General features: G+C 48.6%; 45 protein-coding genes and 2 tRNA genes. 23 read left to right on the top strand and 24 right to left on the bottom strand.

Features of this window, described 5'->3' with window-relative positions; translation table 11 throughout:
* Nucleotides 1–262 precede the first annotated feature (262 nt).
* A complete protein-coding gene (locus RIF25_RS15885; protein ID WP_322879499.1) occupies nt 263–658 on the bottom strand; it encodes a hypothetical protein in 396 nt (131 codons plus the stop codon).
* 280 nt (nt 659–938) lie between these two features.
* Here RIF25_RS15885 and RIF25_RS15880 point away from each other — a divergent pair, with 280 nt between their 5' ends.
* Nucleotides 939–1196 (top strand): hypothetical protein, encoded by a 258-nt coding sequence (locus RIF25_RS15880; protein ID WP_322879498.1) that lies wholly within the window; start codon nt 939–941, stop codon nt 1194–1196.
* Entirely contained in the window at nt 1197–1535 is a 339-nt protein-coding gene (locus tag RIF25_RS15875; RefSeq protein ID WP_322879497.1) for a hypothetical protein, read from the top strand. It begins immediately after the preceding gene.
* Between the two features lie 486 nt (nt 1536–2021).
* Here the strand turns inward: RIF25_RS15875 and RIF25_RS15870 are convergent, their stop codons facing one another.
* The 3 genes from RIF25_RS15870 to RIF25_RS15860 all read right to left on the bottom strand — a co-directional run bounded on the left by RIF25_RS15870 (nt 2022) and on the right by RIF25_RS15860 (nt 5165).
* Nucleotides 2022–2435 carry a RidA family protein gene (locus RIF25_RS15870; RefSeq protein ID WP_322879496.1) on the bottom strand — a complete coding sequence of 138 codons (414 nt, stop codon included), beginning with the start codon at nt 2433–2435 and terminating at the stop codon, nt 2022–2024.
* A gap of 63 nt (nt 2436–2498) precedes the next feature.
* Complete coding sequence (locus RIF25_RS15865) at nt 2499–4154, bottom strand: iron uptake porin (RefSeq protein WP_322879495.1); 1656 nt, start codon at nt 4152–4154, stop codon at nt 2499–2501.
* A gap of 216 nt (nt 4155–4370) precedes the next feature.
* Nucleotides 4371–5165 (bottom strand): energy transducer TonB, encoded by a 795-nt coding sequence (locus tag RIF25_RS15860; RefSeq protein WP_322879494.1) that lies wholly within the window; start codon nt 5163–5165, stop codon nt 4371–4373.
* Nucleotides 5166–5422: 257 nt separating this feature from the next.
* Between RIF25_RS15860 and RIF25_RS15855 the strand changes: the two genes are divergently transcribed.
* From RIF25_RS15855 to RIF25_RS15825, 7 genes are all read left to right on the top strand, one after another.
* Nucleotides 5423–6082: a MotA/TolQ/ExbB proton channel family protein gene (locus RIF25_RS15855; protein ID WP_322879493.1), complete on the top strand. Its 660-nt coding sequence runs from the start codon at nt 5423–5425 to the stop codon at nt 6080–6082.
* The gene (locus tag RIF25_RS15850) at nt 6075–6485 is read left to right on the top strand and encodes an ExbD/TolR family protein (protein WP_322879492.1); all 411 of its coding nucleotides are present in this window, start codon (nt 6075–6077) and stop codon (nt 6483–6485) included. Before RIF25_RS15855 ends, RIF25_RS15850 begins: the two co-directional genes overlap by 8 nt.
* Before the next feature lie 84 nt (nt 6486–6569).
* Entirely contained in the window at nt 6570–6872 is a 303-nt protein-coding gene (locus RIF25_RS15845; RefSeq protein ID WP_322879491.1) for a TonB-dependent receptor plug domain-containing protein, read from the top strand.
* 58 nt (nt 6873–6930) lie between these two features.
* Nucleotides 6931–9525, top strand: a complete 2595-nt coding sequence (locus tag RIF25_RS15840; RefSeq protein ID WP_322879490.1) for a TonB-dependent siderophore receptor — start codon at nt 6931–6933, stop codon at nt 9523–9525.
* Between the two features lie 13 nt (nt 9526–9538).
* Nucleotides 9539–10657, top strand: coding sequence for a PepSY-associated TM helix domain-containing protein (locus tag RIF25_RS15835; RefSeq protein WP_322879489.1), 1119 nt, complete (start codon nt 9539–9541; stop codon nt 10655–10657).
* 83 nt (nt 10658–10740) lie between these two features.
* The gene (locus RIF25_RS15830) at nt 10741–11268 is read left to right on the top strand and encodes a TonB-dependent siderophore receptor (protein ID WP_322879488.1); all 528 of its coding nucleotides are present in this window, start codon (nt 10741–10743) and stop codon (nt 11266–11268) included.
* Nucleotides 11269–11454: 186 nt separating this feature from the next.
* Nucleotides 11455–12534, top strand: coding sequence for a TonB-dependent siderophore receptor (locus RIF25_RS15825; protein WP_322879487.1), 1080 nt, complete (start codon nt 11455–11457; stop codon nt 12532–12534).
* 62 nt (nt 12535–12596) lie between these two features.
* On the opposite strand, the gene RIF25_RS15820 is transcribed toward RIF25_RS15825, so the two are convergent.
* Both RIF25_RS15820 and RIF25_RS15815 read right to left on the bottom strand, forming a co-directional pair.
* Entirely contained in the window at nt 12597–12923 is a 327-nt protein-coding gene (locus tag RIF25_RS15820) for a hypothetical protein (RefSeq protein ID WP_322879486.1), read from the bottom strand.
* Nucleotides 12907–13191: a BrnT family toxin gene (locus RIF25_RS15815; protein WP_322879485.1), complete on the bottom strand. Its 285-nt coding sequence runs from the start codon at nt 13189–13191 to the stop codon at nt 12907–12909. Before RIF25_RS15815 ends, RIF25_RS15820 begins: the two co-directional genes overlap by 17 nt.
* Nucleotides 13192–13218: 27 nt before the next feature.
* Between RIF25_RS15815 and RIF25_RS15810 the strand changes: the two genes are divergently transcribed.
* The 5 genes from RIF25_RS15810 (at nt 13219) to RIF25_RS15790 (ending at nt 19183) form a co-directional block, all read left to right on the top strand.
* Complete coding sequence (locus tag RIF25_RS15810; protein ID WP_322879484.1) at nt 13219–14331, top strand: PepSY-associated TM helix domain-containing protein; 1113 nt, start codon at nt 13219–13221, stop codon at nt 14329–14331.
* A gap of 217 nt (nt 14332–14548) precedes the next feature.
* Nucleotides 14549–15703, top strand: a complete 1155-nt coding sequence (locus RIF25_RS15805; RefSeq protein WP_322879483.1) for a glycosyltransferase — start codon at nt 14549–14551, stop codon at nt 15701–15703.
* A gap of 188 nt (nt 15704–15891) precedes the next feature.
* The gene (locus RIF25_RS15800) at nt 15892–17658 is read left to right on the top strand and encodes a hypothetical protein (protein WP_322879482.1); all 1767 of its coding nucleotides are present in this window, start codon (nt 15892–15894) and stop codon (nt 17656–17658) included.
* 110 nt (nt 17659–17768) lie between these two features.
* Nucleotides 17769–18164 (top strand): hypothetical protein, encoded by a 396-nt coding sequence (locus RIF25_RS15795; RefSeq protein ID WP_322879481.1) that lies wholly within the window; start codon nt 17769–17771, stop codon nt 18162–18164.
* Nucleotides 18165–18205: 41 nt separating this feature from the next.
* Nucleotides 18206–19183, top strand: coding sequence for a stage II sporulation protein M (locus RIF25_RS15790; RefSeq protein ID WP_322879480.1), 978 nt, complete (start codon nt 18206–18208; stop codon nt 19181–19183).
* 29 nt (nt 19184–19212) lie between these two features.
* On the opposite strand, the gene RIF25_RS15785 is transcribed toward RIF25_RS15790, so the two are convergent.
* Nucleotides 19213–19971 carry an ABC transporter ATP-binding protein gene (locus RIF25_RS15785; protein ID WP_322879479.1) on the bottom strand — a complete coding sequence of 253 codons (759 nt, stop codon included), beginning with the start codon at nt 19969–19971 and terminating at the stop codon, nt 19213–19215.
* A gap of 13 nt (nt 19972–19984) precedes the next feature.
* Nucleotides 19985–20338, bottom strand: a complete 354-nt coding sequence (locus tag RIF25_RS15780) for a YkgJ family cysteine cluster protein (RefSeq protein WP_322879478.1) — start codon at nt 20336–20338, stop codon at nt 19985–19987.
* Nucleotides 20339–20409: 71 nt separating this feature from the next.
* Between RIF25_RS15780 and psb30 the strand changes: the two genes are divergently transcribed.
* Nucleotides 20410–20529 carry a photosystem II reaction center protein Ycf12/Psb30 gene (gene psb30, locus RIF25_RS15775; RefSeq protein WP_015123076.1) on the top strand — a complete coding sequence of 40 codons (120 nt, stop codon included), beginning with the start codon at nt 20410–20412 and terminating at the stop codon, nt 20527–20529.
* A 293-nt stretch (nt 20530–20822) separates the two neighbouring features.
* On the opposite strand, the gene pcrA is transcribed toward psb30, so the two are convergent.
* Nucleotides 20823–23177: a DNA helicase PcrA gene (gene pcrA, locus RIF25_RS15770; protein ID WP_322879477.1), complete on the bottom strand. Its 2355-nt coding sequence runs from the start codon at nt 23175–23177 to the stop codon at nt 20823–20825.
* Between the two features lie 213 nt (nt 23178–23390).
* On the opposite strand from pcrA, the gene RIF25_RS15765 reads away from it, so the two are divergent.
* Nucleotides 23391–23693: a type II toxin-antitoxin system HigB family toxin gene (locus RIF25_RS15765; RefSeq protein ID WP_322879476.1), complete on the top strand. Its 303-nt coding sequence runs from the start codon at nt 23391–23393 to the stop codon at nt 23691–23693.
* Nucleotides 23690–24898 (top strand): ImmA/IrrE family metallo-endopeptidase, encoded by a 1209-nt coding sequence (locus RIF25_RS15760; protein ID WP_322879475.1) that lies wholly within the window; start codon nt 23690–23692, stop codon nt 24896–24898. The genes RIF25_RS15765 and RIF25_RS15760 overlap by 4 nt, the downstream gene beginning before the upstream one ends.
* 73 nt (nt 24899–24971) lie before the next feature.
* On the opposite strand, the gene dnaK is transcribed toward RIF25_RS15760, so the two are convergent.
* Complete coding sequence (gene dnaK / locus RIF25_RS15755; RefSeq protein ID WP_322879474.1) at nt 24972–26894, bottom strand: molecular chaperone DnaK; 1923 nt, start codon at nt 26892–26894, stop codon at nt 24972–24974.
* A gap of 630 nt (nt 26895–27524) precedes the next feature.
* Between dnaK and RIF25_RS15750 the strand changes: the two genes are divergently transcribed.
* Entirely contained in the window at nt 27525–27896 is a 372-nt protein-coding gene (locus tag RIF25_RS15750) for a TMEM165/GDT1 family protein (protein WP_322879473.1), read from the top strand.
* Nucleotides 27897–27922: 26 nt separating this feature from the next.
* Here the strand turns inward: RIF25_RS15750 and clpS are convergent, their stop codons facing one another.
* The 7 genes from clpS to RIF25_RS15715 form a co-directional block, all read right to left on the bottom strand.
* Entirely contained in the window at nt 27923–28219 is a 297-nt protein-coding gene (clpS, locus tag RIF25_RS15745) for an ATP-dependent Clp protease adapter ClpS (RefSeq protein ID WP_322879472.1), read from the bottom strand.
* A 171-nt stretch (nt 28220–28390) separates the two neighbouring features.
* A complete protein-coding gene (gene petA, locus RIF25_RS15740) occupies nt 28391–29353 on the bottom strand; it encodes a cytochrome f (protein ID WP_322879471.1) in 963 nt (320 codons plus the stop codon).
* Nucleotides 29354–29359: 6 nt separating this feature from the next.
* Nucleotides 29360–29899: a cytochrome b6-f complex iron-sulfur subunit gene (gene petC, locus RIF25_RS15735; RefSeq protein WP_015123069.1), complete on the bottom strand. Its 540-nt coding sequence runs from the start codon at nt 29897–29899 to the stop codon at nt 29360–29362.
* Between the two features lie 195 nt (nt 29900–30094).
* A complete protein-coding gene (locus RIF25_RS15730) occupies nt 30095–31219 on the bottom strand; it encodes an aldo/keto reductase (protein WP_322879470.1) in 1125 nt (374 codons plus the stop codon).
* Between the two features lie 24 nt (nt 31220–31243).
* Nucleotides 31244–31759, bottom strand: a complete 516-nt coding sequence (locus RIF25_RS15725; RefSeq protein WP_322879469.1) for a bifunctional nuclease family protein — start codon at nt 31757–31759, stop codon at nt 31244–31246.
* Nucleotides 31760–31869: 110 nt separating this feature from the next.
* Complete coding sequence (locus RIF25_RS15720) at nt 31870–32088, bottom strand: hypothetical protein (RefSeq protein WP_322879468.1); 219 nt, start codon at nt 32086–32088, stop codon at nt 31870–31872.
* 72 nt (nt 32089–32160) lie between these two features.
* Nucleotides 32161–33825, bottom strand: a complete 1665-nt coding sequence (locus RIF25_RS15715) for an L-lactate permease (RefSeq protein ID WP_322879467.1) — start codon at nt 33823–33825, stop codon at nt 32161–32163.
* 186 nt (nt 33826–34011) lie between these two features.
* Between RIF25_RS15715 and RIF25_RS15710 the strand changes: the two genes are divergently transcribed.
* Nucleotides 34012–34158: a hypothetical protein gene (locus RIF25_RS15710; protein WP_322879466.1), complete on the top strand. Its 147-nt coding sequence runs from the start codon at nt 34012–34014 to the stop codon at nt 34156–34158.
* Between the two features lie 133 nt (nt 34159–34291).
* Here the strand turns inward: RIF25_RS15710 and purN are convergent, their stop codons facing one another.
* The 4 genes from purN to RIF25_RS15690 all read right to left on the bottom strand — a co-directional run bounded on the left by purN (nt 34292) and on the right by RIF25_RS15690 (nt 37246).
* Nucleotides 34292–34927, bottom strand: coding sequence for a phosphoribosylglycinamide formyltransferase (gene purN, locus RIF25_RS15705; RefSeq protein ID WP_322879465.1), 636 nt, complete (start codon nt 34925–34927; stop codon nt 34292–34294).
* 6 nt (nt 34928–34933) lie between these two features.
* Complete coding sequence (locus tag RIF25_RS15700) at nt 34934–36262, bottom strand: S41 family peptidase (protein ID WP_322879464.1); 1329 nt, start codon at nt 36260–36262, stop codon at nt 34934–34936.
* A gap of 68 nt (nt 36263–36330) precedes the next feature.
* Nucleotides 36331–37164, bottom strand: coding sequence for a GNAT family N-acetyltransferase (locus tag RIF25_RS15695; RefSeq protein WP_322879463.1), 834 nt, complete (start codon nt 37162–37164; stop codon nt 36331–36333).
* 10 nt (nt 37165–37174) lie between these two features.
* Nucleotides 37175–37246: transfer RNA gene (locus RIF25_RS15690), tRNA-Asn, on the bottom strand.
* 83 nt (nt 37247–37329) lie between these two features.
* On the opposite strand from RIF25_RS15690, the gene RIF25_RS15685 reads away from it, so the two are divergent.
* Nucleotides 37330–37986, top strand: a complete 657-nt coding sequence (locus RIF25_RS15685) for a cofactor assembly of complex C subunit B (protein ID WP_322879462.1) — start codon at nt 37330–37332, stop codon at nt 37984–37986.
* A 19-nt stretch (nt 37987–38005) separates the two neighbouring features.
* Here the strand turns inward: RIF25_RS15685 and kaiC are convergent, their stop codons facing one another.
* From kaiC to RIF25_RS15670, 3 genes are all read right to left on the bottom strand, one after another.
* Entirely contained in the window at nt 38006–39565 is a 1560-nt protein-coding gene (kaiC, locus tag RIF25_RS15680) for a circadian clock protein KaiC (protein WP_322879461.1), read from the bottom strand.
* An 87-nt stretch (nt 39566–39652) separates the two neighbouring features.
* Nucleotides 39653–39988, bottom strand: a complete 336-nt coding sequence (gene kaiB, locus RIF25_RS15675) for a circadian clock protein KaiB (RefSeq protein ID WP_322879460.1) — start codon at nt 39986–39988, stop codon at nt 39653–39655.
* Between the two features lie 5 nt (nt 39989–39993).
* Nucleotides 39994–40851 (bottom strand): circadian clock protein KaiA, encoded by an 858-nt coding sequence (locus RIF25_RS15670; RefSeq protein WP_322879459.1) that lies wholly within the window; start codon nt 40849–40851, stop codon nt 39994–39996.
* Between the two features lie 146 nt (nt 40852–40997).
* Here RIF25_RS15670 and RIF25_RS15665 point away from each other — a divergent pair, with 146 nt between their 5' ends.
* The 3 genes from RIF25_RS15665 (at nt 40998) to RIF25_RS15655 (ending at nt 42470) form a co-directional block, all read left to right on the top strand.
* Nucleotides 40998–41315, top strand: a complete 318-nt coding sequence (locus tag RIF25_RS15665) for a hypothetical protein (RefSeq protein ID WP_322879458.1) — start codon at nt 40998–41000, stop codon at nt 41313–41315.
* Nucleotides 41316–41427: 112 nt separating this feature from the next.
* Nucleotides 41428–41500: transfer RNA gene (locus RIF25_RS15660), tRNA-Val, on the top strand.
* A gap of 154 nt (nt 41501–41654) precedes the next feature.
* Nucleotides 41655–42470: a tyrosine-type recombinase/integrase gene (locus RIF25_RS15655; RefSeq protein ID WP_322879457.1), complete on the top strand. Its 816-nt coding sequence runs from the start codon at nt 41655–41657 to the stop codon at nt 42468–42470.
* The last annotated feature ends 43 nt before the right edge of the window (nt 42471–42513 follow it).

Below are 42513 nucleotides of genomic sequence, written 5' to 3'. Positions count from 1 at the left end.
GGACATTCAGGCATAGATTAAGGATGCAAGTGACTTCAGCTTTGATTTTTCCAAGTCTATCATTACCTTTAGGGTTCTACCCTGATTTTAACGTTTGTTCCTGTTAACTAACATAAGCTATAAAGCAATCCCTGATTGTGTTTTAGGCGTTGATATAATTGACTAAGGAGCTATAACTAAGATGGTTCAATGTGGCGTAGCAGTGCTTACAACAAGCCTTGGTCATAGCGGCAGATTGGGCTTGATACAGCACTTTCGGCATCTATTTGGTACATTCAAGCCTTGAATCTAATTCAAAACAGGGGTGTAGCACCTTAAGCTGTACCAGTCCAATATCGAATCCGCTGTAATCTTGGCAAGTACAGGTGAGTTTATCGGTTAAACACTGAATTAAGTAGGAGCCATCTTTGCTGGCAGAGCTAACCATGTACTCACCGGATTCAAAGGGGACTTTGACAACTTCCAGGCCAACAGCCCCTTCTTTGCGAAAATCAACAAATTGCTGTTTGAAGGACTTTTTAGAGGCAAAACGAGAGAATAAGCCTTGAGCATGGAGATAAACACAGTTGGCCCAGACTTCAATCACGAGACCTTTGATCTTATTGCCCATGATCCGGGCGGCGTTGTAGATGAGGTTAGAGGCAGATTTAGTGATCATAATGGGGATGCTCCTAGTGAGTGCGGGAAGGTTTGAACTTGCCGGTTGCCCTTCCCTTTACAATTTCAAATATATCAAAGTGCACTAAGAAATATAAGCATTTTTAGATAAGGCTATCTTATGGTGCACATTGAAATTAAAGGCATCTGCTTATAAGTGCACTGAGTATGCACTATGATATTTATCAATGTTTAGCGGTGCGAGTATGACCAAGGGTAGAGGTCTCAATCCCTTTAGTCAAAAGAACTTAAAGCCCAGATATTCTCCTGACTTGCCTGGTGTGACCGTGCCTATTGGAATACGGTTAACCCCGGAAGATGTGGAGTGGCTAGATACTTTTGTTGAAGGTCGCAGCTACCACGCGAGGCAAGCCATTAAGCTATATCGGCAAACCTTGGAGCAAGCCTCAGACTCTCCCCAGTCTGGCCTGGGTGTTTCCACAAAGGTGGAAAAGGGATTGAACCAAGGTTCAAATGGTGATGATGTTCCCCAAATGGTGAAACCTAAGCGGGGGCATAAACCCAAGGGAGGAAGCTAAATGAGTGAACCGATAACAGCCGGTGAAGTAGCGGCTATTTTGCGTGGTCTGGATAAGCTAACTACCACAGTGGAGTCTATGCAGTCTGACATCCAGGCCTTAACTCTGGAAGTCAGAGTTAACCAGGCTAAGAACGATGAGCAATTTAATACCGTTCGGACTGAAATCAAAGCTGTTAACGATAAGGTCGAGGCACTACGCGCTGAGCTTCGGGATGACGTTAACGAGCTTAGAACTCAACAACGCTCTACTGATGGGAGGTTATGGGCCTTCATTGTTGGCCTGGTGACGTTGGTCGGTAGCGGGGTGATTAAAGTCCTCTGGTTTGACCGTGCCTAAAAAAATACCGAGGTGAGAGCCTGGGGAAGTGCAAACAATTAAATTTCATTGGTCACCGTCCCATATCTGAGTGAGACTTCAAACTTCTATAGCGTTACTCATTTAAGGTGAGACGGGGACAAGTCAGAAAATGCTTGATGGACAGTCTTTTTGACATTTTTACTCTCTCAGAGCAGCCTGCGTAACGCTATAAAACTAAATAAAGGCTCGCACCTTACCGTCCACACCAGTTCTGGGCCTGGCAGATGAAACATCTAAGATAGGGCAATAAACCCCAGTATTACTTTAAAAAACTCTACTTCTCATTTCAAACAAGCAACAACTTTTGAGGGTAACCGATGAGGTAGTCTCAATAAGAATTTTTATATATCAATGCTTCCAGGCCTTAATCGGATGAAGTACCCCGCCACCAAATAAAATGAAGAAAGCCTTGACCCTTTGTTTGAATGACGGTTAAGACTTTTTTGTTGATCCAAGGTTATGGCCTCAGGCCTGGGGGCTAACCGCGATGCAATCAATCTCAACCCGCACATCTTTAGGCAACCGTGCCACTTCCACACAGGCCCGGGCCGGAGCATGACCTTCAGTAAAATATTGGGCATAGACATCGTTCATTGCCACAAAGTCGGCTAAGTCGGCCAGGAAAACCGTTGTTTTGACCACATTATCCCAGGCCAGGCCAGCCTCCTTAAGAATTGCTTCCAGGTTAGCCATCACCTGCTGAGTTTGGGCCCCCACGTCATCTCCGCCAACCAGGCCCCCTGTCTTGGGATCTAAGGGGATCTGCCCAGCCACAAAAAGCAATGAGCCTGTGGCCCGAATCGCTTGGTTATAGGGGCCAAGGGGGGCTGGAGCCGCATCAGTCCGAATAATTTCTTTCAAGGTGGTATGACCATTCATCGCATCTTGATTGGGAGCTTATCACGGAACTGAGGGCCAGGATCGGTGGGATATTATGGTTATCTAGAAGGAGAAGGTTGTTCGGACTAGCCCCTGGAAAATAGGCGCATTGTTGGCAATGTTGTTGGCATTGGTGACGGCCATAAACACCGGAGTTAAGCTGATATTGTCGCTAACGGGAATCCGATAGAAGAGTTCATAGTTAGTCTGGGTACTATCATTGACCCCTGGAGCACTAGGTAAATTATTAATAAACGGTTGACCAACGGCCGCTGCCAAGAGAGAGCCTTCCATCCACAAATCTCGGTAGCCCAGGCCCGCCATCCAAGTTTGGGCCGTGAAGTTTTGAGTTGTGCCAGCGGGAACAATCGAAGACAGATCAAAACCCCCTAGACCATCCACGGTACTGCCAATCCCATACAGGGTTGCGCCGGAATAGCCATATCGCCCAAAGAAGCCAAATTGTCCGAGGCTGACTTCAAAGTTCAAACCCCCAGCATTTTGGGCAATATCAATGGTGCTGGAATTGGTATATTGCAAGCGCACCGCATAACTGTTTTGCTCCTCTGCCCCAAAGGTATCGGCATATTCCAACTCCACTGAACCTTGGTAGGGATCCCCAAAGAAGCCCCCAGGAATACCCGGAAAGGGGCCATTATTTTTATTAGCATTAAAAGCACTGGCCGCAACGTACAAGCCTCGAACTGTAAAAGGCCCCTGATTCGGATTCCATTGCACTACTGCCCCAGAGCCACCTGGCCCGTCAACCGGAAACACCACTGTCAAACGGTTATTAATAAAAAAACCAGAACTGAAATCTTGGAATGAGTCGTTGGCATAGCTGTTGCCGTCAATATAGTCACTGGGGAAGAACAAGGCACCAGCGGCAATAGTCAAATCTTCCACAGGCTGAAATTCATAGACCAAGCGATAAAGATTGACCGCCGGCCCAACTCCCGCGTAATCAACCGCACCCGAGTTAATAAACCCGCCTGTGCCAATTCCCGCCGCAGAGAAACTATCCAGCCCACCGTTTCCAGTTTGCAGGGTAGTAATCAGTAAATCTTCGCCGGTAAAGCTGGTGATTAGGTTAATATCAACTCGACTAATAACGGTAGGATTATACTGACTTGCTCCAAGGGTGATCCCATCGGCTGGATTGACAATGGGGCCACTGGCTCCCCCTGCTTGAAAGGCCACCAGCGCATCAACCGTTAATTTAGTAGTAGTAGAAAATTGGGTGGCTTCGAGGGCACTGGTGCGAGCTTCGAGGTTATCAACCCGCCCGCGCAATGTGGCCAATTCCGCCGCAAATTCTTGGGCAAGACGTTGGGCGGTGGCTAAATCTTCTTTAGTGGCAAATCGATCACTCACCACATCCAAGCAGGCATTCAAGGCCGCGGCCATCTCAAACCGAGTCGCCGCCCGATTGCCCCGAAATGTCCCGTCTGGATACCCGGCAATACAGCCATATTTCTCAACCAGGGAAGCCAGGGCTTGGTAGGCCCAATCGGTAGGACGGACATCAGACAGTTGGGAAACAGAGGTCACCTGGGCCTGGGATACAGACTGAGATTGCAAAACGGACTGAGACTGATGTAGGGACAGACCAGAGGTCGCCATAGGATCAAGGGTTTCCCCAGCCCAGGCCTGGCCAGCCAATAAAAACGGAACCACCCCCAAAAGTGAACCCAGTGGTAGGGCTTGCTGCTTTGTCATTACTTTTCACTCCATGCACACTCAAGAAATTAACCAAATTTGACCAGTTTTAACTGGCATTTTATTGACGATTTTTCTAACTATAATCACAATGTAATGATAAATCAAGGCAGAAGAAGTATCTAAATCCGAGAGCAGTGATTAGCCAGGCCAGCTCAACATAATTAACATAGCGGCCATCTTCAGATGCCATCTATCCCCCCCCACTGGGTTCAATTACTGGAGTTCAAACCGCACCGATACTGGCAACCCCTGCTTACCTTGACCGCTTCTGGTGAACCCCCAACCTCGAACGGCTCTTAATGCAGCTTCGTCAAACTCAGGATAGCCACTGGACTGGATAATACTGGCACTGACCACCGTTCCCCCTGGGCTGACATCCACCACTAGACCAACCCGACCTTCAACTCCTTTTTGACGCATTGCTCCCGGATAGGCAGGCCTGGGGCAACTTTGACAAGCAACTCGGCCAGAGGGGGAGGCAACTGGTTTAGGAGCGGGTGGAGCTACAGCTTGCGGGGCCGGTGGACTGGGAGGAGCGGCCACTGGGGTAGAGACCGGCACACTGGGAGTTGCAGGGGACGCGGGGGCAGGTGCAGAGACTTCTGATGGGGTAGCTACATTTTCTACAGGGGTAGATGGAGCCGTGTGACTCGGTGGGGCTGGGGTCGCAGCGGGTTGTGGACGAGATTGTTGTTGAACAGGTGCAGGTTGAGGCTGGGGTAAAGCTGGTGTGAGACTGGGTGGCTGTGGGCGAGGCCTGGGTAGTTCAGTCCGTCGCAATTCCGGCGGGGGCTGGGTTTCTGGTATGGGTTGTGTTGGTTGGGGTATTGGTTCTGGCTCCGGCAAAATGATCACCTCGGCAATTGGGGATTCTGCTTCAGGTAAAACCCGCCACCAGGCCCCGGCATTAGCCAAAACTAGCCCATGCAAAAGGACTGATGCCGCTACACAGGCTGCCCAAAACCCTTGTCGGTGGCGACTCTCAAGCAAAAGCACGAAATCATTCATGGCGCAAAATCAATAACATTGTCATATTGAAATATGATATTAGCATACTTATTTTTGAAAATTAGTGTCAGATTTAATCCGAACAATATGATGAACTTTGAAGTATAAATCTCTACAACTGAGCTTGGGAAAGGGTTTTAAGACATAAGATAAAAAATATATATGTAAAAAATAAATAAAATCTAAAATATACTTGACATTAATTCTCACTAGCTAATAGGATTAGTTCTCAGTATTTTGCAGGAAAATCTGATTCTATGGCCACAGAACCAACTAACTTTTTTGCGGCTGGGGGAATTGTTGCCTACCCCTTACTCGTGTTTTCGATCTTGACCGTAGCTTTGTCTGTGGAGCGAATTATTTTCTGGTTCAGAGTTTATTCAATTCAGCCCAAGGTGATCCGGCGTGTCTTAATTGACTACCAAGAAAACCCAGGCCAGGTGATGAAAACCCTGACAAGCCATCGTGATTTACCCGTCTGTCGAATTTTTACTCGGGCCCTCGGCTTCAGCTATAACCATGAACACCTGAGTCCTACTCAAATGCACACGATTTTGGAGTCTGCGGCCCAGGCCGAGCTACCCATTTTGCGTCGCTTTAGCACGGTCTTTACCACTGTGATCGCGGTCTCACCGTTGTTGGGACTCCTGGGAACAGTTTTGGGACTAATGCGGGCCTTTAGCTCTTTATCTTTAGGGAATTTTGATGGGACGCAAGTAGCCGGAGTCACAGGTGGGGTGAGTGAGGCCTTGGTGTCAACCGTCATGGGCCTGGTGGTGGCTATTGTTGCCTTGCTGTTTGCTAACCTATTTCGGAGTTTCTATCGCCGCCAACTGGCCTTTATTCAAGAATCTTTGGGACAGTTGGAAGTTCTCTACAGTGAACGCCTGACTCCAGGAGAACTACACCATGTTTAGGTTGGAGGATGAGCAGGATGGGGATGAAATTAATATTGTCCCGATGATTGATGTTGTGTTTTCGGTGCTTGCTTTTTTCATTATTGCGTCCTTATTCTTAAGTCGGACTGATGGGATTGATATTAAGCTTCCCCAGGCCACTACAACCCAAACTCAGCCCAACAATCCAATTACTGTCACCATTGATCGCAATCGCAACATTTTTATAAATGGGGATGGGGTAGAAATTGCCCAAGTGCAAGCTCGGATTGTTGGCTTAAAAACGGCTACTGCTAATCAACTGGTGATTGTCCGGGCAGATACTGCGGTTGAACATGGCACCGTGATTGCAGTCATGGATGAGTTGCGGCAAATCAAAAATGTCCAGTTAGCGATTTCTACGCGCAAATCTGGCAATAACTAGCTTAATTTCTAGTTAGATTTTTATCTAATTTTCAGTATCTAGGTGTGTGAGGAGTTTTTTATGAAATTAATCGGAAGTTACCCAATGTTGATCCTCGGCGCTGTTGCCATTCCCTTTGAAGTAGCCTTGGCTGAAGTTTGCCCGGTTCTCCTTCCTTGCATGATCCAAGATGGGGCTAAAATTTCAGCAACAGAAACAGAAAAGAATATGCAAGGGTATTTTGTCCCCAACTCATCCGCTGCGACGGGAACAGAGACCCCAATTCGAGACGTGCCATTTTCAATTCAAGTTGTTCCTCAGCCAGTCATCAAGGATCGTAATGTAACCACGCTTGGAGGCGCATTACAAACGGTTCCGGGTGTCGTGCCTTTAGGGAGACAGCGATAGCTAAATTTTTCATGGTTTGTTGTGAGTCTTAATTTTTGGTGTGTCAGGAGTTTTTTTTATGAAATTAATGCAAAATTTTCCTATTTTTTTGTTGGCTTCTCTTGCAATTCCCTTGGAGTCTGCCTTAGCCAGTGAAACCAAACCCGCTCAAACAGTCCAAGAATGGCTCCAGGCCCAGGAACAGTGGCACATTAACCAAGCCCTTTCCCCGACCCCCCAACTAGCCCAGGCCACAGTCGGTCAAATTACGGGCGTTGAAGTTCAGCCGACAGAAACCGGGATTCAAATTCTCTTTAACTTGCCTGGGGGAGCCGACTTTCAAGTTACGACCGAGCAACAGGGCACAACCCTCACCGCCACGATCCAAAATGCCCAATTAAACCTGCCTAATCAAACTGAATTTCAACAAGATAATCCCACTGCTGCTATTACTTCTGTCCTAGTTAAACCGGGCCCTGATAACACAATCGAAGTCGTTGTTGTTGGGAAAGACGGCACACCCACAGTTCAGTTTCAACAGGCAGAGGGCCAACTGATCGCAGTTGTTGGGTTAACAGAAACGCCCATTTCTACCCCCCAAACCGAGCAAGTTCGCCCGACTCCTGCCCCAGATATTGCCCAAGATGGGATTGAAATTGTCGTTACAGCAGAAGGAGCTAGTGGATTCTTTGTTCCCAATGCCAGCACTGCTCTGGGAACCGATACCCCCATCATCAACACTCCCTTTTCCGTCCAAGTTGTCCCCCAAGATGTGATTCGCTCTCAACAGGCCATCACAATTCAAGAGGCTGTCATAAACGTTAGTTCAGTGATTGATGCAGGCACAAATGCGGGACGGTCAGCAACCTTTAGTATTCGTGGATTTGGAAATCAGTTTTCAGCAGGCGCGCCCGTATTACGCGATGGATTTCGGATTTATGGCGGTTTTGAACCCATTCCCGAATTAGCAAACTTAGAACGCGTTGAAGTTCTGAAAGGGCCATCCTCAATCCTGTTTGGACAAATTGAGCCAGGTGGAGTGATCAACCTCGTCTCAAAAAGGCCCACGACTGAACCATTTGCAGAATTAGAACTCCAAGCCGGAAATTTTGGCTTAGTCCGTCCCCGTTTTGACCTGTCTGGCCCTCTGACTCCCAATGGCTCTGCTTTATATCGTGTCAATGGAGTTTACCAAAATGAGTGGAGTTTTAGGAGTTTTGACAATGCCCAAGAACGATTTTCCATTGCTCCAGTCCTCGTTGGCAAAATTGATGATCGTACCGATGTTGAGTTTTCCATTGAATACATCAACAGCAATGGCCCGGCAGACTTTGGCATTACCCAATTTGGTAGTGGTGTTGCTCCAATTCCCTATACGCGGGTAATCAACGATCCTAATGACACGATTGCTACAACTTTCACCAACATGGGCTACAGCTTTGAGCATCGCTTTAACGATAACTGGAAAATTCGGAATGGGTTTCGATATCTCAGTTACAGCTATGATTACAGCGTAGTTGCCTTGCCGTTTATTGTTCTTGGGCCAGAAGTCATTCGCTTTTATGCTGATCAAGATGGGGATCAAAATTCCTATTCCCTATCCACTAGCGCAGTCGGCAAATTTGCTACGGGCTTTGTCCAACATGAATTGCTATTGGGTGTTGACTTAAATCGGGCTGAAGATCGGATTATTACCGTATTTGGTGGCCCTTCGATCTTGAATATCTTTAACCCCGATTATGATTTAGCCAACAAACCAAGTCGGTCTCAACTGCCCCTGTTTGGTAACACACTCAATAGTGCCGACCGTTTAGGTATTTATCTGCAAGATCAAGTGTCATTTTTAAAGAATTTGATTTTGGTGGCTGGCTTACGGTATGACACCGTGACTCAGAAAACAACCAATGTTCAAACCGCTTTTATTCAAGGTGGGGCATCAGAACAAACAGATGATGCTGTTACTCCTCGGTTTGGTCTTCTTTATCGCCCAATGCCTGAACTCTCTCTATTTGCTAACTACTCTCAATCATTTAGTCCCAACATTGGTGCCGTGTCGGCCAGTGGTCAACCTTTACCGCCTACACGAGGCCAGGGGTTTGAATTTGGAATTAAGACTGAACTCTTTCAGGAAAACTTATTGGCAACCCTGACCTACTACGACATCACAAAGCAAAATGTGGTAACTGCCGACCCAACCAACCTCTTGTTTTCAGCGGCTGTTGGAGAACAACAAAGCCAGGGATTTGAATTTGATGTGACTGGACAGATTTTACCTGGATTAAAAATTATAGGTTCCTATGCCTACATTAATGCCCGTGTAACGGCTGATACAGATCCATCTCTTGTGGGTAATCAGTTTTTTGGAGTTCCTTACAATTCCGCCAGTTTGTGGATGACCTATGAATTGCAATCGGGGCCGCTTCAAGGCTTGGGCTTTGGTGCTGGTTTTAATTATGTGGGCAATCGCTACGGCAATCTACAAAATAACTTTACAGTGGGTGATTACTTCATTGGCAATGCTGCAATTTTCTATCAGCGAGATCGATATCGGATTGCATTGAATTTCAAAAATCTCGGGAACGCTCAATATATTCAAGCCTTAACTGGAAATGAGGGCGGACTTGAACCAGGCCAGCCCTTTGCCATGATTGGATCTTTTTCCTATCGCTTTTAGTAGAGGAACACTAATGAATCGTAAAACTATTCGCCATTTCTTTTTCTATATCCACAGCACTCTTGGTTTAGTTGTTGGAATTTTGCTGTGTATTGCTGGTGTAACTGGAAGTATTTTAGTTTTCTGGCATGAGATTGATGTCGCAATTTTAACTCAGCACTTTGGCTCTCTGATTCCAACAAATACCCCCATCTCCCTCACCAAAATACAGCAGAACCTAGAAGCCCTAGCAACCAGCAAAAACTTTCACCTTGATGGCATTGCCCCTAGTAGTAGTCTCACCCAGTTCTACCAGGCCTGGCTTGAAGATGACATGGATCACCATTGGCAGGCCTGGATCAATCAATATACTGGGGAAATTTTAGGGATTAGGGAATGGGAAACCAGTTGGGTTGGGCGTATCTATGACCTCCACTACAAGCTATCAGCCGGGGATACTGGCACCATCATTATGGGCATTGTGGCCCTCCTAACAGTTTTTATTGCCATCACTGGGATTGTCCTCTGGCCGGGTTGGCGCAAACTCATCGCTGGGTTTCGGATTAAGTGGCAGTCCCATATTCGTCGTCGTAATTTTGATGTTCACAAGGTTGCTGGAATTGTTGCGGCTGTTTTTCTAATTATGATTGGCTTTACCGGGTTTGCCTGGAATATTCCCCAAGCCAAAGTCAATGATGCGATTCATGCTATTACCTTCAGCCCAAAATCTGAGCCGCCGGTCATCTCTCCCGTAGCCAACCAACAGCCCCTTTCTTTTGGAGTCTTAGCCCAGCAAGCCCAGTCTCAATTTCCAGAAGCCCGGATTACTTTTCTCCACTCCCCACACACCGAGACAGAGCCAGCCTCAATCTACTTTAAGCAAACTGGGGAAAATTCTCATTTTGGCAATTCATCGGTCGATCTTAACCCCTACACCGGAGAAATACTCAATATCAAAGATGGCTTAAATCCATCCACTGCCGAAGCGATTATTAATCAGTTTGGCCCCGTTCACTATGGCACGTTTGGCGGCATGACAACTCGAATTTTCTATGTATTGATTGGACTACTGCCCGTCATTCTGTTGCTAACCGGATTCATCATGTTTTGGCATCGCCGTAAAGTAAAAGTCCATCAGCCGCTGTCCACCTGACAGTCTTAATGAATTCCACAAGGCTTTGGCGACGAGTCTGTTTCAAAAGCGGATCACCCCACTTGAGTTGACGGCCCCTAACATTGGCTGCTTTTGACATTCGCAAACAGAATGTGCAAACATCAGACCCCTTTAACCCACTTCTGACTCTTCAGACTGGAGAAGTGACTAGTAATGGATTTGAGATCAATATAGGTGGGGAAGTTTTACCCGGTTGGAACTTGACGGGTGGTTATGCCTATGTGAATGCATTTGTAAGTCAGGATACGACTAGTATCGTTAATAATAAGATTCCAAATGTTCCTCCTAATCAATTTACACTCTGGTCAACCTATGAGCTTCAAGAGGGTGCAGCTAAGGGATTGGGATTTGGTTTGGGCCTATTCTACATTGACAATAGATATGGTGATCTAGACAATTCCTTCATTCTCCCAAGCTATTTTCGAACTGATGCTGCATTGTATTATCGACGTGATAACTGGCGGGTTCAGTTAAATTTTGAAAACCTTTTTGATGTTAACTACATCAAAAATGCAACTTTTGATTATCGACTTGCTCTTGATCCAGGCCGACCTTTTTCAGTCAGTGGTACATTTAGAATTGATTTTTAATGTTTCAGTTGCATTGACATTGTCACCCCAATAAACAGTAATCATTCGTGAGAGTAGTCCAGAATTATCTATCCCTGCAAAGTTTTTGTTTCATCCTAACCTCAAGGAAGGGGGATTCTTTACCAAGGCTTCTGATGATCAGTCATTCTCACAAAACAAGACGGACTGCTATATGCCATGAATGAGATGGGTCAATTTTCATATCGACTTTTGGATACTTATATTAAGCCCCAGGCCATTGGTAATTTAACTACTGGCCCGATCTCTCATCAGCTACTATTTGGACTCGATGTTTTTCGTCAAAGCTATCAATACGATCTGACTAACGTTCAGGCAACATCGATCAATCTTTTCAATCCAGTTTATAACCGAGAACGGGGAGAACTACTCTTTAAACTGAATGAGCTGTATGGCGTTAATAATATTGGTCTCTATTTTCAAGATCAGATGACTCTTTTGGATAATCTTAAGCTCCTTGTGGGGGGACGGTTTGATCTTTCTAATACATTTTACAGAGACCTGGACAATGATTTTACCTACAATGACTCAAATATTTCTGCCTTTACACCACGGCTGGGGATTGTTTATCAGCCCGTTCAACCCGTATCGTTATATTTTAGTTATTCGACATCCTACAATCCGGCAATTTTCAGTGTTAGTCAATCCGGCGAACCCTTTGATCCCGAGTATGGGCAGCAGTTTGAAGTGGGGGTTAAAGGGGAAATTATTCCAAACCAACTAGCGGCAACTTTGGCCTTTTATGACATTACTAAGCAAAATGTCTTGACTACAGATCCCAACAACCCAGACTTTAGTATTGCCACGGGTGAACAGAAGAGTCAAGGGTTTGAATTTGACATTACCGGCCGCCCCCTGCCCGGTTGGAATTTGATTCTTTCCTATGCCTACACCGATGCCTATGTCAGTCAAGATACGACGATTCCAATTGGCTCTCGTTTGGCGGGAGTGCCTTATAACCAATTTGGTTTCTTTAGTACCTACGAGATTCAAGATGGCCCAGTGAAAGGATTGGGCTTTGGTTTGGGGCTTTACTACGTGGGTGATCGGGCTAGTTGTTTTACCTGTGATATTACGTTGCCGAGTTATTTCCGAGTTGACTTATCAACATTTTATCGGCGTGATAATTGGCAACTTAGCCTCAACATTAAAAACCTGAACAATGTGGAATATTACAACACCCAAGGTTTTCTCATTTATCCGCAACCGCCCCTAACAGTTCTGGGAACTGCCACCATTCGTTTTTAATATCTTGATTTGAGGAACACCCATGAATCGTAAAACAATTCAATATCCCTCTATTGACAAAGCTAGTTTAGTTTTTCTAGCAGTGACGTTAGAGCTATTAACTCTGAATTTATCCCTGAATCTTTAGTCACCTCAACTTCGTGTTTTTGCAGTTGCTCTGGGTTTGCATTAATCCGGTACTCTAAAGCCTCAATGATTAGTTTAATTTGTTTAGGAGACAAGCTAATGCTTTTATTGTTCTGTTCTAAGTCAATCGTTTGCTCCCGTCCATCATCCAAAACCCGAATCAATAGGCCTCGAAAGCCTCGATATCGTCCAGGCCTGGCCTTACTGAAATCATATTCGTTCAACATATCATTAACTTCTTCCGGCTCAAATTTGGGATTCATAAATTTCCTGCTCCTGTTTAGTTGCCGCTCTCGAACTAATAATGCGTATTCGCCCCTCTCGTTCAATATAGATAGCAATTAGTACACGCCCATCCCTTGACATACCAATAATCTTAAACCGATCTTCTTGATCAGAGTGTGCTTCATCATAATCCTCTAAGTAATAAGGATCGCAAAAAATAGTGGCCACCTCATCAAAATCAACTCCATGCTTTTTGAGGTTTACTTTGGCTTTTGAGTCATCCCATTCAAATTGTAGTGAGTCCATAATCTAATTCTTAGTCAAGGAATAACAATGAATCGTAAAACTATCCGTCATTTCTTTTTCTATGCCCATCGCTCCTTGGGTTTAGTGGTCGGGATTTTGCTTTGTATTGCTGGAGTAACTGGAAGTATTCTTGTTTTCTGGCATGAGATAGATGCCGCAATTCTAACTCAGCGATTTGGCTCTTTGATCCCTAGGGATACCCCGATCTCCTTCACGACAATTCAGCAGTCCCTAGAAGCCTTCGCTACCAGTAAAAACTTTTATCTGGATGGCATTGTCCCTAGTGATAGCCCCACTCAACCCTATATGGCCTGGCTCGGAGATGCAAAAGAATATTACTGGCAGGCCTGGGTTAATCAATATACGGGGGAAATTTTGGGGATTAGAGAGTGGGAAACTAGTTGGGTTGGCCGCATTTATGATCTCCACTACAAGCTCTCAGCCGGAGATATTGGCACTATCATTATGGGCATTGTGGCATTACTCACCGTCTTGATTGCCATTACCGGAGTTGTCCTTTGGCCGGGCTGGCGCAAACTCATCGCTGGGTTTCGGATCAAGTGGCACTCCCATATTCGCCGCCGGAATTTTGATGTTCATAAAGTGGCTGGTATTGTTGCCGCTATTTTCCTAATTCTGATTGGCTTTACGGGGTTTGCTTGGAATATTCCCCAGGCCAAAGTCAACGATGCCATTTATGCCCTCACCTTCAGCCCAAAACCAGAGCCAGCGGCTCTTTCAACCCAACCCAATCAACAACCCTTGCCCCTTGATATTCTTGTCCAAAAAGCCAACGCTGTATTTCCAAACGCCAGAATTACATACCTAGGGCTGTATAGTGATGAACCGCTGAGAGTTGACCTTAAGCAACCAGGAGAAAGCTCTAGTAATGGTCGTTCCAGAATTCAACTTAATCAATATACTGGGGAAATTCTCAATGTCAAAAATGGCTTAAATCCATCCACTGCCGAAGCGATTATTAATCAGTTTGGCCCCGTTCACTATGGCACGTTTGGCGGCATGACAACTCGAATTTTCTATGTATTGATTGGACTACTGCCCGTCATTCTGTTGCTAACCGGATTCATCATGTTTTGGCATCGCCGTAAAGTAAAAGTCCATCGGCCGCTGTCCACCTGACAGTCTTAATGAATTCCACAAGGCTTTGGCGGCGAGTCTGTTTCAAAAGCGGATCACCCCACTCGAGTTGACGGCCCCTAACCTTGGCTGGGAGGATTGGCCTGCCCTTCCTCTACCGTAGTTAAGGCTCAAGGCTGATGCTAGGTATAGTGAATAAATACTGAGTGGTGGAGAAAATGGTGTCCATGACGGTGTTCGTTGTTGGGGTCTCTATCCCATGGTGAGCCTTGGCCTGGTGAGTTTGTCACTCTTCATTTGGCTGGTGTTACTTTTGGCTTGGGGAAACTTTTGGCGGGCAGATCAACAGCTAACCACACCCCCCTTAGTCCCCCCGGCCTGGCCAGCGATCACAGTCATTATTCCGGCCCGGAATGAAGCAGATGTGATGGCCACTTCCCTCACCTCATTGTTGAACCAAGATTATCCAGGGGAGTGGCAGATTGTCTTAGTGGATGATCAAAGCCAGGATGAAACGAGTCAGATTGCCCAGGCCACGGCCGCGACTCTAAATAAATCGGCTCAACTTAAAATTATTACGGGGACTCCCTTACCCCCAGGTTGGTCGGGAAAGCTTTGGGCTTTAGAGCAGGGAATTAAAGCGGCCCAGACCCGTCAACCCCAATACCTATTACTCACCGATGCGGATATTGCCCACAGCCCTACGAATTTACGGGAACTAGTTCAAAAAGCGACAACGGAACACCTAGCCCTTGTTTCCCTCATGGTGCAACTGCGCTGTCAAAGCTTTTGGGAGAAATTACTCATTCCCGCCTTTATCTTTTTCTTTCAGAAGCTTTATCCTTTTCCCTGGGTGAATAATCCGCAACGGAAAACGGCGGCGGCGGCTGGGGGCTGTATTTTGCTGGAGAACCAGGCTTTACAGGCAGTGGGGGGAATTGAAGTCATTCGCCAGGCCTTGATTGATGATTGCTCTTTGGCGGCGGCATTCAAAAACCAAGGCTATCGAATTTGGCTGGGCTTAAGTTCAACGACCCTTAGTTTACGCCCCTATCCAGATTTAGCTAGCATTTGGAATATGGTCGCCCGCACCGCCTATACGCAATTGAACTATTCACCGTGGCTATTGGCAGGGACATTGGTGGGAATGACCTTGGTCTATCTGATGGCACCGTTGGGGGTGATCTGGGGTCTGGTGACGGGACATTGGCTGGTGCTGCTGCTGGCTTTGTTAACTTGGGCCTTGATGGCGATTGCTTACACGCCCACAATTCGGCTCTATCACCTCGGCTGGGCCTGGAGTTTTGCTTTACCAGGAATTGCCTTTTTATATAATTTGATGACCTTTGATTCAGCCCGACGGCATTGGCTTGGACAGGGGGGGGCCTGGAAGGGGAGAACCTACGAGATGTAAAGACCCATTCCCCAATTTAGGCCAAGTTAGGTTAGGTACAGATGGAGACATGGTTGTTGGCCCAGCCATTCTGCATTGACCAGATCCCTTAGCCCTACTCTAGATCAGTACAATGGCCATGATTTCCTGACACATTTATTATCTGGTTTTAACTCTCTCTCACCTATCGCTAATCTCTTGAGTGCGGCATGGATCCACTCCGGCAAGTAAAAGATGAAGATCACCAACTAGAGGCCGAATCGGGGCGCGCTCAGTCATTGCCAAAACTGCCTTGGCGTTGGCCTTGGTATCGTTGGGGCCCTTGGGCAGTGCTGGTTGCGATAGGAATTGGCGGAATGTCTGGGGCCTGGTTATTGCGGCAACCTAATTCCCCTGGGAACTGTAGCTATGTCTTTTGGCCCTTTGCGTCCGCAGCATTTCGCCTCTATTGCGCCCAAGAAGCCGCTGACACTAAAACCCTGGAAGGGATTATCGAAGCCATTAACTTAGTAGATGTCCTCCCTGCCGATCATCCCCTGGCCCCGGAAATTAACCGCCGCCTCCAGGCCTGGTCAAGCCAAGCCCTTGATCTAGCCGAAGCCAGTTTCCAAGCCGGAGACTATGACCGAGCCGTGAAGTTTGCCCGCGAAATTTCTCCCCATGCCGCAGTCTATGCCCAAGTCCAATCACGCCTTGACCGCTGGCAAACGATTTGGGAACAGGGACAACGGATTTATAACCAGGCCGAGACTGCCCTCCGCAACTTGGACTGGCGAGAAGCCTTTTATATTTCCTTAAAGCTCATTGACGTAGATTGTCGCTATTGGTCTGATGTCCAAGCCCAAGCCTTAGGGGAGCGAATTATTCAAGTCCAACGGGAAGATCGCAAATTGGGGGAAGCGCGGCGGTTAATGGCTCGGGGTGGACGGGAAAATCTGATTGCAGCCCTAGAAATCATCGAGCAGGTCAAACCCAACGGGGATATTTACCCAGGGGCCATGAAGCTGATTACCCAGATTAGTGAGGATTTGGTCGCTCTCAGTGAAGACGCGCTCCGCCAAGGTGATTACCAAGAAGCCCAGGCCGCAGCTCAGGCCATTCCCGCCAATATCTCCACCGCTTGGGGGCAGGCCCAGGAGTTGATTCGCCTCGCAACCGCCACTGAACTCGCTCAAATGGGAATGGGGGAAAATATTCCTACGGCCATTCAACAGGCTCGGGGCCTCTCTCGCACCAGTCCTCTCCATGACCTGGCCCAAACCTTAATTGAAGAATGGCAAAATGATCTGCACGTTCTCCAAATCCTGGCCCGGGCCCAACAGGTGGCTCAATCCGGCCGTCCCCCTGACCTAATAACTGCCAGTAACCTCCTGCAAACGGCCCCCCTTGGCAGTTCATTTCGGCAATCACAGCTAGCAGCCCAACAACGAGAGTGGCGACTCGAGATTCAAACCCAAGAAGATCAACCCATCCTGGATCAGGCCGAGGCCCTAGCTCGCTTGGGAACCCCCGCCACCCTTCAACAAGCCATGATTCTCCTCCAACGGATTCGTCCCGGCCGTGCCCTCTATGCCCAAGCCCAAAACCGGCTCAAAGCCTGGCTCCCCCAACCTGCCCCAATGTCTCCGTCACCCACCCCGGAAGACCCCAGCCCGGCCTGGTTACAACAAGCCCAAGCCCAGGCCCAACTCGGAACCCCCGCGGCCTTGGCCCTGGCCATAGAAACGGTCAACCAAGTCCCTCCCCAAAGCCCCCTCCGTTCCCAGGCCGATCAACTGTTGTTCCAATGGGGGAACCAAATTCTCCAATCCGCCCAAGACCTAGCCAGCCAGGATCTGGCCCAGGCCATTGAAACGGCCCAACTAATTCCGGCCAATCACCCCCTCTATGGAGCCGCCCAACGTCAAATCGAGGCCTGGCAACGGATCCTGATTCCTCCCCCAACGGTTCCCCCACCCGCCAATGGGGCTATTTAGAGTTTTCTTTCGATTCCTAGCTAAAATAATCACAGTGATTCATTGATTTTGAGTCCCTCATCAACCCGTTGTTTTTATCCCTGTACTCAACCTGAGGAACCCAAGCACCCATGGCCGCCACTGATCTCCCTGGGGAACAAAGCCTCTACAACACCCTCTCACCAATACTGATCCAAAACCTCCAGGCCCATCAAGCCCAGTACAATCTCCCTAGCCTGGATGCCGCCGTTATCCATATTCTTGAGCAGTATTTTGATGATGTCGTTGTTTTGGAGCATATTTCTGAGCCGACTCTCCCAGAACCGATCAATGACTTAAATCAACGGATTACTTCTTTAGGGCGGGAATTAGTGAATATTCGCAACTCAGTTCCCCAAGAATATGATCGGCTCAGAGAACAGTTAGCCGCGGTGCGGTTAAGCCATTCCGGCCTCCTCCACAATCTCCGAGAGCGGATTGAGGTGATTGAGCGCACCTTGGGATTAAATGAGTCTTTGCCGGATTAGACTTGACTCGGTCAATTGCAGTTTGTATTGGAACTTTCTCTATGGATGTCCAACGTTGGCTAGTGCGGCAAGAGGTACATTGGGCAAGCCTGGAAAAACTGCTCCACCAGGCCGAGAAAAATGGGATTAAAACCCTATCTGCTCGGGATATTCGTCAACTCAGTAGTTTATACCGCCTCGCCAGTGCCGATTTAGCGCGGGCCCAAACGCGGCAATTGGGAATTGGGGTGACAGACTACCTCCAAGATTTAGTCCGGCGGGGCTATAGCCAGGTCTATCAAGGACGGCAGCGACAAGATGGGCAGGAGATTATTCGCTTTTATCAGCAGGGGTTTCCCCAGACCGTCCAGGCCAGTTGGGCCTATATTTTGGCGGCTGTTTTGATTTTTGGCCTGGGGATTTATATGGGCTGGTGCTATACCTGGCAAGATCCGGCTTTTATGCAACTGGTGATCCCAGAACACATTATTCGACTTGTACAAGAAGAGGGCAAACTCTGGATGGGGTCAATTGTCGGAGTTGAGCCATTGGCCTCGAGCCAAATTATGACCAATAACATTAGTGTTACCTTGAGTGCCTTGGCCGGGGGGATTTTCGCGGGCCTGGGAACCCTCTTCATTCTTTGGTATAACGGCCTGCATATTGGCGCAATTGCGACTCTGGTGGGCCAACATAATCTGGCTTATCCCTTTTGGGCCTTTGTTTTTCCTCATGGAGCCTTGGAGTTACCGGCCATCTTTTTATCAGGGGCGGCGGGTTTACTTTTAGGCCAGGCCTTGATTTTCCCCGGCCGTCGTTCTCGGTTATTAGCCCTTAAACAACAGGGGCAACTGGCGGCTCAATTAATGTTCGGAGTGGTGCCAATGCTTGTGATTGCTGGGTTGATTGAGGGCTTTTTCTCCCCAAATCCAGCGATACCCGATGGCCTGAAGTATCTGGTGGGAATCATTCTCTTGGTGGCATTATTGCTTTACTGCTTTTGGCCTTTGCCCCAATCTAACCCTACCCCAGGCCCCTAGCTAGTCTTCGGGATATTTAATTCAGGGATTTAATGCCAAGTCGTGTCCATGCTGTGGGGGTCGAGGTGATCATTTAAGACCAGGCCATCCCGAAACCAGACCACACGTTGGGTTGCCCGGGCCACCTCAATTTCGTGAGTCACCATGACCACCGTAATCCCCGCCGCATTGAGATCCCCAAAGATGTTGAGAATTTCCTGGGTGGTTTGACTGTCCAGTGCGCCTGTGGGTTCATCAGCCAAAATTAGCAGGGGTTCATTGACAATGGCTCGGGCAATGGCTACCCGCTGCTGTTGTCCCCCGGACAGTTGATTAGGTTTGTTTTGGAGGCGATGTCCGAGGCCAACTTTTTCCAAGGCCTTAATTGCGCGCTCCCGCCGTTCGGATGGGGGAACTTGGGCATAAATCATCGGCAAAATTACATTGTCTAAGGCACTGGCCTGGGGGAGAAGATGGAACTGCTGAAAGACAAAGCCAATTTTCCGGTTGCGGACATGGGCCAGTTCTGTATCGGACATTTGGGCCACATCTTCCCCATCTAGGTAGTAATAGCCACTACTGGGGCGATCCAAGCAACCAATAATGTTCATCATCGTGGATTTCCCCGATCCAGAGGCTCCCATGATGGCGCAATATTCTCCCGTCTTGATGGTCAGATTCACGCCATTGAGGGCCCGTACTTCTGCTTCGCCACTGCCATAGATTTTGGCAATATCTTCAAGGCGAATTAAATGTTGCTTGTCCGGTGGGCGAGGCGGGGCCGTCAGGGGGGCAGGGCTGGTTTGCATGGGAATGACTCCTCTAGGCTGTTAAGATTTCCCGTTCATATTTCAGGCTTTCGAGGCTTTGTTCCCCGTATTCATCGGCAATAAAGTCCCGGCAACAATCAATGGCAAAGTCGTTAAATTCTGCGGCTGTGACTTGGTAAAGTTCCGTAAATAGCTCTGGGGAGACGCGGCAAAAACGGGGGCGATTTTCATAGATATTACATTTACGAGTTTGGGAATCGTAGTGAATACACCAACCATTGGGACTGACCAGGCCCAGGTATTGTTGCCATTCTTCCGGGCTGAGATAGTCTTGCACATCCGCCCGCTCTTCTGGATCCAGATAACAGCAGGCCCCACAGCCTGACATACATCGCCACGTTGCCATTAATTATCTCCAGGCCACCCTTGCTTTAGAATAATGATTATTTGCACTGCCGCTGTACCTTTGGAGTATCTATGGGATTCTTAAGCAACATCAACTTTGAAGTCATCGCCCAACTCACCATGATTGGGATGATTGCCATAGCTGGGCCTGTGGTGATTTTTCTCTTGGCTGCCCGGCGTGGAAACCTGTAATACTTCTTTACATATTTTACATATTAAGCCAAAACCAGGTTCTCTCAGTCTTTGGGATTAAAAATTAAACTAGCCTGACCTCCTATTAACTCTGAGCTATCAATGCTTTTAGCATAGGAGGTATTACGGTTTTAATAATTCCTGACAAGCAGTGGCGAGGGGACAGCTGTATTAACAAGTTAATGCAGGTCTTACATAAACAAGTGCGAATCCAGGTAAAAAAACCAAAATTACAAATTATATTGTGCTGCCTAATGTCCCATTCTTTATCGAAATGAAGATAGATTGCGTTCCTAGGATTCTCTAACCTGTAATCGAGTGACTTGCGGATCAATGACCTTCTGCCCCAGACCGGGGAAGCGAATTGCTAAGGATAACTTGGGGCCAGAACCAAAAATATGGGTGACTTGTCCCTCACCAAAGGCGGGATGAATGATAGTTTGGCCCACTGTCCACTGTTGGGGAGGATTGGGGCGACTGGGAGTGGGGATCGCCCTTGGGGTGGCTTTAGAGGGGATCGATTTGGAGCTTGCGGCGGAGCGGCGGAGTTTGCGAACCGAACCCGTTAACAACTCAGCAGGTAACTCACTCAGGAATTGGGACGGAATGGTGGATTCCCGTTGGCCGTAAAGCCGCCGTTCCTGGGCCTGGCAGAGAAAAAGTTGTTCTTGGGCCCTTGTCAGTCCCACATAGCACAGCCGCCGTTCTTCTTCCAACGAGAGGGGATCGTTAATTGAGCGATGGTTGGGGAATAAACCCTGTTCTAAGCCCACTAAAAACACCACTGGAAATTCCAGGCCCTTGGAGGAATGGAGCGTCATGAGGGAAACCGCCGATTGCCCTTCTTCAAGATTATCCAGGTCTGAAGATAGAGCAGCACTGGCTAAAAACGCTTCCAGGCCGGTTTCATCTCCTTCTTCCTCAAATTGCAAGGCGGCACTGACCAGTTCTGAGATGTTTTGGAGGCGATCTAAGGCTTCATCCGTCCCTTGGTTTTCTAAATCCCGCCGATAGCCCGATTGCTCAATCACCAGTTGCACCATCTCAGATGCAGTTTTTGCGGGCAGCAGGGCCTGGAGGCTTTGAATCATGGCGACAAAATCTAAAATCGCTTTACTGGCCCGCCCAGCAAGGGTTTGCACCGAAGTTTTATCCGTCAACAACTCCCACAGCGGCATATTTAACTCCTGGGCGGCCTGGCTGAGGCGGTCTAGGGTGGTTTTGCCAATGCTCCGGCGGGGAACATTGATAATTCGCTTGAGGCCCACGGTGTCACTGGGATTCACTAACAACCGGAGATAGGCGAGAATGTCTTTAATTTCTTTGCGGTCATAAAATCGTAAGCCGCCAACAACCGTATAGGGAATCCGGGCGCGCACCAGAGCTTCTTCAATCGGGCGGGATTGGGCATTGGTGCGATATAGGATGGCGAATTGGCCCCAGTTGGGTTCTAAACTGCGACTGCCCAGTTGATAAATCTGTTGGGTGACAAATTCCGCTTCCTCAATTTCTGTCCCGGCCTGGTGGCAGTAGATCGCATCTCCTTCGGGGCGGGTAGCCTTGAGCACTTTATCAATGCGTTCCGTGTTGTTTTCAATTAGGGCATTGGCGGCAGTAATAATATTGGCAACGGAACGATAGTTTTCCTCTAATTTCACCATTGTCCGGGTGTCATCATCGGCTAAGCCATCGCCAAAGTCGGCCTGGAAGTTCATTAAAATTGTGAAGTCAGCACAACGGAAGGAATAAATGGATTGATCCACATCCCCCACGACAAATACTGAGCGATTTTGCCAATGATTAAACTGCTGCGTAGATTCCCCATTGGTGACTAGGAGCCGAATTAAATCGTACTGAGTGCGGTTCGTATCCTGATATTCATCGACTAAAATATGGCTAAATTGTTGATGCCAGTAAGCTAAAACCTGTTCATTTTGTTGCAGTAGTTGAACCAAAACCCAAATTAAATCATCAAAATCTAGGGCATTATTAGCCGCCAAATGATCCTGATAGTGGTTATAAACTTCCGCAATGACTCGCCCGTTGTAGTTGGGTTGTTGCCGTTCCAATTCTGCCGGAGTTAAGCCTTGATTTTTGGCATTACTGATTTTGTAGCGGACGGAGCGCGGGTCAAACTTCTTATCATCCAGATTGAGTTTAACCGTGACGATTTCCTTAATTAAGCTCTGAACATCGGACTCATCAAAAATCGTAAAATTCCGCTGCCATTTCCGCCCTTGACTATCCTGATATTTCTCAATCTCTAACCGTAAAATCCGCGCACATAAACTATGAAACGTCCCCACCCACAGGGGCTTAATTTGACTCCGATAAACCAGGGAGCGCACCCGTTTTTGTTCAGCCTCGCTTAAATCATCCCAGGCCCGGTTATATTTTTCTAAAGCGGCTTGTTGGGCAAAGAGTTTCTCAATCCGTTCTTTCATTTCCTTGGCCGCTTTGTTCGTAAACGTGACCGCCAAAATGTTTTCCGGGTTGATGCGATGCTCTTGGACTAAGTGGGCAATCCGAAAGGTTAAGGTGCGAGTTTTCCCAGAGCCGGCCCCCGCCACCACCAACAACGGCCCACAAAAATGCTGCACGGCCTGGCGTTGGGAGGGGTTCAAACCAGCAAGAAAGTCACGAGACATAGAGCAGCAGGGCCTGGAAAATGGACATTTATCTATTGTAGAAGGTTCAGTATGGCCGCCCCAATCCAACTATCCTCACCATCACTCCATGTTTAAGCCTGTGATTCCAAATTGACAATTCATGAAAATGTTCCCATTTTGGGACTACTTGATTACACTGGATATAGTGAGCCTGCGACAAGGGCGCGTGTTCCTCAACATTAGCCTGTAGTCATGCGGATCATCTCCAGAAAAACCTTAGTCGCCTTTTGGGAACAACACCCAAACTATGCCGATGCTTGCTCGCCCTTAGAGGCCTGGTATCAGGAGGTCAAACACGCAAAATGGAACAGCCCAGCCGATGTCAAAGAAAAATATAAGAGTGCCAGTGTCCTCAAGAATGGACGAATTATCTTTAATACTGCCGGTAATAAATATCACCTAGTCGTCAAAATCCACTTCAACACTCAGATTGTCTATGTTCGCTTTATTGGCACTCACAAGGAATACGACAAAATAGACCCGGAAACAATATGACTACGATGACGAACCCTATCCCAATTAAGCCGATCAAGTCTGAAGCTGACTATGACGCAGCCCTTGAGCAAATTGCTGTGCTGATGGACGCAGGGCCTGGGACTCCTGAAGCCGATGCCCTGGATGTCTTGGCCACATTGGTTGAGAATTATGAAAATCAGCACTATCCGATTGGCCTGCCTGACCCGATCTCAGCCATTCGCTTCCGTATGGAACAACAGGAATTGAGTCAGCGCGATCTAATTCCCTTTATTGGTAGCCGTTCAAAAGTATCTGAAGTTCTCTCGGGTAAACGTTCTCTCAGCCTTCAGATGATCCGTAACTTGCACCAAGGGCTAGGCATTCCCGCTGACGTTTTGCTACAGGAGCCAGATGCAACTTTGCCCGAGAACCCCCAAAATGTTGACTGGTCGAAGTTTCCACTTCCGGCTATGGCGAAACAGAAATGGATTGAATCAGACTTTTCAGGTAAAGCCGAAGAACTTATGCGGGATTTGATCGAACGGGCGGGTGGTTATAGTTCTGTCAGTACTATGTTTTGTCGCAAGAATAGCCACATCCGTAGTAAAACAGACAGTTATGCGCTTAAAGCATGGGCATTTCAGCTACTGGCAATGGCGCGTGAAACTTCCTTACCCACATCTTATAGGCCAGGTTCTCTTACTCCAGAGTTAATGCAACAATTAGTGCGACTGAGTTGGTCAGAATCGGGGCCGCGTTTAGCTCAGGAATTTCTAGCTCGAAATGGAATTCATTTAATCTATTTACCTCATCTTCCTCAAACTCATCTTGATGGTGCAGCCCTAAGGCTATCCGATGGCACACCTGTCATTGGTTTAACCTTGCGATATGACCGGATTGATAACTTTTGGTTTTGTTTATTTCATGAATTAGCGCATCAAGCCCTCCACCTAGAGTTTGAGCCAACTGATTCCTATCTTGAGGACTTAAGTATTGCTGATCCAAAAAATGAGCCAAAAGAATTAGAGGCAGATGGCTGGGCTTCCGAACAACTAATCCCTAATGATTTATGGGCTGCTAGCCGTATAACTGAGCATTCAAGTATTGTTGACATTAAGGAATTTGCAAATAGACTACAAATTCACCCAGCGATTGTCGCCGGTCGTATTCGTAAATTGACCAACAATTATCATTTGTTTAACCAGCTTGTAGGACACAGACAAGTCCGAACTCTCTTTGCTTAAGTTGTCAAAAAACAAACCCTCCCCAGAAAATTAGGAAGGGCTATCATGATCTCACTTGAGCAGATGGGAATGACTACTTAGTTTCTGAAAACTCGGCATCAATCACATCATCTCCATCGGCACTACTACCTGGACTATCCGTTGGCCCAGATTCCGGTGCACCCGCAGCACCCTGTTGATAGACACTGGCTCCCACGGCGTAAAGGGCTTGTTGGAGTTCGGGAACTAAGGACTTCACCCGCTCAAAGTCAATTTGCTCGATGGGCTTCCGATCCGACTCATAGCCAATCTCTGCCCGTAATTGCTTGGCCAGGCTTTCGACTTTTTCTTTGTCAGCCCCGGAGACCTTATCGCCCAACTCGGCCAGTTGTTTCTCGGCTTGGTAGCAGAGTTGCTCGGCCTGGTTTTTGGTTTCGATTTTCTCCCGTTTTTCTTGGTCAGCAGTGGCATTGCGTTCAGCATCTTTGACCATCCGCTCCACTTCATCCGAGGGTAAGGTGGAAGCCCCCGTAATGCTGATGGACTGTTGTTTACCGCTGCCTTTATCTTTGGCGGTGACGTTGAGAATCCCGTTGGCATCAATATCAAAGGTGACTTCGATTTGCGGCACACCCCGTTGGGCAGGCGGAATTCCATCGAGGCGGAACACCCCCAAGCTCTTGTTGTCATCGGCCATTTCCCGCTCGCCTTGGAGGACTTTGATTTCCACATTGGTTTGACCATCCACGGCGGTGGAGAAGACTTCCGATTTTTTCGTGGGGATGGTGGTATTCCGGGTAATGATTTTGGTCATCACGCCGCCCAAGGTTTCCACACCCAAGGAGAGGGGAGTCACATCCAGTAGAAGAATATCTTTAACTTCACCGGCCAAAACCCCCGCTTGTACCGCCGCACCCACAGCCACCACTTCATCCGGGTTCACGGTTTGGTTGGGGTCTTTACCGAGAATTTTCTTCACCAGTTCCAAAACTGCTGGAATCCGGGTCGAACCACCCACCATCACGACTTCATCAATGTCTTCTTTAGATTGGCGGGAATCACTCAGGGCTTTTTCCACCGGAACCCGACAGCGATCAATTAGATCGGCACAGAGTTCTTCAAACTTGGCCCGGGTTAAGGTCATGTCGAGGTGCTTAGGGCCGTCTTGGGTCGCAGTGATGAAGGGCAAGTTAATCTCGGCCTGGCTGACACTGGAAAGCTCAATTTTGGCTTTTTCGGCGGCTTCGGTTAACCGTTGCAGGGCTTGCTTATCTTTGCGCAGATCAATGCCTTCAGCGGTGCGGAAACTTTCAGCCAGGTAGTCCACAATTTTCTTGTCGAAGTCATCGCCCCCTAAGTGGGTATCCCCAGAGGTGGCCAGCACTTCAAACACGCCATCGCCGACTTCGAGAACGGAAACGTCAAAGGTTCCACCTCCCAGGTCAAACACAAGGATGGTTTCGTTGCTTTTCCGGTCTAAGCCATAGGCCAAAGAAGCAGCCGTGGGTTCGTTGATGATCCGTAAAACTTCTAAACCGGCAATTTTTCCAGCATCTTTGGTCGCTTGGCGTTGGGAGTCGTTGAAGTAAGCGGGAACCGTAATCACGGCCTGGGTCACGTCTTCACCGAGGTATTTGCTGGCATCTTCTTTCAGTTTGCGTAAGACTTGGGCAGAAATTTCCTCAGGGGCAAACTGTTTTCCTTGGGAGGCACAATCCAGTTTCACGTTCCCATTCACATTTAGGACTTTATAGGGAACTTCCGTAGCTTCGTGGGTGACTTCATCAAAGCGGCGACCAATAAACCGCTTGACTGAATAAAATGTATTTTCCGGGTTCATCACCGCTTGCCGTTTGGCGATTTGACCCACCAGACGATCTCCATTTTTGGCGTAGGCAACAACTGAAGGAGTCGTGCGAAACCCTTCGGCATTAGCGATCACCGTGGGCTTTCCCCCTTCCATCACGGCCACACAGGAGTTTGTGGTACCAAGGTCAATTCCAACAACTTTTGCCATTTCTAGGCTCCTCTGCCGGGGTAAAGTGCATTAAAAACAGGGCCCAGGCCACTATAGAAAAAACTTCATCCTGCCTTGTATGTCCCTCTTGTTCTATAGTGCCTGCGCCTGGCCTGGGGTTGAAGGGGTATTTACCGAACCTGGCCTGGGTAGAGGATTGAAGTTCTTGATTTCATCAGGGTGGTAAATCATATTTTTATATCGGTTCACCTGGAAATGATGAGCACCGGAAACCAAAAGCCCGCAAGGACTCCAGTGTCCAACAAAATGAATGTTACTTCCCACTGGTTCAGTCCAACTAGAAACCTGAGATGAGGATAGATAGCCCTTAGAAAAGCTAATCCCAATCAATGAAATCTGCCTAACTCTTGCCCATCCCAATCCTAAGGCTGACTCTCAAGGTGTGATTTCTAGGGATATAGAGACCTGATCTGACTTGTCAATCATTTTGGGGTGATAGTGAACCGAGGCTAGGGCGAACAAGACTTAGGAATCATTGGGGGCCGGGAATATTCCTCAACCTTAGAGGGCAATTGCATCGAGCTAGTTGGGCTGCAAAAGACTTGTGAGACTGCCGCCAATCCAAGTCGATGCATTAGAATACTAAAGCGAATAAATTGTGAAAAGAATGTGAAAAGTTCTCCCGCCACTAGTTCCGAGTCACACCCCCTAGAAAAATCCTCACCACCAGACCTACTGCCCCCGATTACAATCAGTAAAATCTATCCTTGGCGAGAATTTTTTGTTGCCTTCCTGACCGTATTTTTAGCTGAACTGGGAGATAAAACTCAACTGGCCACCTTGCTAATGGCAGCGGAGTCCCAGGCCCCGTGGGTTGTTTTTTTGGGTGCAGCCTTAGCTCTGATTCTGACCAGTTTAATTGGGGTCTTTCTGGGACGCTGGCTTGGGCAACGACTGGCTGCGGATAAGCTCCAAACCGCCACCGGGGTCAGTCTATTGGTGATTGCTGTTTTATTGCTCTGGGATGTAGTGCATCTTTAGACCACCTAGCACCATCTGCCTGATTGTTAGGCCGGTTCTACGGGAGCCATGGTTAATCCTGCTCGCTTGAGTTGTAAATGATAGAGTTCTGCTTGCTCTTGGGGGCCGACCCAGACAATGGCCAGACCCTCAAAATGAACTTGATTGGTTAACTCCCAGGCCCGGTCACTGGTCATATTCGGGATATAGGCCATCAACGACTCAGCCACGTGTTGAAACGTATTAAAGTCATCATCGAGAACAATCACCTTGTAATTGGGGTAAGGCTTCCGGGTCGTAGTTGTTGCCGCAGCTTGACGTTCTTGAGGCAGGGTGACAGCCATAGGGTCAATCTAAATCCATCACAAACATTAAATGTAGATTCAAGTTTCTATTATACCAGTCCCGAAATAATCTCCTGATCCGCACCCACAAAAGAGCAAACCCCATGCAGTTAGCACAGGGCCTGATTCAGATCAAAAGGGTTTGAGAGCACAAGAACCGAGCAATTCAACCTAGAAATTGAGTTCGGCTGCTTGAACTTTCTCCACTTGTTTCTTCTTGAGAACCAGCATAATTTGGGAAATCGTAATCGCCCCAAAAAACACCAACAACCATTTAATCCGGTTCGGGTCTTGAAGCACAATTTCGGCATCATGCTGACCAAAACCGCCCACATTGGGATTTGTGGTCAAAGCTTGGCCGGCAGCGACCGTATCACCCTCAGCGACAATCAATTCGGGGCCGGGAAGAACCGTTTCCGTGACTGAATCCCCAGACTCTTCGGTGATCGCAACGGCATAGCCCCCATCATCGGATTTAGTAATACTGGCAATGGTGCCGGCGACTGGGGCCGTAAAGACATTGTTATTACTCTTGTCACCCGTGGGATAGACTTGACCGCGGCCACGATTCCCCCCAGCATGAACCGAATATTTCCCAAAGTGAATGGCTTTGTCGGAGTTGGGATCAGGAGACAGAACTGGGAAAATAATTTCTTGATATTGCTCACCGGGCAAGGGGCCCACCAAGACAATGTTTTGCTTATCGTCACTGTAGGGCTGATAGTAAACCCCGCTAACTTTTTCTTGCAATTCTTCCGGAATCCGATCCGGGGGAGCAATCTTAAACCCTTCTGGCAACATCAACACCGCACCGACATTCAACGGGCCTTTGTCACCATTGCCTAAAACTTGCTGCACACTTTTGTCGTAGGGGATTTTGACCACCGCTTCAAAGACAGAATCCGGCAGCACGGCCTGGGGGACTTCAATTTCCGTGGGTTTGGCCGCTAAGTGGCAGTTGGCACAGACAATCCGACCTGTGGCTTCCCGTGGAGATTCATAGGCCTGTTGAGCATAGAAGGGATAGGCCGCCGCGGGTTGCATCCAGGCCAGTTGGCCCAGACCCAAGACCACACAGAGAGTTAAAACACTAGTTAGAGATTGAATTAAGGTTTTCATCATGGTTGTTTTCATTACGACCTAAGCCCACCAAGGTTCTTTGCCAGTCCGAAAATCGGTCTCAGTCCAAGGGGTAAAGACCACTTTGTCATCGGTGACAGTTGCATTGGCCAAGGCCAAAGATAGGGGAGCCGGCCCCCGAACCACTTTACCCGTACTGTCATATTGAGAGCCATGACAAGGACAGATAAATTTGTTTTCGCTGATATTCCAGGGGACAACGCAACCCAAGTGGGTACAGACCGCATTGAGGCCGTAATTGGCAATAGTGTGATCTTCTGTGACGACGATATAGGTCGGATCACCCTTCAGGCCTTGGGCCAAAGACCGATCACCCGCCAGATGTTTTTCCAAGTAGGCACTCACCAGAATGTCATTACCCAGTTCATCTTTGGCCACCAGGCCACCCCCTGCTCCCCCGGAAGAAGGCGGAATGAAGTAACGAATCACCGGATAAAGGGCCCCCAAAGCAGTACCAGTGACGGCACCAAAGGCCAAAAGGTTCATAAACTGCCGCCGCCCCATATCGGGAACATCAGCGGATGTAGAGAGTTGAGCCATAGGTAGATATTTTGTTAAGGAATCAAAAGTAGATGAGCGGCAAAATGATTGCAATTGTTAAGCTTATTATCACATTGGATGCTCTTTCTAGCAGAAATTAGGAAATGATGTTGCGAATTGTAAACTCACTGCCATCTTGAACGGAAAAAGGGTCTTCACAATGCTTTCCCTAGGGATCAAACACGTTTCCTGGCCCTAATTCCCCTCCCAGAGTCGCCGCCGTCCAGGCCCCCGTAATTGGCTATGGGTCTCCCGCAAGAGGGCTGGAATATTCAACTGGCTGGGGCAGCGGGGCAAACAATCTCCACAGTCTGTACATCGCGCTCCTTGGCGACCCGGAAACCAATGGCCCGCTTTTTCCAGCATCTGATAGCGATAGGTTCCATACTCTTCCATCCCCAGGCCCACGGTTAAATTCCGTAATCGTAAAATTTCAGGAATGGCGATTTCTTCGGGGCAGGGTAAACAGGCCTGGCATTGGTGACACCGTTCTAATCCTAGGGTGGCCTGGAGATGGTCTTCAATACGCCAAAATGCAGCTTTTTCAGCATCCGTCAGGGGATGGGTTTGATCGGCAACTTCGAGGGGAAAGGGGACTTCATCCGGGCCGGCTGGGCCAAAACTGAGGGTGGTGATGCCGGGTTGACTCAGCAAGAAGCGGTAGGTGAGATGGAGGGGATGAATCGGGTGGCATAGTTCCCGCAGTTGGGGTGAAGGTTGATAGAGGAGGCCGCCTTTGTCCGCTGGAGAAATAATAAAAACTCCCATGTTGAAGGCCTGGGCTAACTGAATGGCGGGGGCATGACGTTGAAAAAAATAGTTGTAGTGGAGATTAACAAAGGCAAATTTACGGGATTCTATGGCCTGGCAAATTAACGCCAATGATCCGTGGGTGGAAAAGCCAATTGCGCCAATTTTTCCGACTGCTTGGGCTGTTTCTAACACGGGTAAACAAAACTCTAAAGCCCAGGCCAGGTGCTCCGGGGTATTAATCCCATGAATCGCCACGTTATCAATGTAGTCCACTCCCAACCGTTGCAATGAGCGATCTAAACGGGCAGCAAATTCCTGGGCATTGGGGACGGGTAAGAGTTTGGTTGTGATGTAAATGTCTTGACGGTTGATGGTCGTTTGCAGGGTCTGGGCCAAAATTAACTCACTGTCGCCATAGGCCTGGGCTGTTTCAATGTGGTTGGCCCCGAAGTCTAGAGCCGTTTTAATCACTGCCAAAGCTGCCGCCTGATCAGCCAGATAGCGCATGGTGCCGAGACTAAAGACAGACAGGGTTTGCTGGGTTTGGCCCCATTGCCGATATTGCATGGAAGGGAATAGGGAATAGGGAGACTAACTGGCGGAGGAATCTTCTAAATCTTGATCCTGTCCTTGATGGGTAAAGTCCTCAGGGCGAATCTTATCCAAAAACTCCCGAAAGGCCTGGCGTTCCGCTTCATCGGCATCGCGATCCACGGGGATAGAGGCATCGGCAACCACTTCTTCTAAAACCCAAATCGGGCAATCACAGCGCACCGCGAGGGCAATGGCATCACTGGGACGGGCATCAATTTCTTTTTTAATCTCCCCTTGCCGGAGGGTTAACACTGCGTAGTAGGTATTATCTTGCAAGGAATGAATCACGACCCGATCTAAGGTCATCTCCCAGGCCTGGAGGATATTCGTCATCAAATCGTGGGTCAGGGGGCGGAGGGGTTTTTCTTGTTCCAGGGCGAGTAAAATCGCCTTAGCTTCTGCTTGCCCAATCCAAATCGGCAGGGCCCGGCGTTCTGTCCCATCTTTGAGGAGGACAATGGGGGTACGAGTGGCCGCATCGAGGGCAATTCCCGCAACTCTCATTTCAATCATTGACCTGACCTCAGCAAACGTTAGGGACAGATAATCAACCCATGCCCTTGATCCTACTTCATTCATCCTCAGGGGATCGGGAGAATTTCCAAAGCGCAGGGGAGAAGTGGCTAGTCCTGGGGGGGAAGATTCAGGCGATCTCGCTCGAGGGAGGCTAAAAACCGTTTCTGGACGCTATCGGCGGCAATTTCCAGCAGTTTATCCATTGGGGTATCGTGAATAAACTTAGACGCGGCCTGGATATACTCCCGGTTGGGACATTTTTCCCCTAAAACACAACCATTCACACAGGCCTCGGCACAATTGATCGCGGGAGTTGGTGTTTCCATAACTCATCTCCTTAGGACTAACATCAGGCATCTCTCCCAGTATGATAGGGCGGTTGCTGAATATCATCCCCTTCACCCTTGACTCAAGATCAACCCAATCAGGCCAGCAAACCCAATGTAATAAAGGGCAGGAGCTAACAGCCACCGAATTAAAACCCCTTCTAAGCCCAACAGGCCCACAGTTGCCGCCGCCGCCACAATATTTGGGACACAAATCACATTCCCCGCCGAAGCCCCCACACATTGCAACGCCAAAATTAAGGGAGCCGAGAGATTAAGCTTTTCGGCCATGCCAAACTGAAACAGGGAAAACATCATATTACTAACGGTGACACTCCCCGCCACAAAAGCCCCAATCAGGCCAACCACTGGCGCAAACAAGGGCCAACTATTGCCCACCAGCAGGGCCAACCCATCCGCTAATTGCAAAGGCATACTGTCTATCCCCTGGGCATTAGTCCCCGAATTGATGAATACCCTGGCCAACAGCACCGCCGCCCCTAAGGCCAATGTCACGTTTAACAAAATGGGCAATGTCCTCTGAAACGCCTGTTGCAAGGTGGGCCATTCCATCCGATGTAAAAAGTAGGTAATGGCGACTACAAACAGCAAAATTGTCGGTGGTAAATAAAGGGGTTGGGTTGAGACCGTTAAGCTTGTTCCAAAGAGGTTGCTCCAGGTAGGTTGCCAGGCCTGTAACCCGGCTTTTAAGGGGGGAATGATACGGGACAGGACGAGGAAAACTCCCACTAACCCATAGGGCAACCAGGCCAAAACCGGATTCATGAGGGCCTGGGGAGATTTAGCAAGACTATCGGCCGGGGCGGCTTTAGACACATCCCAAAACTCAGCCCATTGGTCGCGGGGGGGAAAGTCCCAAATTTCGGCCGGAGCAAACCACCCCTGGCGAGCGACAAAGACCGTGATCCCCAATCCCACCAGTCCCCCCACTAAGGTCGGAAATTCTGGGCCAATGAAAATCGCCGTCAGCAGATAGGGGACAGTAAAGGCCAAACCGGCAAACAAGGCAAATTTCCAGGCCCCCAGGCCCGCTTTCCAAGACTTTTCGGCTCCAAAAAAGCTCGTCAGGGTGATGGCTAAAATCAGGGGAATAAACGTGCCTACCACCGTGTGAACAATTGCCGCCTCAATGCCCACCTGTCTTAGAAACAGATCAATGTTGCCGCCAAAATTACTTAACGCGTTCTCAAAGTCTGGTACGCCCTCTAACCCGGCCCGGATGCCAATCACAATCGGTGTGCCTACAGCCCCAAATGTAGATGGTGTGCTTTGAATAATCAGGGCGATCATCACCGCGGCTAAGGCTGGAAACCCAATCGCGACCAACAGCGGCACACAAATCACCGCCGGAGTCCCAAACCCAGACGCGCCCTCAATAAAACTGCCAAATAACCAGGCAATAATCATCGCTTGGATGCGCCGGTCTGCTGTGATCGAGGTTAAACTTTGGCGAATGGCCGGAATTGCCCCCGAGGCCTGGAGGGTATTTAGCAGCAAAATCGCCCCAAAGACAATGTAGAGAATTTCCAGGGCAATCCCGCCCCCTTGTACCGTTGCCGCCGCCACCCAGTTAAAAGGCACACCCCAGAGAAACAGGGCAATCAACACCGTCACCCCGTAGGCAATAGGCATGGCTCGATTGGCGGGAAAGCGCAATCCAATCAGGAGCAGAAATACAGTCAGAATTGGAATCAGGGCAATTAGGGCATAAATCACAGGAGAATGGGGAGTGCATCATTTGGCATACTACTAGACAGACTGGATTTACAAATAGTTGGATATGTACCGTGGGGAAATCTAGTTATGGTATGGGAATTGCCCATAAGCAAGTTATGCCTTAATGCAGTCCACTTACAGAGTTGATTAATGCCTTTCTTCAACTGCCCCTGTGGAGGATTAGTAATGTCTCAAAATCGCACTTCAGAATTAAAGGCTTTTATCAGTGGAGTCATGAGTTCCTGGGATATTTTGGGGGCAACTAGCAATTTAGAGAGCATGAGGCATAAACCACTTCGCCGCCGTTATCGTGTGTTATGGGGGGTGATTTAAGAAGCGCTCATAATGACTTGCTCCAGGCTCATCAGCGATTTGTCAAAGAAAAGAAACTCGAATATCGTTGTGACTCAGCCAGCCCCATCCCCCCAAACTCAAGAACCTTTAGCCGGGGTTGATGACTAGTAACTCAACTCTGGGCCTGATGCAATAGGTGAATAGCTTGCTTGAGAATCCGATGCTCTTGGATCTGGATGCGGCCATGAAGACTTGCGGGATCGTCATCGGGAAGGACTGGCACAGCGGCTTGCACCAAAATTGGCCCACTATCCACTTCCAAACGAACGAGATGGACAGTACAGCCTGTAATTTTCACCCCAGCAGCTAAGGCCTGTTCAATGGCATTCAGACCCCGAAAACTGGGGAGTAAACTGGGATGTAAATTCACCACCCGGTCGGGAAACGCATCCAGTAAAACTTCGGTCACAACCCGCAGCCAGCCAGCCATGATCACCCAATCCACTTGATACTCTTGCAATACCTTCACAATGGCCTGGTCAAGGTCAGTCCGGCGGGAAAAGTCGCGATGGTTGAGGAGTTGACTGGGAATCTTCCAGGCCTGGGCTTTGTCTTTAACCGTTGCCTGGGGATTGTTATAAATCAGGACTTTAATTTCAGCCGGGAGTTCACCTTGGGCAATACCTTGGGCCAGGGCTGCGAAATTACTGCCTGTTCCCGAGGCTAAAACACCGAGCTTTAAGGGCGGGAGGGGGGAATTTGATAATCGGCCAGCGGGTGACAGGAGGGCATCAAGGGCATGGGTCATGGGAAATTAACGAACAACCAAGGGAGTTTGAATTTGCGTTGCCAAGAGTTCTAAGCTTTTAGCCACAATTGGATCCTTAGGACTGGGAATAGCCTGGGGGTTTAAGCGTAATTCTTGATCCATCCCTGGGCTTGCTGGCACAATTACATCGGGAATAATTCCCTGTTGGGCAATGTCGCGACCACTGGGGGTAAGATAACGGGCAACAGTGACAACTAGGGCAGAGCCATCGGACATCTCATGGACGGCTTGGACACGGGCTTTGCCAAAGGTGTGAGTCCCCACCACTAAGGCTCGTTTCTGATCTTGTAAGGCTCCGGCTAAAATTTCACTGGCACTGGCGGAATTATTATTGACTAAAATCACGAGAGGCAGATTAGTGAGGGCCGTTTGATTTGCACGCACTTCTTGGGCTTGATCCTGTTGTTGACGAATCCGGACAATCACGCCACTGGGGAGCCACTGCCTCGCAATATCAATCCCCGCATCCAAGAGGCCACCTGGGTTATAACGCAAATCCAGAATAAAGCCTTGGACTTTGGACTTTTTCAAGGCCTGGACTGCGGCGGCCATATCCTGACTGGAGGTGGAATTAAAGCCACTTAAACGAATATAACCAACGGCAGTCCCCGCCAAGGAGAAGGTTTGGTATTGAACAGTGGGGTCAATTTTACCTTTGCGCTCAATTTCAACGATGAATGGCTTTTCGTTGCCCCGCTTGACGGAAAGTTTCACCGCTGAACCGGCCGGCCCTTTCATCAGGGTTTGGGCCCGCTCCAAGGTCAGTCGATCTGTGCTGCGCCCATTAATGGTGACAATTTCATCCCCGACTTTCAAGTTCGCCTTTGTCGCCAGAGACTGGGGCACAATGGCCGCAACCCGAAGAATATCTCCATCCTCTTGTAAAACCAGGCCCACATCCACCTGCTCTCCTTGGGTCTGCCGCATCAGTTGACTATATTCACGGGGAGGCAGGAAGCGAGTATAGGGATCGCCGAGTCTGGCTAAGGTTTGTTGAATCACCGCATAGGCCTGGTCAGGACTACTGTAGCTGCGGGAGAGGAGATCGGTGCGGAGTCCTTGCCAATCCTGTTCGTTAAATTGGGGATCAATGTAATACTGATTCAAAAATTGCCAGGCCTCATCTACTAAGGCTTTGGGGGAATCTTGGAGAGGAGCCGTTGAGCCAGGCGCTATCCCCCAACAGAGTCCAACTAGCCCCAGACCTAACCCCAGGCCAGATTGAATGATCTTTTTCTTAAATGCAAAATGAAAAACAGTTTTCCAGGCCTGTTTCCAATTCTCAGACGTTAATTCCTCAGACACCCCGGCCATAGTTGCAACCCAATGACTGTTTTTAAGGAAATGGCTAGATAAATTCTACTGTGGTAATGACTGCCATCTTAACGAATTGATCCGTGATCTGGACTACGGGCAGCCAAAGATGTTAATGCGGAATCATTAAGGTCACAAAACCGCCAATCTGCGAGTACTTCCCCCCCCAGTCCAGCCCCCAACCAGGGATCTACTTCTCCTAAGTTCACCCACCATTCCAAGCGGCCATAATTGCGCTGAGAACAAAGTCTGGCCAGGCCCCGCAGTTCAATTTCAACGAGATCAGAATTACTGGCCCCTAAGGTTCCAAAGTCAACACGATCCGCCACAAACAGGCCAGGCTGGGTTAAAAACGTGGAGTAACTGGTGTAGGTACGGATAACTCCGGTTGGATCGGGGTGATCTGAATTATTCTTTGTTAACTCAATTAAAGCCGCCTCGGTCAATCTGCCAATCCGGGCCTGGGGATAAATCATCGCGCCCAACTGCTGATAAAACTGAATCGCCGGGGTATTGTCTGCTAAAACTGTCCAGCGCATGGCATTCCCCCCCCGTTGTCGAGTCAAATTTGCCAGAAATGCTAACAGTGTTTGCCCCAGGCCCTGCCGCCGAAATGCTGGAGAAATATAGAGGTCTTCCAAATACAGACCATGCTTCAAACCACTGACAAAGGGAAATCCTAAACCATAGCCCACTGGTTCACCCTCCCATTCGACGATCCAGGCCTGGGCCATCACAGGGGGTGTAAACAAGTGCTGATGAAGCTGGGCTGGGGTTCCAGTGACGGTATGAGCCAGGTTTTCATAGGCCGCTAACTCTTGGATAAAGCCAAAAATTACTTGCTCATCCCCAGGCCTGGCCGGACGGATGCTTGGCTCCATAGATTTGAGAATTTGGATCATGGTTAAGATACTCCCCAGGCCGGATTCGAACCAGCGACCAATCGGTTAACAGCCGACCGCTCTACCACTGAGCTACTGAGGATTAAGGACAATTACTTACTATAGTGGCAATGGGGAACCCCTGACAACCCCTATTTTTCCGAATGTCTCTTTAATTTCTCAGTTATGTCCCAGGCCGATCCCAATCGCTATTTACGGTTAATGCCTCTTGCCGCTGGAGTTGTGGGGGGTGTCCTGCTACTACTAAATCGGCTAACCAGTGTTGAGTTAACGACATCCCAGGCCCGCTCCGATGTAGTAGGGACAATTTTGGGGGCATTTCTGATTTTGACAGGTCTTATTTGGCAGCAAGTTCAACCCCGTCCGCCGGAATCCGTCACCTTAAATGGCACAGAACAATTTGACCTTTTAGAGACGCTCCCCGATGCCTTAAAACTCGAACTGGCCTGGGCCTCCCATAGCTTACTCACCAATACTCCAACCCAAGCCCTCGTGATTTGGTATCGCGGCCAAGTCCTCCTCCGGCGGGGAATCTTACCAGAGACAACCCTGACAACCCCCGGCCCGATTGTGCAGCAAGCCTTGACCAAGGAACGCCCCATTTATTTGGTTAAACTCCCCCTCTATCCCGGCCGGGTTGAATTTGATTATTTGCCGGACAATACCCAAGGTCTGATCTGTCAACCGTTGGGAAAAGCAGGGGTTTTGATTTTAGGTGCCAATGCCCCGCGCAGTTATACTCGCCAAGATGAACGTTGGGTTACCGCCATTGCCGAGAAGATAGCCCAGGCCTGTGAAAGTACCCTAACACCTCAGTCCTGACGATCAGCCCAACAGCCGCTTAAGACCCCAGGCCCTGCACATCCTTGATAATTCGGGATAACTCACTCTTTTCATCTACCGCAATCCGAGTTGGGGAGCCACTAATAATCCGCTCAAAGTTCCGGAACGAGTCTTTAATTTCTGCCCCTTGTTCGGTGATCACATATTCCCGAATCCCTTTGTCATGCCAAGAGCCACGCATCTTAAACACGTTCAAGGCTCGAGACATTTCACCCCGAATTTCCACATATTGCAGCAGAATAATCGAGTCCGTAATTGTCGAAATATGGGATTCCGTAATCGAGTTTGACCCCATGAATTGATCGGTGGTGTTGGTAAAAAATCCTGTGAGTTCTTCCTGTTTAGCAAACCCCGTCACCCCAATCACAAACTGGCGAAAGGCGTTATTGCTCACCCCCCGATCCAACGCAGATAACGAGTCAATCGCAATTCGGGAGGGCTTAAAGTCAGCAATTTCCGATTTGATAATTTGCAGGTGATCCTCTAAGCCGGCCGACTCAGGATAGGCACAGATAATCCGTAACAGTCCCTTTTGCTCCATATCTTCAAAATCAATTCCCCAAGAGGAGGCATTGCGTGAAAGTTGGGCTCGAGATTCTTCATAGGCAAACAACAAGGCCCGCTCCCCAGATTTACAGCCCGTTTCCAGGAATTTACTGACCAAGAGGGTTTTTCCAGTTCCCGTTGCCCCCGTCACCAAAATAATTGAGTCCTTAAAGAAGCCGCCACCGCACATCTCATCCAGTTTTGGCACCCCAGAGGAGACCCGGACATTGGAGGAACGTTGAGTTAAGCGCATGGCCCCAAGGGGGAAGATATTGATCCCTTCCTGGGTAATCGTGAATGGATATTCCCCCTTCATGTGGGTTGTGCCGCGCAGTTTGAGGATTTCTGCCGTGCGCCGCCGCCGTTCCCCTTCTAAGACATTGCGGAGAATCACCACATTATCGGAAACAAATTCTTCAACGCCAAACCGCGCCACTGGCCCATACTCATCCACTCGCTCCGTAGTCATGACGGTGGTCACACCCAGTTGCTTGAGCCGGGCCGCTAACCGAAAAATTTCCCGCCGCACCACCGAGGCCGCATCGTACTGCTGAAACACTGCTGTCACCGAATCAATGGAAACCCGATTAGCTTTGTATTTGCGAATGGCGTACTGGATGCGTTCAATCAGGGCCGATAAATCAAAATCTCCGGCGACTTCCTGCCCTTCCGGATCCGGGGAGGCATCGAGAATAAACAGCTTGCCTTGATCGATCAGGGTTTGCAGATCCCAGCCAAAACTCAGGGCATTTTTAATAATGTCATTGGGGGATTCTTCAAAGGTGACGAAAACACCAGGATCATCAAAGATGGTGATGCCGTTGTAGAGAAATTGCATCGCCAAGAGGGTTTTGCCTGTCCCCGATGTGCCGCTGACTAAGGTGGTTCGGCCCTTGGGTAGCCCCCCCCGACTAATGTCATCAAAGCCTTCAATCATCGTCCGCACTTTTTCGACTTCGGTCCGGTGGCGGCGAGGCAAGGTTGGTAAATCGTCTGAATTAGAAAATGTCATAAAAAGTTATTATCCCAATCCGGTAAAACAGAGCAACCGCTCAAAAATTTTAAATCTAAACTAGAGACAAAATTAAGACGCACCGCGTTAGTCACCCTCGTCTTGGAGTAAGAAATCTGGGCCGGGATCAGATATTTCTTCATAGAGCAAATCCAGGCCAATTAAGACTTTTTCCCGATCTGAGAGATCCCCGATAATTTTCCGCACGGGCAGGGGCAAGATTTTGGCTAGAGTTGGGGTGGCGAGGATTTTATCTTCTTCAGCTAATTGGGGATTTTTGAGAACGTCAATCACTTTCAGGGCATAGACCCCCTTAAATTCTTGATCCAAAATATTGTTTAAGGTGCGCAACGCCCGGACAGAATTAGGGGTATTGCCAGCGACATAGAGCTTGAGAATGTAGGTTTTTCGCAATGGACTCATGGGACTTAGGCCTCGCGGGGAATCGAACGCCGATACATTTCGCAGAGGTGGGCAATCACATCAATTAAGGTCAACCGATAATCAAGGAGAATATCCTCATTGCGCCCCTCTAGCTTAAGCTGCTTGGCAAAATTATCCATCAGTTCGATATGAATTTCCAAAATTTGGGAGACGGAGATATCGGCCAAAAAGGCTTTAGTGACAAAGGTATCCATCAGGGTATTGACCTGACTATTTTGATGAAAATATTCCAAGATAATATGACGGTAATCGGCCTGAAGCTCGGCGACAAATTTTGCTTTGGTGGTCGCGGGCATATGCCGGAAAAACTGCTGAGTATCTCGTTTGTAATACACTCCTAAGTACCCTAAGCGTTCTTTGAGACGTTCTGAGAGGGTATTTTGGCGAGATGAGTGACTCTGGATGGTTTCGGGAGATAGATCCAAATTGGGGGGGAGGGGCAAGGGACAGGCCTGGGACAGTTTTAAGAAATGGGTAATGGCGTGATCCAAAGCAATCGGTATTTGTTCGGGGCTGGCCTGGTTGAGGATAATTTCAGCGGCATGGTAGTGGGGCGGGTCTTGGGGCGACAGTTCGGATTTCGGGCCAATTAAAACGGTGGGTAAGACGGTGGCACTGTGGTGGAGGTAGGTAAATAAATCTCCCAGGCCAGGTTGCCATTCCACAATCAAGCAATCCACCTGATGCCGATGTTGATCCAGGTAATGGCTAAAGCTGCCAATCTGCGGAAAGTTGACCCAGTGGTAGTTTTGCGGATCATGGGCAAATTCTGCGGTCAATTCTTTACTCAGGCCTGGGGAATGAACTAAGCCACAAATATTTAGACAATAGGGGCGGTTCACGGCCAGTCCACGCAAATAATCGAGATAAACTTCGGCATTTCTTAACAATTATTTTATCATCTTAACATCAAAATCTCCGGTCTAAATCTCCGGAAATGCCTGGAAAACCTTGCTAGATTAAGTCCAGACGCAACCGGAAATGAACCATGAAGCAGAAAGCAGTATTTTGTCTAGCCTTGGGCCTGGTGAGTTTCCCCCTAGTTGCTCACGCCGAACCCTACCCCACCCAAGCGGTGAATCAATTTGTCTCGGCCTGCGAAGATAGCTTCCAATCCCAAATTCCAGGCCTGGCGGCGAAAGGAGGCAATTACTGTCGCTGTGTGATCCAGGAACTCCAAACCAAGCTGACTTTTGATCAATTTAAGCAACTGGGAGGAACCCTTTCACCTAACGATAGTGCCTCCCTCAATAATCCCGTCTTGGTTGACACGGCCCAAACCTGTATGAGCAAGACCCTGCAATAGGCCTCTGTGATGAACATCTAAAGCTGGTTCTGAATTTCCTAGTTTATGCTAGAGTAATAGGCCGATAAAAATCCCATTTGGCTGTGGGATATTCTATAGTATCGCTACTTTAGGGCGGTTAGCTCAGTCGGTAGAGCGTCTCGTTTACACCGAGGTTGTCGGGGGTTCGAGTCCCTCACCGCCCATTAGAAACAAATCTGAGACAGTCTGAGAATGTCTATAAAGCCATGCTGACAAAGGATTTAAGCCTGATTGACCGTCTCAGTCAGTCTCATTTTGTCTAACACAATCTATGTTGTCTGAGGCGTAGTATCGAGGGTAGTTCATACAGTCTCAGATATGGCTACCCACAAATTAACGGACTTGGTTTGTAGAACAGTAAAGCCAACTGATAAGACTCAAAAGTTGGCCGATGGGTATGGGCTTTATTTAGAAGTCACTCCCAAAGGAAGCAAGTTATGGCGGTTTAGGTATCGCTACGAGCGCAAATTTAAGCTGATTAGTTTGGGCATTTACCCCTTTGTGAGTCTATCCGAGGCGCGGGCGGCACTGGCAGACTGTAAGCGGCTTTTGGATCAGGGCATAGACCCATCTAAAGAACGGCAAGCAACCCAGGCCTCCAAGTTTGCCAGTGAGTCGGGACGGTTTGAGGTGGTGGCCAGGGAATGGTTCAGTAAGTTTCACGCTCAATGGGCAGAGAGTCACGCCAAGGTAAATATGCAACGCCTGGAGCGGGATGTGTTTCCTTGGCTGGGAGATCGCCCCATTGTAGAAATAACTGCCAGTGAAGTGTTAGAGACACTTAATCGAATTGTTAACCGTGGAGCCATTGAGACAGCCCATAGAGTCAGAAGTTTAATTTCCCAGATATTCCGCTATGGGATTGCGACTAACCGAATTACCCATGATGTGACGGCGGGCCTGGTGGGAGCCTTGCCACCATCCCCAGAAAAGCATTTAGCGGCAATTACTCACCCCAAACGACTAGGGCAAGTCCTACGAATGTTTGATACTTACCCCGGTGGCCTGGTAGTGCGTTGCGCCCTCCAGTTAACCCCATTACTCTTTGTCCGTCCAGGTGAGTTGCGAATGATGGAATGGGCAGATATAGCAACCGTTTTCAAATATGAGAGAATAAGAATATGTCTTGGATAACCCCATGGATGAACTCAATCAATTTATAGATACAGGCCTAGAT

This window comes from Pseudocalidococcus azoricus BACA0444 (assembly GCF_031729055.1).
Taxonomy (GTDB): Bacteria; Cyanobacteriota; Cyanobacteriia; order Thermosynechococcales; family Thermosynechococcaceae; genus Pseudocalidococcus; species Pseudocalidococcus azoricus.
The sequence above is the reverse complement of the archived record's forward strand: the minus strand, read 5'-3'. Positions and strand labels throughout refer to the sequence as shown.

Bases quoted from the DNA above. Each gene is read 5' to 3' on its own strand.
- RIF25_RS15885 (WP_322879499.1), bottom strand. From the start codon at position 658: ATGATCACTAAATCTGCCTCTAACCTCATCTACAACGCCGCCCGGATC.
- RIF25_RS15875 (WP_322879497.1), top strand. From the start codon at position 1,197: ATGAGTGAACCGATAACAGCCGGTGAAGTAGCGGCTATTTTGCGTGGT.
- RIF25_RS15870 (WP_322879496.1), bottom strand. From the start codon at position 2,435: ATGAATGGTCATACCACCTTGAAAGAAATTATTCGGACTGATGCGGCT.
- RIF25_RS15865 (WP_322879495.1), bottom strand. From the start codon at position 4,154: ATGACAAAGCAGCAAGCCCTACCACTGGGTTCACTTTTGGGGGTGGTT.
- RIF25_RS15860 (WP_322879494.1), bottom strand. From the start codon at position 5,165: ATGAATGATTTCGTGCTTTTGCTTGAGAGTCGCCACCGACAAGGGTTT.
- RIF25_RS15855 (WP_322879493.1), top strand. From the start codon at position 5,423: ATGGCCACAGAACCAACTAACTTTTTTGCGGCTGGGGGAATTGTTGCC.
- RIF25_RS15850 (WP_322879492.1), top strand. From the start codon at position 6,075: ATGTTTAGGTTGGAGGATGAGCAGGATGGGGATGAAATTAATATTGTC.
- RIF25_RS15845 (WP_322879491.1), top strand. From the start codon at position 6,570: ATGTTGATCCTCGGCGCTGTTGCCATTCCCTTTGAAGTAGCCTTGGCT.
- RIF25_RS15840 (WP_322879490.1), top strand. From the start codon at position 6,931: ATGAAATTAATGCAAAATTTTCCTATTTTTTTGTTGGCTTCTCTTGCA.
- RIF25_RS15835 (WP_322879489.1), top strand. From the start codon at position 9,539: ATGAATCGTAAAACTATTCGCCATTTCTTTTTCTATATCCACAGCACT.
- RIF25_RS15825 (WP_322879487.1), top strand. From the start codon at position 11,455: ATGGGTCAATTTTCATATCGACTTTTGGATACTTATATTAAGCCCCAG.
- RIF25_RS15820 (WP_322879486.1), bottom strand. From the start codon at position 12,923: ATGAATCCCAAATTTGAGCCGGAAGAAGTTAATGATATGTTGAACGAA.
- RIF25_RS15815 (WP_322879485.1), bottom strand. From the start codon at position 13,191: ATGGACTCACTACAATTTGAATGGGATGACTCAAAAGCCAAAGTAAAC.
- RIF25_RS15810 (WP_322879484.1), top strand. From the start codon at position 13,219: ATGAATCGTAAAACTATCCGTCATTTCTTTTTCTATGCCCATCGCTCC.
- RIF25_RS15805 (WP_322879483.1), top strand. From the start codon at position 14,549: ATGGTGAGCCTTGGCCTGGTGAGTTTGTCACTCTTCATTTGGCTGGTG.
- RIF25_RS15800 (WP_322879482.1), top strand. From the start codon at position 15,892: ATGGATCCACTCCGGCAAGTAAAAGATGAAGATCACCAACTAGAGGCC.
- RIF25_RS15795 (WP_322879481.1), top strand. From the start codon at position 17,769: ATGGCCGCCACTGATCTCCCTGGGGAACAAAGCCTCTACAACACCCTC.
- RIF25_RS15790 (WP_322879480.1), top strand. From the start codon at position 18,206: ATGGATGTCCAACGTTGGCTAGTGCGGCAAGAGGTACATTGGGCAAGC.
- RIF25_RS15785 (WP_322879479.1), bottom strand. From the start codon at position 19,971: ATGCAAACCAGCCCTGCCCCCCTGACGGCCCCGCCTCGCCCACCGGAC.
- RIF25_RS15780 (WP_322879478.1), bottom strand. From the start codon at position 20,338: ATGGCAACGTGGCGATGTATGTCAGGCTGTGGGGCCTGCTGTTATCTG.
- psb30 (WP_015123076.1), top strand. From the start codon at position 20,410: ATGGGATTCTTAAGCAACATCAACTTTGAAGTCATCGCCCAACTCACC.
- pcrA (WP_322879477.1), bottom strand. From the start codon at position 23,177: ATGTCTCGTGACTTTCTTGCTGGTTTGAACCCCTCCCAACGCCAGGCC.
- RIF25_RS15765 (WP_322879476.1), top strand. From the start codon at position 23,391: ATGCGGATCATCTCCAGAAAAACCTTAGTCGCCTTTTGGGAACAACAC.
- RIF25_RS15760 (WP_322879475.1), top strand. From the start codon at position 23,690: ATGACTACGATGACGAACCCTATCCCAATTAAGCCGATCAAGTCTGAA.
- dnaK (WP_322879474.1), bottom strand. From the start codon at position 26,894: ATGGCAAAAGTTGTTGGAATTGACCTTGGTACCACAAACTCCTGTGTG.
- clpS (WP_322879472.1), bottom strand. From the start codon at position 28,219: ATGGCTGTCACCCTGCCTCAAGAACGTCAAGCTGCGGCAACAACTACG.
- petA (WP_322879471.1), bottom strand. From the start codon at position 29,353: ATGAAAACAACCATGATGAAAACCTTAATTCAATCTCTAACTAGTGTT.
- petC (WP_015123069.1), bottom strand. From the start codon at position 29,899: ATGGCTCAACTCTCTACATCCGCTGATGTTCCCGATATGGGGCGGCGG.
- RIF25_RS15730 (WP_322879470.1), bottom strand. From the start codon at position 31,219: ATGCAATATCGGCAATGGGGCCAAACCCAGCAAACCCTGTCTGTCTTT.
- RIF25_RS15725 (WP_322879469.1), bottom strand. From the start codon at position 31,759: ATGATTGAAATGAGAGTTGCGGGAATTGCCCTCGATGCGGCCACTCGT.
- RIF25_RS15720 (WP_322879468.1), bottom strand. From the start codon at position 32,088: ATGGAAACACCAACTCCCGCGATCAATTGTGCCGAGGCCTGTGTGAAT.
- RIF25_RS15710 (WP_322879466.1), top strand. From the start codon at position 34,012: ATGTCTCAAAATCGCACTTCAGAATTAAAGGCTTTTATCAGTGGAGTC.
- purN (WP_322879465.1), bottom strand. From the start codon at position 34,927: ATGACCCATGCCCTTGATGCCCTCCTGTCACCCGCTGGCCGATTATCA.
- RIF25_RS15700 (WP_322879464.1), bottom strand. From the start codon at position 36,262: ATGGCCGGGGTGTCTGAGGAATTAACGTCTGAGAATTGGAAACAGGCC.
- RIF25_RS15695 (WP_322879463.1), bottom strand. From the start codon at position 37,164: ATGATCCAAATTCTCAAATCTATGGAGCCAAGCATCCGTCCGGCCAGG.
- RIF25_RS15685 (WP_322879462.1), top strand. From the start codon at position 37,330: ATGTCCCAGGCCGATCCCAATCGCTATTTACGGTTAATGCCTCTTGCC.
- kaiC (WP_322879461.1), bottom strand. From the start codon at position 39,565: ATGACATTTTCTAATTCAGACGATTTACCAACCTTGCCTCGCCGCCAC.
- kaiB (WP_322879460.1), bottom strand. From the start codon at position 39,988: ATGAGTCCATTGCGAAAAACCTACATTCTCAAGCTCTATGTCGCTGGC.
- RIF25_RS15665 (WP_322879458.1), top strand. From the start codon at position 40,998: ATGAAGCAGAAAGCAGTATTTTGTCTAGCCTTGGGCCTGGTGAGTTTC.
- RIF25_RS15655 (WP_322879457.1), top strand. From the start codon at position 41,655: ATGGCTACCCACAAATTAACGGACTTGGTTTGTAGAACAGTAAAGCCA.